Origin of the sequence: Paracoccus sp. PARArs4, from assembly GCF_947311865.1 — a bacterium.
In the GTDB taxonomy this organism is placed as follows: domain Bacteria; phylum Pseudomonadota; class Alphaproteobacteria; order Rhodobacterales; family Rhodobacteraceae; genus Paracoccus; species Paracoccus zeaxanthinifaciens.
Genome location: NZ_CAMZMW010000021.1, coordinates 1 through 54,070, shown reverse-complemented (window position 1 = coordinate 54,070; position 54,070 = coordinate 1). Strand labels below are relative to the sequence as shown.

Sequence of the window (54,070 nt, the reverse complement as noted above, 5' to 3'; positions counted from 1 at the left end):
TGCCCAACCCCTCAGGGCCGGTCCGTCGCACCGTCCGGCGTGTCCCGCCCTTCGGTGAAGCGGTGTTTAGACACACCAATCAGAACCCGCAAGCAGAAAATCCAAGATTCCCGAAAATCGACACCGGATTCTGTGCAAACCACTGAAAATGCTCACATCGTTTCCGACGATCGCCAGAAACCCCACCGCACACGGCCCCGGAACACAACCCGAAAACCCAGAATCGCAAGAATCGATACGAACCAGAACCACGGCTGAAGCTCGTCGACCTTCACCGCCCACAACCAGTGCAGACCGGCCAGGATCGCAGCCGCATAGACGCCCTTGTGCAGACGCCGCCATGCCTGCCCGCCCATGCGCCGGATCGACAGATTGTTGGATGTCACGGCCAGCGGGATCAGGATCGCGAATGCCAGCATCCCCACCAGAAGATAGGGCCGCTTGATGATGTCCTTCAGCATCTGCGACCACAGAAGCCCCATATCCAGCGCCACCCATGCCAGCACATGCGGCACGACATAGGTGAAGCACAGAAGCCCGATCGCGCGGCGGAACTTCATCAGGCTGATCCCCGTCAGGCGCAGCAGCGGCGTCACCGCCAGCCCGCCCACCAGGAAATAGAGCGCGGTCTGCCCCAGGCGATGCTCGATCTCTCGGATCGGGTCCACGCCCATCCGACCGGTCAGCAGGTCGAAGACCACCAGCGCCAGCGGAACCAGCCCCGCGACCCAGACCGCCCAGACAGGCAGGCGGCGCAGGGCATTGTTCACGGCTGACCGCATCAGTAGTTCACCCGCAGGTCCATCCCGGCATAGAGCGAGGCGACCTCTTCGCCATAGCCGTTGAACATCAGCGTCTCCTGGCGCCCGCCGAACAGGCCCGCGCCGATGCGGCGTTCGGTGGCCTGGCTCCAGCGGGGATGGTCCACCTCGGGGTTCACATTGGCATAGAAGCCGTACTCGCTGGCCTGAAGCTGCTTCCAGGTGTTCACCGGCTCCTGCTCGATCACGTTGATCCGGACGATCGACTTGATCGACTTGAAGCCGTATTTCCACGGAACGACCAGCCGGATCGGCGCGCCGTTCTGGTTGGGCATCGGCTGGTCGTACAGCCCCGTGGCAAGAATGGTCAGCGGGTGCATGGCCTCGTCGATGCGCAGCCCCTCGCGATAGGGCCAGTCCAGAAGCGCGCGCTGCTGGCCGACCATCTCCTCGGGGCGGACCAGGGTCTCGAACTCGACGAATTTCGCGCCGGGCTGCACGCCCGCCTTCTCCAGCACGGATGCCAGCGTGACGCCCAGCCAGGGGACGACCATCGACCATGCCTCGACGCAGCGCAGGCGATAGATGCGTTCCTCCAGCGCGTTCTCGGGGGCCAGGTCGTCCACGGAATAGCTGCCCGGCCGATCCACCAGCCCCGAGATCTGCACCGACCACGGATCCGTCGTCAGGCGATGGGCGTTGCGGGCGGGATCCTCCTTGCCGGTGCCGAACTCGTAGAAGTTGTTGTAGTTCGTGATCTCCTCGAAGCTGTTCGGCGTCTCGTCGGTCGAGAAGCGCGAGGGCTTGCCCGTCAGCGCCAGCGCAGGCCCGCCGGGCAACGCGCCCGCGGCCATCGCCAGGCTGCCCGCCGCGATGAACTTGCGGCGGTTCAGGTAATCACGCTTCGGGGTGACGTCGGACCATTTCAGCTTCATGTCTCGCTCCTCTGGCGGGGCCGTGTTGGACCCAGCATGGCACAAGACACGCGGGCCGCGGCCCGAATGATGCATCACATTCCCTTGAAATCGCTCAGTCGGCGATCTCGACCTCGTGCAGGATGGCCGCCCCGAAGCGTTCCAGGCGCGCATCGTCCAGGTAACGCGACAGGGCGTCCATGCTGGTGGGCCGCGCCTCGGCGATGCGGCGGATCTGCGCGGTGGACAGGCTCAGCGGTTTCTCGGTGCCGTCCTCGCCGCGCTGCAGGCGCAGCTGCAGGTCGCCCAGCCGGTCGAACAGCGCGCCCGCCGGACTGCCCGCAAGCGCGCGGCGCGCGGGGTGCATCGCAGGCTGTTCACCCGCGATCACCGTCAGGAATTCCGCGCCATAGCTTTCCAGCTTCTTGGCCCCCACCCCGCTGACACGGGCCATCTGGTCCATGTCCTGCGGACGCGCGGTCGCCATCTCGATCAGGGTGCGGTCGGGGAAGATGACATAGGCGGGCACGCGCGCGGCCTCGGCCAGGGCGCGGCGCTTGGCCTTCAGCGCGGACAGAAGCGGCTCGTCCTCTTCCGAGACCTGCGCGCGCAGGACGGTCGAGGACTTGGCACTGGCGGTCATGTCCTGGCGCAGGGTCACGTTCTCCTCTCCGCGCAGGATCGGATGGGCGGCCTCGGTCAGCTGCAGCGCGCCGTGGCGTTCGGGGTCGGGGCGGCACAGGTCCAGCCCCATCATCTGACGGAAGATCGCCTGCCACTGCCCGCGCCCGTGTTCGCGCCCCACCCCGAAGGTCGGCAGGTGGTCGTGGCCCCGTTCGCGCACCTTGTCGGTCTGGTTGCCGGTCAGCACGTCGATCAGATGCCCCGAGCCGAACCATTCGCCCGTGCGCAGCATCGCCGACAGCGCCTTGCGCACGGCCATCGTGCCGTCGAACAGCTTGGGCGGGGTCTGGCACAGGTCGCAATTGCCGCAATCGCCGTGCTGCTCCTCGCCGAAATAGGCAAGCAGGCGGCTGCGGCGGCATCCCGTCGCCTCGGCCAGGCCCAGCAGCGCGTTCAGGCGGGCATGGTCGGCGGTCTTGCGGGCAGGCTCGGCCAGCCCCTCGTCGATCTGGGTGCGGCGCAGGCGGATGTCGTCGGGACCGTAGAGCGTCAGCGTCTCGGCCGGATCGCCGTCGCGGCCCGCGCGCCCGATCTCCTGGTAATATCCCTCGATGGATTTCGGCAGGTCGGCATGCAGCACCCACCGGATGTCGGGCTTGTCGATGCCCATGCCGAAGGCGACGGTGGCCACGACGATCAGCCCGTCCTCGCGCTGGAAACGGGCCTCGGCCTCGCGGCGCTGATCGGGTTCAAGGCCTGCATGATAGGCGATGGCCGGATGCCCCGCCTCGCGCAGCGCCTGGGCCAGCGATTCCGTCCGCGCCCGCGCCCCGCAATAGACGATGCCCGACTGGCCGCGACGCGCGGCGACGAAGGACAGCACCTGCTTGCGGGGACTGTCCTTCGGCTGGAAGGCCAGCCGGATGTTGGGCCGGTCGAAGCCGCGCAGGAAGGTGACCGGATCGGTGCCTGCGAACAGGCGCTCGACGATCTCGGCGCGGGTTTCGGCGTCGGCGGTGGCGGTGAAGGCCGCAAGCGGGACGTTCAGCGCCCGCTTCAGGTCACCGATGCGAAGATAGTCGGGGCGGAAATCGTGGCCCCACTGGCTGACGCAATGCGCCTCGTCCACCGCGATGGCCGTGACATTCGCGCGGCGCAGCAGGTTGACCGTGCCCCCGGACGCCAGCCGCTCGGGCGCCATGTAGAGGATGCGCAGGCTGCCATCCGACAGTCCCGCGAAGACGGCCTCGGTTTCGGCATCGGTATTGCCGCTTGTCAGGGCGCCGGCCTCGACGCCCGCCGCGCGAAGGGCGCGCACCTGGTCCCGCATCAGCGCGATCAGCGGCGATATGACGACCGTCACCCCCTGCCGCATCAGCGCGGGCAGCTGATAGCACAGCGACTTGCCGCCGCCCGTGGGCATGATCGCCAGCACGTCGCGGCCATCGGCCACCGACTCGACGATCTCCTGCTGGCCGGGCCGGAAGCCGTCAAAGCCCCAGACCTGGCGCAGAAGGTCGTCCGCTGGCAGATCCCGCGCCATCAGAAGCCGTAGAAGAAGCCCGCGTTGTTCGCCAGCGCGCGCTGCAGGATGATGATGATCAGGAAGACGACAAGCGGCGCCAGGTCCAGCCCGCCGGTATTGGGCAGCACGTTGCGGATCGGGCGATAGATCGGTTCCAGCAGGCGCGTCAGCCCGTCCCAGATCTGCGCGACCAGCGGCTGGCGCAGGTTCAGCACCTGGAAGTTGATCAGCCAGGACATGATGATGTGGACGATCATCACGAACCACACCACCTGCAGGATCAGCTGCAGCGCCTCATAGAGCGTTCCCATAATTCTTCCCCGTATTCGATCCGGTATTCGATCCGCGCGATCGCGGCCCTGTATGCGGGCACATGGCCGCGCGCGCAAGCATCCCCCGACCGATAGGCGCGCCATGTCGCCGCGTCGCAGGTTGACCTGCGCGTGAACTGCGGCCACGCATGGGCCCGCCGGAACGACGCCGGAACGAATACGGGGGGCCAGATGTATCCGATTGTCCGCTTCGCCAAGGAGATGGTGAAATACCGCAAGGCACCGCGCCTCGGGCCGTTCGACGCGCATGTGTCGCGTCACATGTGCTGGCCCTGGGACCTGGACCCCTGGATCGAGCTGAACAACGGCCGGACCCTGACGCTGTACGATCTGGGGCGCATCCCGCTGGCGCAGCGCACGGGGCTGGTCGCCGTGCTGCGGGCGCATGGCTGGGGAATGACGGTGGCGGGCAACTCGACCCGCTATCGCCGCCGGATCAAGGCCTTCGACCGCTTCGAGATGGTGTCGCGCATGGTCGGCTGGGATCACCGCTTCATCTATATCGACCAGTCGATGTGGAAGCGCGGCGAGTGCTGCAACCAGGTCCTGATCCGCATGGCCGTCACCTCGGACAAGGGGATCGTGGCGCCCGCCGATGTCGCGGCGGCCCTGGGGCATTCGGGCGACAGCCCCGCCCTGCCAGCTTGGGTCGCGGCCTGGGTCGAGGCCGACGCCGCCCGCCCCTGGCCGCCCGAACTGCCCAAGGATGCCCGCAGGGCCTTGAAAGCCTGAGCGCGGGCGGGCCTTATGTTCCCTGACGCCAAAGGGGGACGGGCATGGATCGCAAGCGCATCTGGGGCTGGTGGTTTTTCGACTGGGCCAGCCAGCCCTATCACACGCTGCTGCTGACCTTCGTCTTCTCGATCTATTTCGCCGAGGTCGCGAAGACCCATTTCATCGCGCTCGGATACAGCAGCACCATCGCGGGGGCGAATGCGCAGGCGCTGTGGGGATACGGGCTGTCGATCACTGGCGTGCTGATCGCGGTGCTTGCGCCGATCCTGGGGGCGATCGCGGACGGATCGGGTCGGCGCATGGGCTGGATCTGGCTGTTCTCGGGGCTGTACGTGCTGGGGGCTGCCGGGCTGTGGTCGCTGACGCCCGAACAGCCCGCGCTGGTGCAGGCGGTCGTGCTGTTCGGCATCGGCCTGATCGGGACCGAGTTCGCCACCATCTTCACCAACGCCCTGCTGCCCGGCCTTGCCCCGCGGGACGAGATCGGCCGCCTGTCCGGTTCGGGCTATGCCTTCGGCTATCTTGGGGGCGTCAGCGCGCTGGCGATCATGCTGCTTCTGTTCGCGGAAACCCCCTCGGGGCGGACGCTGGCCGGGATCGAGCCGCTGTTCGGCCTCGATCCCGCCCTGCGCGAGGGGACGCGCTTCGTCGGGCCCTTCACCGCGATCTGGTACGCGGTCTTCATGATCCCGTTCTTCCTGTGGGTGCGCGAACCGCGCGGGCCGCGCCGCCCGATCCGGCTTGGCGCGTCGCTTCGGGACCTGGGATCGCTGATCGCCAGCCTGCGTCACCGGCGCAGCCTGCGGAACTGGCTGCTGTCCTCGATGTTCTCGCGCGATGCGCTGAACGCGCTCTATGGGTTCGGGGGCGTCTATGCGGGGACGGTGCTGGGCTGGCCGGTCTTCCTGGCGGGGGTGTTCGGGGTGATCAGCGCGATCTCGGCCGCGATCATCAGCTGGCTGGGCGGACGCGCCGACCGCGCCTTCGGGCCGCGCGCGGTGATCGCCGCCTGCATCCTTGCGCTGACGGCGATCTGCGTGCTGCTGGTCGGCATGGACCGCGCATCGGTCATGGGGATCCCCGTGGCCGAAGGCGGCGTGATCGGCAGCCTGGGCGTCGCGGACCTGCTGTTCTTCCTCTGCGGGGCGGTGATCGGCGGGGCCGGCGGCGCGCTGCAGGCCGCAAGCCGCACCATGATGGTGCGCCACACCACCGAGGAACGCGCGACCGAGGGGTTCGGCCTCTATGCGCTGTCGGGCAAGGCGACGGCCTTCCTGGCGCCCTTCCTGATCGCGGTGACGACCGATCTCAGCGGCAATCAGCGCGTCGGGCTTGCGCCGTTGATCCTGATCTTCCTTGTCGCGCTGGTTCTGCTAGGCTGGGTCGACCCGGACGGAGAAGAAGAGGCACGCCCGTGATCATGAAGACCGCCATCCGCAGGATGCTGACCGCCGCAGCCGCAGCGCTGACCATGACATTGCCCGCCGCGGCGGACCCGCTGGCCAAGGACGTGTTCGGCGCGTTCGGCAGCGCGTCGCAGGGGCCCGCCGTATCCATCGGCAATTACAGCCGCGGCTGTGCTCAGGGCCTCGTGCAGCTGCCCGAGACCGGGCCGACCTGGCAGGCGATGCGCCTGTCGCGCGGACGCAACTGGGGCCACCCGGTGATGATCGACTTCCTGATCGGGCTGTCGCGCGCCGCGAACCAGGCCGGCTGGCAGGGGCTCTATATCGGGGATATCGGCCAGCCGCGCGGCGGGCCCACGCTGTCGGGCCATGCCAGCCACCAGATCGGGCTGGACGCCGACATCTGGATGCGCCCGCCCGGTTCGCTGACCCTGTCGCGCCAGCAGCGCGAGAACATCTCGTCGACCTCGGCGGTGGCATCGAACGGGCTGGGGCTGTCGGGCAACTGGACGCCGCAGCACATGTCGATCCTGCGCGCCGCCGCCAGCGACAGCCGGGTCGAGCGCATCTTCACCGATCCCGTGGTCAAGGTCGCCATGTGCCAGATGGAGACCGGCAACCGCAGCTGGCTGCGCAAGATCCGCCCGCTGAACAACCACGACTATCACTTCCACGTCCGGCTGAACTGCCCGCCCGGATCGATCTGCGAACGCCAGAACCCGATCCCCGCAGGCGACGGCTGCGCCGAGGCCGCCGAATGGCTGGCCATCCGCAAGAACCCGTCGCTGGCCAAGCCCAGCACGCCCAACCCCAATTATCGCCACCCCCGCACCTACCGCCTGAGCGAGCTTCCGGACCAATGCCGAACCGTTGTCGGCGCGCCCAGACGGGCACGCTCCTGTCGATGCTGACCCTGGCCGCGCCTGCACATGCAGGCGCGGTTCTCGATTATGTCGGCACCTATGTCTGGTCCGAGGACCGCGCCGATTTCGGAGGTTTCTCGGGGATCGAGGTGTCGGATGACGGGCAGACCTTCCACGCGCTGTCGGACCGTTCGCAGCTGTACTGGGGACGCTTCGAACGCGACGGCCAGGGAATCGTGCGCGGCATGCGCACCCTGGGCCGGGCCCATCTGCGCGACAGCCGCGGCAGGCCCCTGCCCCCCGGATATACCGGCGACAGCGAAGGGCTGGCCATCGGTCCCGACGGCACGGTCCATGTCAGCTTCGAGGGGCTGAACCGCGTCGCCTCCTATCCCGATCTGGAGGGCGGGCCGACAGTGCTGCGGCGCGCGCCCAAGCTGCCGGGCATGGTGGTGAACAACGGCCTTGAGGCGCTGGCCATCGGCCCGAAGGGCGAATTGCTGACCCTGCCCGAGGCCTCGAAATCGAAGGACACGCCCTTCGTCCTGCTGGAATATTCGGACGACCGCTGGCATCGCCGGGCCGAGATCCGGCGCGACGGCGACTGGCTGATGGTCGGCGCCGACATGGGCCCCGACGGATGGCTGTACCTGCTGGAACGCGACTTCAACGGCATCCTGGGCTTCTCGTCCCGCGTGCGGCGCGTCATGCTGGACGATGACGGCGTGACCGAGGACGAGATCGTCCTGCGCACGCGGTCGCTGCAATACGACAACCTCGAAGGAATCGCCGCCTGGGACGACGGGATCGGCACGCGGCTGACGATGATCTCGGACGACAACTTCCTGTTCGTCCAGCGCACCGAGATCGTCGAGTATCGCCTGCGCGAACAGACCCGCCGCGCTGCCACGGATTGACAAGACGCCCTTCGCGGACGTATGCGCGCCCTGCCCGCACGGGGCCGAGTTCTTCCGCAACCTTGTCAAAACGGAAATCCCGATGACACGTTTCCTGCCCGGCATCATTGCCATGGCCACCATCGTCGTGGCTTCGAACATCCTCGTCCAGTTCGTCCTGGGCGACTGGCTGACTTGGGGTGCTTTCACCTATCCCTTCGCCTTCCTGGTGACCGACGTGATGAACCGCGTCCACGGCCCCGCCGCCGCACGCCGCGTCGTCGCCGCGGGCTTCGTCACCGGTGTCGCCTGTTCGCTGATCGCGGCGGGCTTCGACATGACCACGCTGCGCATCGCCATCGCCTCGGGGGCGGCCTTCCTGGTGGCGCAGATGACCGACATCGCGATCTTCGACCGGCTTCGCGGCGGGCAATGGTGGCGCGCTCCGCTGGCCTCGACGCTGATCGGGTCGGCGCTGGACACCGCGCTGTTCTTCGGCATCGCCTTCTCGGCCATGCTGCCCGCCGATGCCAATACCGGCTGGTCCAACGAGATCGTTCCCCTTCTTGGTCAGGGACCGGGCGTGCAGCTGTGGGTTTCGCTGGCAGTTGCCGACTGGCTGGTCAAACTGGGTCTGGCCCTACTGGCGCTTGTGCCCTTCCGCCTCATTGTCCGCAATTTGTTGAGGGCTGCCCAAGAAAGTTGATTGACACATGGTCGATCTGTGGCACCCTGAACCTGCAACGGCAACTTATTGAAAGGAGGTGGTCCAGTGTCGAGAGTGATATTGGAGAGAGGTGTCGGAACAGTCAGGGGGGCCGTGGCCTGAAGGCAGCCCTTCGGGTCGTAAACCCTGGTTGGGACCGGATGCGCTTCCGTCCCTAACTGGGCCATCTCCGTGGATCTCGCGGGTCGTCTGATCTGGACGACCCGTTCCACATTCGCGCAAGGGCGGCGGTTTCGACCGCCGCCCGCGCCACTTCAGGGATCAGCCGCGACGGATCGCGATGGCGATCCCCTGCCCCCCGCCGATGCACATGGTGATCAGCGCGGTGGTGCCGCCCGTCCGCTCCAGTTCGGCCAGCGCCTTGACCGTCAGGATCGCGCCGGTCGCGCCGACCGGATGGCCAAGCGCGATCGCGCCGCCATTCGGGTTGACCCGCGCCGGATCCAGCCCCAGCCCCTTGTTCACCGCAAGCGCCTGCGCGGCAAAGGCCTCGTTCGATTCGATCACGTCGAAATCGCCGGGCTTCAGGCCGGTCTTCTCCATCAGGGCCTGGACCGCCGGGATCGGGCCGATGCCCATCACCTCGGGGCGGACGCCCGCCACGGCATAGCCCAGGATGCGCGCACGCGGCGTCAGGCCCGCAGCCTCGGCCGCGCTTGCACGCGCCAGGACCAGCGCCGCGGCGCCGTCATTGATGCCGCTGGCATTGCCCGCCGTCACGCTGCCGCCCTTCTGGAACACGGGCTTGAGGCCCGCCAGCTTGTCCAGGCTGGTCTCCTTGGGATGTTCGTCCGTGTCGAAGGCCACGATGCCCTTGCGGGTCTTCACCTCGACCGGGACGATCTGGTCCGCGAAATGCCCCGCCGAGATGGCAGCCGCCGCGCGGCGCTGCGATTCCATCGCGAACTCGTCCTGCTGCTCGCGGGTGATGTCATGTTCGGCGGCCACGTTTTCCGCCGTGACGCCCATATGGCCGGTGCCCATCGGACAGGTCAGCGCGCCGGTCATCATGTCCAGCATCACCTGGTCGCCCATCTTGGCCCCGAACCGCGCCGAGGGGATGGCATAGGGCGAGCGGCTCATGCTCTCGGCGCCGCCGGCGATGGCGAAATCGGCATCCCCCAGCATCAGCGCCTGCGTGGCCGAGACGATGGCCTGCGCGCCCGATCCGCAAAGGCGGTTCACGTTCATCGCGGGCGTCGTGTGCGGAATGCCCGCGTTCAGCATCGCGACGCGGGACAGGTACATGTCGCGGGGTTCGGTATTGATGACGTGGCCGAAGACCACCTGCCCGATCAGGTCGGGCGCGACGCCCGCGCGTTCCAGCGCGGCACGGGTGACCGTGGTGGCCAGGTCGATGGGCGCCACGCCGGCAAGGCTGCCCCCGAAGGTGCCGATCGCCGTGCGCGCCCCGGACAGAATGACGATATCGTCTGCGGACATGGTTCCCTCCCATAAGATGTCCGGGGCAGGATAGGCGCGGGCCCCGCCTTCGCAAGACGCGCGGCCCCGTTCCGTCACGGCAGTGTTTGCAGCCGCAGCACCGGCGCGGTATGCTTCCGGGGAATAACGCAGGAACGGACAGCACATGCCCACGAACGCGAATGGCCCGCGGCTGCGGATCAAGCTTCGCCTCGAATACGATTCCCCGCTGATCCTGGGGCCGGGCAAGGCCGAGCTGCTGTCGCGCATCGACAGGCTCGGCTCGATCTCGGCGGCAGCGCGCGAGATGGGCATGAGCTACAAGCGCGCATGGACCCTGGTCGAGGAGATGAACGTGGCCTTCGCCCAGCCCGTCATCGACCGCGCCCGTGGCGGGGCGGGTGGGGGCGGAGCGACCGTGACCCCGACCGGCAAGGATGTGCTGACGCATTACCGCGCGCTGGAAACGCTGCTGCGCGAGGCGGGGGCCGATCATCTGCAGGCGCTGAACGCCCTTCTGCACCCCGAACCCGAAGGCTGACGCGGATATCCGCCACATGCTAAGGGCTTTGTGATTTCACCCTGCCTTGATTTCCCGTAATATCGCTGCCAACGAAAAGAAGAGCACGAGGGCAGTATGAACAGGCTTCTCAAGCTGGGAATCGTCTTGCTGGTCGCATCCTGCGGCGGCGGCAACTACAGCGCGCCGCGCAATCTGGAGAACGCATGCGCGATCGCTTCGGAACGGCCGCAATACATGCGCGCGATGAAGCGGACCGAACGCAAATGGGGCGTGCCGGTCCATGTCCAGATGGCGACCATGTACCAGGAATCGAAGTTCATCGGCGATGCGCGGACCCCGCACAAGTTCGCCCTGGGCGTGATCCCGATCGGGCGCCAGTCCAGCGCCTTCGGCTACAGCCAGGCGCTTGACGGCACCTGGGAGGAATACCAGCGCGACACCGGCAACCGCCGCGCGCGCCGCGACAACATCCGCGATGCGACCGATTTCATCGGCTGGTACATGAACGGCAGCCAGCGGCAGCTGGGCCTGTCGAAATACGACGCGACCTCGCAATACCTCGCCTATCACGAGGGGCGCGGCGGTTTCGCGCGCGGCAGTCATCGCAGCAAGGGCTGGCTGATGGGCGTCGCCGCCCGCGTCGGCCAACGATCCGAGATGTATCGCCAACAGCTTCGGTCCTGTCGCTGAGCTTGACGTCGCCCGCCCGATCGGGCCCACTTCCCCTCCGGCAATACGATGGGGGGGGGGAACCATGTACCAGGTGATCGGCACGGCGAAATCGCGTGCCTTCCGCGTTCTGTGGATGATGGAGGAGCTGGGCGCGGATTACGACCACGTCCCCGCCGTTCCCCGCAGCGAGGGGGTGACCCAGGTGAACCCCGCGGGCAAGGTTCCGGTGCTGGTCGATGACGGCACGCCCATCACCGATTCGACCGCGATCCTCGCCTATCTTGCCGACCGGCACGGGCAGCTGACCCACAAGGCGGGCACGCTCGATCGCGCCCGCCAGGACAGCCTGACCCAGTTCCTGCTGGACGAATTCGACGCGGCGCTGTGGCTGGCTGCGCGCCACAGCTTCGTGCTGCCCGAGGAAATGCGCCTCAGCGCGATCAAGAACACCCTGCGGTGGGAATTCGAATCCAGCCAGAAGACGATGGTGCACCGGATGGGCGACGGCCCCTTCGTGATGGGGTCCGAGATGACGGTTCCCGACATCATCCTGACCCATTGCCTCGACTGGGCGCTGAGCGCGCGCTTTCCGATCACCGAGCCACGGCTGTCGGATTACCTCGAACGGATGCGCGAACGTCCGGCCTATGTCAGGGCGCGGTCTCTCTGATCCAGAAGGCGGGCGGCGGCGATGCCCGCACGCCTGCCGGTCGCAAGGCAGCCGGTCAGAAGATAGCCGCCGGTCGGCGCCTCCCAGTCCAGCATCTCTCCGGCGGCGAAGGTGCGGGGCAGCGCGCGCAGTTCCAGGTCATCGGTCAGCGCGCCGCCCGTGATCCCGCCCGCGGCGGATATGGCGCCGTCCAGCCCCATCGGCCCGTCATGGCGCAGGGGCAGCGCCTTGATCAGCCCGGCCAGCGCGCCCGGATCCTTGGGCAGGGGCTGGCCCCATTCCAGCAGCAGCGCGACCTTGACCGGATCGCCGATCGCGCGCCTCAGCCAGTTCCCGACCGACAGCTTGCCGCGCGGCCTGGCCAGCCGCCGCGCCAGCGCATCGCGATCCAGGTCGGGGGCCAGGTCGACATGCGCATTTGCGCCATCGCGCATGGGGGCCGACACCTCGTAGATGCCGCCGCCCTCGACGCCCTGCGCCCCGATCACCCATTCGCCGCGCCCGATCAGGCCGCCTGCATGGACCGCCACGCCCTTGACCGCCGCGCCCAGATGCCTGCGCATCGGCTCCGACCAGTCCACGCGGAACCCCATGTTGGCAGGACGAAAGCCCGCGAGATCGACGCCCGCATCCCGCAGCATCGGCACCCATGCGGCGTCCGATCCGAGGCGCGGCCAGCTTGCGCCGCCAAGCGCCAGCACGATGACGCGCGGCGCAATCCATTGCGGCCCATCCGGCGTGTCGAAGCCGAACTCGCCGTCGCGAATCGCGGTCCAGCGCCAGCGGCGACGCAGATCGACGCCCGCCAGCCGTGCCAGCCACGACCGCAGCAGCGGCGAGGCCTTCATGCCGACCGGAAAGACGCGCCCCGTGCTGCCGGTGAACAGCTCGATCCCCAGCCCCTCGGCCCATTCGATCACGTCCAGCGGACCGAAATCGCCGGTTCGCGGATCGACGCTGCCCGCGAAATGCCGTGCGAAATCGGCGGCTGGCTCGGCCTTGGTCAGGTTCAGCCCCGATTTCCCCGCCATCAGGAACTTCCGCGCGGGCGAGGGCATGGCATCGGCCAGCACGATCCGGCGACCGGGCGCGGCCAGCATCTCGGCCGCCATCAGCCCGGCGGGGCCCGCGCCCACGATCAGCGCATCGACGGGTTCCGCCGTCACCGCCGCCCCCGCGGGCGCATCGCCAGGCGCAGCAGCGCGCGTTCGACCAGCGGCATCTGGGGGGCACGGCTGGCGGATCGCAGGGTCATGTCGGTCTGAAGCAGCGCCGAGACGGCCTCTTCCAGCGGGCCTGCGCCCCATGACTGCGCCTGCCGCGCCATGCGGTCGCGCCGCGGACCGAAGACCGGCGGCTTGGCGCGGGCCAGCGCGTTGCCCGCCCCCTGCGGGTCGGAGGCGGCCAGATGCAGGGTGCGGAAATGGCGCAGCGCCGCGATGCAGATGGTGACGGGGTTGATCCCCTGCCCCTCGATCCGGCGCATCAGGCGGCTGAAATCGACCTCTCGGCGTTCGGCGACGGTGTGGATCAGCTCGTCCAGGTCGGCCTCGATGGTCGCGGGGGCCATCAGGGCGATTTCCTCGGCGCTCAGCGGCGAGGGATCGCCATGCTTGTAGAGCCCGATCTTCTCGATCGTCTGGCGCAGGTCGCCCGGATCCAGCGCGCGGGCCAGGACGGCCATCTCGCGCATGGCGGCCTGCGGGATCTCGGGCAGGCCGACATCGGCCAGCCAGCGGCGAATCTCGTCCTCGCCGGGGGGATCGTCATAGATGGGGGCGCAGACGGCCTGGCCATGCGTCTCGAACAGCTTGCGCAGGGCCGACGATTTCTTGAGGTTGCCCGCCGTCACCACCACGACCGCATCGCCCGCGCGCCATTCCGTCAGGGCCTCGGCCACGGCATCGGCGGCGCTGTCAGGGGCGTCGTCGACCAGAACGACGCGCGGACCGGGAAAGAAGCCGACCTCGCGGACGGCATCGACCAGCTGCGCGCGGTCCTTGTTCAGGCCCGCGCCCGCCATGCGGGTCAGGCGCATCTCCTCGTCGGCCTTCTTGCCAACCAGCGCCTTCACGGCCTCGGCCCGCTTCAGGGCCACGCGCATCGCGTCCTGCCCATGGATCAGCAGCCCCGGCCGCGACGGATCGGGCCGAGAGAGATAGCGCGCGATCTCTCCTCCCTTCAGCAGCATGTCAGCCCGGCAGCCGCATCGAGGCCGCCAGAAGCCGCGTCACGACCTGGTCGGCCAGCATGATCGCCAGCCGCTGCCGCGCATCGCCTTCCGCCGACAGGGTCGAGACGGTCGTGCCCGTGGTCGAATAGGAAGTGAAGTTGCTGACGCGCCCGCGCGTGATCTCGGCGCCGTCCGGTCCGGTCAGCACGAAATCCGCGGTCCCGTTCAGCGAATAGCGGGTCGTCACCTCGTCGGGGGTGATGGCCTGGCTGACCACGCCCACGCTGATGCGGTAATCCAGATCGTATTCGGGGCTGTCCTCGGGGCCCAGCCGTTCGGCAAGGCGGCTGTTGAAGACGAAGTCGATGGGGGTCTCGGGGTCGCGCGGGCGCAGCTTGCCGAACAGCTTGCGCCCCCCGCCCTCGGGTCCGTAGACGGGTTTCAGCCCGCAGCCTGCCAGGGCCAGAAGCCCCAGCAGTGCCACGCGCCGGCTGGGGTCACGCGACCACATTGACGATCCGTCCCGGCACGACGATCAGCTTCTTGGGCGCCGCCCCTTCCAGGAAGCGCTGCACCGTCTCGTCGGCCATGACCAGCGCCTCGATCTGGTCCTTGGCCATGTCCTTGGGGACGGTGATCTCGGCCCGGCGCTTGCCGTTGATCTGGATGGGCAGCGTCACGCTGTCATCCTGCAGTAGCGCGGGATCCGCCTTGGGCCAGGGCGCATCGACGACCAGCCCCTGCCCGCCTGCCAGCGACCAGACATCCTCGGCCAGGTGCGGGACCATCGGGGCCAGCAGCTGCGCGGTGATGCGCAGCACCTCGGCCCGCTGAGCGCCGCCGGCCTTCGATTTCCCGATGGCATTGGCCAGCTCGTACAGCTTGGCGACCGCCTTGTTGAAGGCAAAGCCCTCGATCGCCTTGGTCACATCCGCGATGGCGCGGTGGGCGGCGCGGGACAGGTCCAGATCCTCGGGGCCGTCGGCGGGCGCATCCTCGGCCAGGCGGTGGACGCGGCCCAGGAACTTGGCCGCAGCCTCGGCGCCCGCCGCGGTCCATTCGACGTCACGCTCGGGGGGGCTGTCGGACAGCATGAACCAGCGCGCGGTATCGGCACCGAAGCCCTGCACGATGTTGACCGGATCGACGACGTTCTTCTTCGATTTCGACATCTTGGCCGAGGGGATGATCTCGACCTCGGTGCCGTCGGCCAGTTTCCCGTCGGTCACGTCCTCGGGCAGGTGATAGACCGGGCGCCCCTTGGCATCGCGGGTCATGTAGATCTCGTGCGTGACCATCCCTTGCGTGAACAGCGCGTCGAAGGGTTCCTTCGCGGCCTCGGGCAGGTGACCGGTCTTGACCATCGCGCGGGCGAAGAAGCGCGAATACAGCAGGTGCAGGATCGCGTGCTCGATGCCGCCGATATACTGGTCCACGTTCATCCAGTAATCCGCATCGGCGCGGTTCGTCGGCGTGTCGGCACCGGGGCTGGTGAAGCGGGCATAGTACCAGGACGAATCGACGAAGGTGTCCATCGTGTCGGTCTCGCGACGCGCGGCACCACCGCATTTCGGGCAGGTCGCCTGACGCCAGGTCGGATGGCGGTCCAGCGGGTTGCCCGGCACGTCGAAGGTTACGTCCTGCGGCAGAAGGACCGGCAGGTTCTCCTTGGCCTCGGGGACGGTGCCGCAGCTGTCGCAATGCACGACCGGGATCGGGCAACCCCAGTAGCGTTGGCGCGAGATGCCCCAGTCGCGCAGGCGGAACTTGGTCACCCCCTCGCCATAGCCCTGAGCCTCGGCATGGGCGATGGCGGCGTCCACCGCGGCCTCGCCGGTCTGGTCGGCATCGCCCGCAAAGCCACGGACATAGGTGACGGTCTCGGATTTCAGCGGCACGAAGGGCGCGGCGGAGACCAGCTCGTCCGCCTGTTCCAGCGTCATCCCCGGCTGACCGAAGGTCGCGCGGATCGGCAGGCCGTATTTCGTGGCGAATTCGTGGTCGCGTTCATCATGCGCCGGGCTGCCGAAGATCGCGCCGGTGCCGTAATCCATCAGCACGAAATTCGCGACCCAGATCGGCAGCTGCCAGTCCGGGTCCAGCGGATGGGTGACGGTCAGGCCGGTATCGAAGCCCAGCTTGGGCGCGGTCTCGATCGCCTCTTCGGTGGTGCCGATGCGCTTGCATTCCTCGATGAAGGCGGCGACCTCGGGGCGGGTTTCGGCCAGCTTCCTCACCAGCGGGTGATCCGGCGACAGCGCGGCAAAGCTTGCGCCCATCAGCGTGTCGGGGCGAGTGGTATAGACCTCGATCGCGTCGAACCCTTCGGGCGCATCGACGGTGGCAAAGCGGAACTGCAGCCCGCGCGACTTGCCGATCCAGTTGGCCTGCATCAGCCGCACCTTTTCCGGCCAGCCCGACAGCCCGTCCAGCGCCGACAGCAGCTCGTCGCTGTAGTCGCTGATCTTGAAGAACCACTGGGTCAGCTCCTTGCGCTCGACCGTGGCGCCGGACCGCCAGCCCTTGCCGTCGATGACCTGTTCATTGGCCAGAACGGTCATGTCGACCGGATCCCAGTTCACCTGCGCCGACTTGCGGGTGATCAGGCCCGCATCCAGCATGTCGAGGAACATCGCCTGCTGCTGGTGGACGTAATCGTCGTCGCAGGTCGCGAATTCGCGGCTCCAGTCGATGGACAGACCAAGCGGCTTCAGCTGGTCGCGCATCGTGGCGATATTGGCATAGGTCCAGTCGCGGGGATGGCCGCCCTGTTCCATCGCGGCGTTTTCCGCAGGCATGCCGAAGGCGTCCCAGCCCATCGGGTGCAGCACGCTGAACCCCTGCGCGCGCTTGAACCGCGCCACCACGTCGCCCATCGTGTAGTTGCGCACATGGCCCATGTGGATGCGCCCCGAGGGATAGGGGAACATCTCCAGCACGTAGTATTTGGGGCGCTCGTCGCGGATGGCGGCAAAGCTGCCGGCATCGGCCCAGGCCTTCTGCCACCGGGCTTCGCTGCTGGACGGATCATAGGGCATATCGGACCTCGGGCATCATCTCTTGCCCGCAGGGTTTATACGCGCCCGATCAGCGGGTCCAGCCCGCCGCGGCCTTACAGGCGGCCGTCGCGCTGGCGCAGCTGGCGCGCGCGGGTCAGGATCGCATCCTCGACCGCGCGGACGGTGCCGGGGGCCACGGCGGCCCCGCCCGGCCCCTGCAGCGACAGGCGCAGGCTGCGCGCGTCCATCGCGGGGTCCGTCACCTGGATCGTCGCACGATAGGGCCGCCCCCCGCCCGGAGGCGTGCCATAGCCCGTCTGGATCACGCCCGTGAAGGGATCGATCGTCTGCACCGGCAGGAAGTCCAGCACGTCCAGGCTGGCATTCCACAGGTACTTGTTCACGCCGACGGTGCGGTTGGGGTTCTCGGACCGGGCCAGCACGTCCTGGATGCGGGTCGAGCGCTGCGAATCCCGCATGTCGGGATCGGTCAGGATCGACGCGGTCTGGTTCTGTCGCCCGGCGTCGTTGCCGCAGGCAGCCAGCCCCGCGCAAAGCGTCGTGACGATCATCAGGCGCGCGGCGCGTGCGTAGGTCATGCGGTCCCCCGGTCTGTAATTCGCGCCCAGCATTAGCGCGGATCGCCAGGGCGAAACAAGCGCCTTGACCCGCGCGCGACTCGTGCAGGGCGGCATTCGCGATGTCACATCGTGGTCACGGAAAGGTGTGGCGGTTGTGCATCACAGGATTCCGGATCGGCCCGAGGGCCTGCCCGATTCCGTTGCATCACAAGTTCGAAAGCGCGAAACCTTGCACATCCCCAGGGCGGAACCCCGATCTGGGCATCAGAGAGACAAGAGGGAACATCACCATGAAAAAGGCTCTTTTCGCCTCGACCGCGCTGGTTCTGACCGCCGGTGTGGCTGCCGCAGACGTGACCATCTCGGGCTACGGCCGTACCGCCGTTCTCTATGATGAGGGTGCCGATCAGGAAACCTTCGTCCAGTCGCGCGTCCGCCTGAACATCCACGGCACCACCTCGACCGACCAGGGCGTCGACTTCGGCGCACGCTTCCGCGTCCAGTGGGACCAGGGCGATGAAGGCGTCGACTCGGTCGCACCGGGCCAGATCTACGTGACCTCGAACGGCCTGACCGTTGCAGTCGGCAACGTCGGCACCGCATTCGACAACGCCGGCCTGCTGTATGAATCGGAAGTCGGCCTGATCAGCCGTTCGTTCGGCAACCCGGCTGGCGACTTCTACGCCTACGAATCGAAGTCGTATGCCGACGGCGACCAGCTGGGCCTGGCAGTCGAGTACTCGGTCGACGCGCTGACCGCTCGCTTCTCGTATGTCGACCCCGACCAGCTGGACGACTCGGCCACCGAAGAGTTCGGCGTCTCGGTTGACTACCAGTGGAACGACATCGCCCTGTCGGCTGCCGCTGTCAAAGACGGCGCTGGCGTGGAAGACAACGACCAGTACTTCGTCGGCGCATACTACACCATGCCCGGCACCGAGAACGGCGTTGGCCTGAACTACCTGGACAACGGTGACGACGCTGGTGACACCATCGTCCTGTACGGTGACTATGTCGTCGCTCCGATGACCACCGTCAGCGCCTACGTGTCGAACAACGACGCAGACGGCAACGAAACCGACAACGCCTTCGGCATCGGCGCCAAGTACGACCTGGGCGGCGCCTACCTGGCCGGCTCGCTCGAGCGTGGCTACGACGAAGAAGTCCGCGGCGACTTCGGCGTCCGCTTCGACTTCTGATCCTCGGATCAAGTCGCTTCGACAGAGAGAGCGGGCCTTGCGCCCGCTCTTTTCTTTTTGTCTTCTGCGCCCATGGGACTGGATGACATCAAGGGCCGCCTTCGCGCGGCGGAACGCGACGCGGGTCGCGAGGCAGGCAGCGTCACGCTGATCGCGGTCAGCAAGGTGCAGCCGAACGATCGCGTCGAATCGGTGCTGGATGCAGGGCACCGCGTCTTTGGCGAGAATTACGTTCAGGAAACGCAGGCCAAGTGGCCGGACTGGCGCGCGCGCTTTCCCGATGTGTCGGTCCACATGATCGGGCCGCTGCAATCGAACAAAGCCAAGCCCGCCGTCGCGCTGTTCGACGCCATCCACACGCTGGACCGCATGTCGCTGGCGCGCAAGCTGGCGCAGCAGATCGACGAACAGGGCCGCAGCCCCGAACTGTTCGTGCAGGTCAATACCGGGGACGAGCCGCAGAAGGCGGGCATCCTGGTGGACGAGCTGCCGACCTTCCTGTCATCCTGCGCCGGGCTGGGCCTGCGCCCGCAGGGGCTGATGTGCATCCCCCCCGAAGGCCACGACCCCCGCCCCCATTTCAGGTTGCTGCGGGATCTTGCCGCCGATCACGGCCTGCCGGGCCTGTCCATGGGCATGAGCGCCGATTTCGAGATCGCCGTGGCCGAGGGTGCGACCCATGTCCGCGTCGGCTCGGCCATCTTCGGCGCGCGGGATTACGGCTGATCCGCAAGCCCTTCGGGGATGACGATGCGCGTGCCCAGGACGGCATGCGCTGCGATGCGGATCAGGTCGTGCCGCGCGAAGGCGATGCAGCCCTCGGTCCCGAAACGCGGGCGGCGCCACTGGTGCAAGAAGATCGCCGAGCCCCAGCCCGGCACCGCATCCGGCCAGTTCCAATCCGTCGTCAGGATCACGTCATAGAGCGGATCGGCCCGCCGCAGCCGTTCATGGCTGGCGGCCAGCGGCGCACGGGCGTGGTGGTTGTAGGCCGGATGCCCCGGCGCGTCGCACCACAGGTCCCCCGGCCCGATGGGCCGCGCCCAGGGCGCGGGCGGGGCCAGCCGATCGGGCCGATACCACAGCCCGGTCACATGCAGGATGCCCGCGGGCGTCGCCTTGTCGCCCTCGCGCTTGGTGCGGGTCACGCCCGTCCTGCCGATGCTGCAGGGATACAGGCGCCCGCGGTAACGCAGCCCCTGCGGCGTCAGGATCATGTCGGCCAGGCTCACAGCAGGTGCCCCGACTTGTCAGCCTTGACGTCCAGGTAATCCGTGTTGTGACGGTTGCGCGCCACGATCAGGGGCACGCGCTCGGCCACCTTCACGCCCTGCCCCTCCATCATGGCTATCTTGCGCGGGTTGTTCGTCATCAGCCGGACCGAGCCGAAACCCAGCCGCCGCAGCAGCGCGGCCCCAATGCGGAAATCGCGCTCGTCATCCTCGAATCCCAGGCGGTGATTGGCCTCGACCGTGTCGAAGCCCTGGTCCTGCAGGCTGTAGGCGCGCATCTTGTTGGCCAGCCCGATGCCCCGCCCCTCCTGGTTCAGATAAAGCAAAACGCCCGCCCCTGCCTGACCCATCGCGGCCAGCGCGGCCTGCAATTGCGGCCCGCAATCGCATTTCAGGCTGCCCAGCACGTCGCCGGTGAAGCAGGCCGAATGCAGCCGCGCAAGAACGGGGGCATCGCGGGGCGGATCGCCGATCTCGACCGCGTAATGTTCTTCGGCGCCGTCATCGGGCCGGAAGATGTGCAGGCGCGACCGCTCGGCCGACAGAAGCGGCACGCGCGCGCCCGCGACGGGGGCCATCGCGGTTTCGGCGGCCAGCTGCGCCAGCGTCGCGGCCGGGTTCAGCGCCGTCAGGCCGGGCGTGTCCTGCGCGACCGGCACGACCAGCACCGCGGGCAGCAGCTGCGCGGATTTCGCCAGCGCCAGGGCCGCGCGATGGGCCGCGACCTCGCCGCCACGCTCGGTCGCGAGCGGCCCCTTCATCGGCGACATCAGATCGCCCGCCGGATCGGCCAGCGCCCGCAGCCAGCGCAGGTCGGCATCGCCCGGCAGCCGCACCCGCGCCAGGCCGTCATCATAGGCGCGCGCCTTCAGCGTTCCGGCCCGGCGCGCGGTCAAGGTGACGACCGCCGCGCCCATGCCGCGCAGATCCGCCAGCCGTTCCGGCGACAGCGTCTCGATGGCGGCGGCAAGGTGCTCGCCCAGCCGCACCGGCAGGCCCATGCGCAGATCGGCGCGGGCGCGGGAAATGGTTTCGGCAAGTGTGGGGATCAGGCTCATGGGGCCACGCGATTTTGAAACATTCTGAAACATAAGCCTGCCGAACCCTGAACTCCATGTGAGAATCCCGACATGTTGCTGGACGCCGCGCAGGCCCGTCCCCACTGATTGCAGCAAGAAAGCCAAAGGAGGCAACATGGCCGGACTGAAAAAAATCCTGCTGATCGACGACGAGGAAGACCTGCGCGAGGCGCTGGCCGAACAGCTGGCCGCCACCGACGAGTTCGAGGTCAGCGAGGGCGGCAGCGGCGCCGAGGCCGTCGAGGCCACCAAGAACGCGATCTTCGACCTCGTGGTGCTGGATGTGGGCCTGCCCGACACTGACGGCCGCGAGCTGTGCAAGAAGCTGCGCAAGCTGAACGTCAAATGCCCCATCGTGATGCTGACCGGCCATGACACCGATGCCGACACGATCCTGGGTCTGGACGCGGGCGCGAACGATTACGTGACCAAGCCCTTCAAGTTCCCGGTCCTTCTGGCCCGCCTGCGCGCCCAACTGCGCACGCATGAACAGTCCGAGGACGCGATCTTCCAGCTGGGGCCGTACACGTTCAAGCCGGCGATGAAGATGCTGATCGATCAGAAGGACCGCAAGATCCGCCTGACCGAAAAGGAGACGAACATCCTCAAGTTCCTCTACCGCGCGCAGGACGGCGTGGTGCCGCGCGACGTGCTGCTGCACGAGGTCTGGGGATACAATGCGGGCGTGACGACGCACACGCTGGAGACGCATATCTACCGCCTGCGCCAGAAGATCGAGCCCGATCCCGGCAATGCACGACTGCTGGTGACGGAATCGGGCGGCTATCGCTTGGTCTCGTGACGACCTTGGGCCCGCCGATCAGGGGGGCCTTCGCATTCCCGCACGCCGCAGGCGCGGCAGCGGCGCCGTGGTCCAGAACAGGCAGGCCACGATCAGCCCCACCCCGACCCAGCCATGCGCGGGCAGCCGTTCCCCCACGATGACGACGGCAAGGATCGCGGCGACGACCGGCTCGAACAGGGTGATCGTCGTGGCAAGGCTGGTCGAGATCGCCGCCAGCCCCAGCCCGAATGCGACATAGCCGAGGAACATCGGCACCAGCGCCATGTAGGCGCCCACCGCGAAATTGCCCGCCGACCCCAGGAACGCGCCCCCGCTGAGCGCCAGCACCGGCATCAGCAGCAGCCCCCCCAGCCCGAAGATCGCGCCCATCGCCGCGCGCGAACGCACCCCCGATTGCATGATCCGTCGCGCGCACCAGCTGTAGGCCGCATAGGTTCCGCCCGCGACCAGCCCCAGCCCGACCCCAAGGGGGACGTTCGGCGCAAGGTCGTGATGCCCGCCTTCGGCCATGCTCAGCAGACCCATGCCCAGCAGCCCGATCGCCGCGCCGACGGCCCACCTTGCCGTCAGGCGCTGCCCGTCCAGACGGTTCTCGATCAGGGCCGAGATCAGCGGGGCCGACCCGATCGAGATGACGGTGCCGATGGTCACCCCCGCCATCCGCATCGACGAATAGAAGGCCAGCGGATAGATCGCGACCGCAACCGCGCCAAGTGCCAGCAGCATCGGGTTGGCCAGCAGCGCGGCCCGCGCGCGCCGCATCGCCCCAAGCGCGATCAGCGCCTGCAGCAGGCCGCCCACCCCCATCGCGGCCGCCCCGATGGCGATGGCCGGAACCTCGGGGGCCAGGCTTGCGACGGTGCCTGTCGTCCCCCACAGCGTCGCCGCGACCAGGCAGAAGATCACGCCCGCGGAATGCGCGCTCATGCAAGGGCCTCCAGCATCTCGGCGGCCATGGCGCGGGCGTCGTGGACGCGGCGGCTGTCGCCGTCCAGGCCCGCCCGCGTGATCGACCCCTCCAGCAGATAGGAGAGGTGATCGCCCAGCCGCTGACGCCTGCCCGGGTCCGCGACCAGCTGCGCCAGTTCGGCCATCAGGATGTCCTGCACCTGCGCCTTGTGGCGGCGGATCGCGGCGCGGGCGGGATCGTCGGCGGTCAGCTCGGCCGCGGCGTTCAGCAGGCCACAGCCGCGAAACCCGCGCTCATAGGCATCCTCGGCATGGTCGGCATAGGCGTCGAACACGGCCAGCACCCGCGCCTTCGGGCCACGCGCCACGGCCTGCCGCCGGTCGTGCAGGGCCAGCCATTCGGCGTGGCGTGCCTCGACATAGGCCGCGACCAGATCGGATTTCGATGCGAAATTGTTGTACAGGCTCTGCTTCGCGACGCCGGCCCGGCGCGTGATCGTGTCGATCCCCGTCGCGGCGATGCCGTCATTGTAGAACAGCGCCGCTGCGGCATGCAGCAGGCGGTCGCGGGCCGTAAGCGGCTTGTCCATCGGTCCTCCGGGGTGACTGGACAGACCGTTCTACCCAGTGCCACATCAGAGTCAACCTTCGATGGAACCGGCCCGGGGGATGCGACGTTCAGATCCCGAAGCCCAGTGACCGGTGGATGCGGTCACATCCCTCCCTCTACTCTCTCTGAACTGCCCCGGCCTTATGGCCGGGGCTTCTTTCTTCAGCCACGACCGTGCGGGGCCGACCAGTCGGCATCCGGCCCGATCGGCACGATCCGGTGCGGATTGATCATGTCGTGGCTGTAGTAATAGTGGCGCATGAAGTGATCCGGATGCACGGTCCCCGCGACGCCCGGCCACTGGTACAGCTCTCGTGCCCAGCCCCACAGGTTGGGATGGTCCACGATCCGCCTGCGGTTGCACTTGAAATGCGTGTGATAGACCGCGTCGAAACGGACCACCGTGGTGAACAGCCGCCAGTCGGCCTCGGTGATGCGGTCCCCGGTCAGATAGCGGTGCTGCGCCAGCAACCCCTCGATCCAGTCCAGGCTGTCGAACAGCGGGCCGACGGCCTTGTCATAGGCGTCCTGGCTGGTGGCGAAGCCCGCCTTGTAGACGCCGTTGTTGACGGTGTCGTAGACGCGCGCGTTCACCTTCTCGATGGCGGGGCGCAGGTCCTGGGGGTGGAAGTCGTCGTCATTGCCGGTAATCGCGTCGAAGGCGCTGTTGAACATGCGGATGATGTCCGCGCTTTCGTTCGAGACGATGGTGCCTGTCTCGCGGTCCCACAGCACGGGAACCGTCACCCGCCCGGACGCATCCGGCTGGGCGCGCAGATAGACCTCGCGCAGGTAATCGTATCCGAACTGACGGTCGCCCGTGGCGCCGTCGAAATCGGTGCGGAACTCCCACCCCTCGGACAGCATCTCGGGGTGGACGACGGACACGTCCACGTGATCCTCCAGCCCCTTCAGCGCGCGGAAGATCATCGTGCGGTGGGCCCAGGGGCAGGCATGGCTGACATAGAGGTGGTATCGCCCGCTGGCAGCCGCGAAGCCGCCGTCGCCGGTCGGCCCGGGCGATCCGTCCGCGGTCACCCAGGACCGGAATTTCGACGTGTCGCGGACGAACTCGCCGCCGTTGCTCTTGGTGTCGTACCACTGGTCCTTCCAGACCCCGTTCACGAGCTGGCCCATCATTCGATCCTTTCGCTTGGATGCCGCGGCGACCCGCCGCGACCGGCTGCTGTCACAGCGCGGCACGACGGACGGGGGTTCCATCCCCCGCCCGCCGCGGTCCCGCGCCGATCAGCCGATGGCGCGGTCGCGCGTATCGGTCCGCACCGCCGTCAGCGCGACGGCCGCAAGGACCAGAAGCCCCGCGAAGACGCCGATGGCCACGCCGAAGCCCTGCGCGAAGACGATCGCCAGCAGGCTGGGCGCAAGGATGCCGCCCGCCCGCGCCATCGCGCTGGCCGTGCCCATGCCGGTCCCGCGCAGATGCGTCGGATACAGTTCCGGCGTGAAGGCATAGAGCGCGCCCCAGCTGCCCAGCAGCGCGAAGGACATGATCAGCAGCGACACCGCCACCATCACCGCCCCGCTGGAGATGGTGAACAGGAAGCACGCCGCCGCGCTCAGCAGCAGGAAGCCCATCAGCGTGGCGCGACGGCCCACGGCCTCGACGCCCCAGGCGGCCAGCGCGTATCCGGGGATCTGCGCCAGGGCCAGCGCGACGATGAAGCCGTATCCGCGGATGAAGCCGAAGCCCTCGGCGGCCAGTTGCGCGGGCACCCAGATGAAGATCCCGTAATAGGACAGCGACACGAGGAACCAGACCGCCAGCACCGCAAGGGTGGCGCGGCGCAGAGGCTCGGACAGGATGGACCGCGCGGCGCCTGCGGGCACGGTCGCCGCGACCAGGTGCGCATCCGCCGGAAGGGGCTGGGCGCCGTTCACGCGCAGCACGCGGTCGATGACGGCGCGGGCCTCGGCCTGGCGACCCTTGCGGACCAGGTACATGGGCGATTCAGGCACCCAGACGCGCAGCACGAAGCCGATCAGCGCGGGCAGCGCGGCGACCAGGAAGATCCAGCGCCACGGGGCCTCGGACCCGAAGGTCACGGCCAGCCATGCCGTCAGCGCGACGACCAGCGTGCCGATGGCCCAGAACCCCTCCAGCCAGACCAGCCAGCGGCCCCGGTTCTTCGGGGGCAGGAATTCGGCCATCATCGCGTAATCGACGGGCAGCGTGCCGCCGACCGCCACGCCGGTCAGGAAGCGCAGGATCAGCAGCCAGGTGAAATCGCCCGCCATGACCGAGGCCAGCCCGAAGACCGCATCCATCGCGACCGTGCCGATCAGCACCCATTTGCGCCCCACGCGGTCGGCCACGCGCCCGAACAGGAACGCGCCCACGAACATGCCCAGGAAGAAGACCGTCCCGATCTGGAACGCGGTCACCCGTTCGATCCCGAAGGTCGCCGCCACCGAAGGCGCGGCAAAGCCCACCGCGATGACCTGCATCGCGTCGGCGGCCCAGACAAGGCCGAATATCCCCAGAAGTCGCCACTGGAACGGGCCGATGCCGCCGCGTCCAAGGGCCTCGTCGATGGTCAGTTTCATCTTCTCTCTCCGCTGTCCCGCATGTTTTTTTGCGACATGCATAGACCAGCCCCGGCATATGGCAAGCTTCGCGTGGCGGCTTCTCGACACGCGGGGCAGGCGCCGCTAGGGTCCGGGCGCAAAACGGAGACGCCCCATGTTCACGATCGCCACTTGGAACATCAACTCGGTCCGCCTGCGCGAAGGGCTGGTCGCGCGGCTTCTGTCCGAAGAGGCGCCGGACGTCCTGTGCCTGCAGGAATGCAAGTCCCCGGTCGAGAAGATCCCCCTGACCGCCTTCGCGGAACTGGGCTATCGCCATATCGTGGCGCGCGGGCAGAAGGGCTATAACGGCGTGGCGATCCTGTCGCGCCTGCCGATCGAGGATGCGGGCGACCGCGACTATGCGGGCCTCGGCCATGCCCGCCACGTCGCGGCGCGGATGGAGAACGGGGTCACCATCCACAACATGTACATCCCGGCGGGCGGCGACGTTCCCGACCGCGAGGTGAACGTGAAATTCGGCCAGAAGCTGGATTTCCTGACCGAGATGCGCGACGTGTTCCATGCCGAGAACCCCGCCAAGTCGATCATGGTCGGCGATTTCAACATCGCCCCGCGCGAGGACGACGTCTGGTCGCACAAGCAGCTTCTGAAGGTCGTCAGCCACACCCCGATCGAGGTCGAGCATCTTCAGGCCGCGCAGGATGCGGGCAAGTGGGTGGACATCACGCGGCAGGACATCCCGACGGGGCAGCTCTATTCCTGGTGGTCCTATCGCGCGAAGGACTGGGATGCCGCCGACAAGGGCCGCAGGCTGGATCACATCTGGGCCAGCCCCGACATTTCCAACGCGGCCCATTCCAGCCGCGTGCTGCGCCCCGTGCGCGGCTGGGAACAGCCAAGCGACCACGTTCCCGTCTTCGCGACCTTCGACCTGTAACCCCCGGAAGGGCGGCATCCGCCCTTTCGTTCGCGCGTCCGAGGTCCCATATTGTCGCCTGAAACAAGGCACCGAAGAACCGGGGACCCCATGACCATTCTTTTCGACGGACCGCAGGACGCGCCGAACACCAGCGACTTCATCAAGGACGTGACCGAAGCCGACTTCATGGCCGAGGTGGTCGAAGCCTCGATGCAGGTTCCCGTCATCGTCGATTTCTGGGCGCCGTGGTGCGGCCCGTGCAAGACGCTCGGCCCCGCGCTCGAGGCCGAGGTGGCCAAGCACAAGGGCCGCGTCCGCATGGCCAAGGTCAACGTGGACGAGGCGCAGATGATCGCAGGCCAGCTGCAGATCCAGTCGATCCCGACCGTCTATGCCTTTTTCCAAGGCCGCCCCGTGGACGCGTTCCAGGGCGCGCTGCCCGCCAGCCAGATCAAGCAGTTCATCGACAAGGTCGCGGCCATGGGCGGCGATGACGGCGGGCTGGCCGATGCCATCGCCGCCGCCGAGGAGATGCTCGAGACCGGCGAATACGCCGATGCCGCCGAGACCTTCACCGCCATCATCGGCGAACTGCCCGACAGCCCCGAGGCATGGGGCGGCCTGATCCGCGCCCAGCTTGGCGCGGGCGATGCCGCCGCCGCATCCGCGACGCTGACGCAGGTGCCCCAGCCCATCGCCGGCAGCGCCCCCGTCGAGGCCGCCCGCGCCCAGCTGGAACTGGCCCGCCAGGCCGAGGATGCAGGCCCGCTGGCCGATCTGCAGTCCCGCGTCGACGCCGATCCCGCCGACCAGCAGGCCCGGCTGGACCTCGCGCGCGCGCTGCACGCCGCCGGTCAGGTCGAGCAGGCCGTGGACATCCTGCTGGACAGCTTCCGCCGGGACCGCGAATGGAACGACGGCGCGGCCAAGGCGCAGCTGCTGACCATCTTCGACAGCCTCAAGCCCGGCGACCCGATCGGCCAGAAGGGCCGCCGCCGCCTGTCCTCGCTGATCTTCGCCTGATCCCATGAACCTGCGCTTCGACCTGCCCGACCGCATCCCGCTGTTCCCCCTTCCGGGGGCGGTGCTGATGCCGCGCGCGCGCCTGCCGCTGCACATCTTCGAGCCGCGTTACCTGCAGATGCTCGAGGATGCGCTGAAGACCGAGCACCGCCTGATCGGCATGATCCAGCCCGAGGGCGACACCCTGTCGGCCATCGGCTGCGCGGGGCGGGTCGTGGCCTTCACCGAACAGGATGACGGGCGGATGATGATCTCGCTTCAGGCGATATCGCGCTTCCGCCTGAACGAGGTCGAGGAAGGCTTCGCCCCCTATCTGCAGGGGCATGTCGACTGGACCAGCTTCGCGCGCGACCGTGCGGGCAGCGAACGCGATCCCGGCATGGACCGCGACGCGCTGTTCGCGCTGCTGTCGCGCTTCATGGAGGCCGAGGGCCTGTCCACCGATTGGGACGCCGCCGCCACCGCCGAGGACGAGCTGCTGGTCAATTCGCTGTCCATGATGCTGCCCTTCGGCAATGGCGACAAGCAGGCGCTGCTGGAATCCCCCACCCTTGCCGACCGGCGCGAACTGCTGGTCGGACTGATCGAATTCGCGCTGCGTGGCGGCGATACCGAGGAACGACTGCAATGACCGAGACCCCAGGCTTCGACCGCCACATGCTCGAGGCGCTCGTCTGCCCCGTGACCCACGGGCCGCTGTCCTACGACGCGACGCGGCAGGAACTGGTGTCGCGCTCGGCGGGGCTGGCCTTTCCGATCCGCTCGGGCATCCCGATCATGCTGATCGACGAGGCCCGCCAGATCCGCGCCGATGACTGACATCCCCCGCGTGTCGGCCCGCAGGCTGGGTCCTGCGCGACTGCCGGGATGGGCAAGGGCCGTCATCCTGATCTGCTGCGCGGTCGAGCTTCTGTTGCTGGCCGCGCCCTTCATGGGCGCGCCGCGCATCCGGGTCACGTCCTCGCTTCTGGGCGGGTTCTGGTCGCCGCTGATGCATGGCGGGCAGGGCCTCTATCCGGCGCAGGGGGGGGCGATGTTCGTCACCTACGGCTTCCTTCATGCGGGGCTGATGCACCTTGCGATGAACATGATCTCGCTTGCGGCGATCGCGCGGGAACTGAACCGCATGATCGGCGGGCGGGCCATGGCGCTGGCCTATGCGCTGTCGCAGATCGCGGGGGCCGCGGTCTTCGGCATCATGGAGCCGATGGGCGGGCCAATGATCGGCGCGTCCGGCGCGGTCTTCGGGCTGGCGGGCACGCTGGTCGGCTATGCCGCGATCAACCTGCGCCTGCGCGGGCGGTCCATGCAGCCGCTGCTGCGGTCGGTCGGCACGATCCTTGCGCTGAACGTGGCGCTGACGGTGCTGATGCCGCAGATCGCGTGGCAGGCGCATCTTGGCGGGGCCGCGATGGGCGCCGTGATCGGCGCCGCGCTGGCCTTCCGCCGCTAGGGCGTCACTCGGATGCCTTGCCTTCGGGCGCGGCATCCTGCGCATCCGCGGCTTCTTCCTCCTCGGGTTCCTCGACACCCTCGGCGGCCATCAGGCGGCGCAGGGCGGGGCGGAAGGCGTCGGCGCGCGTCGCCAGCAGGGTTGCCGGATCGGCGGGGCCTTCCTCGGACAGGTGCTGCGCGATCAGCCGATGCGCGATGGCCCAGCCCGTCCCCTTGCGGATCTTGCCGCGCCCGAGGAACCATTCGTCGAAGCTGAAATCGTGGCGCGACCAGATATTCGCCGCCTGCCGCAGCGATCCGCCCGCGGGACGCGCGGCATCGCGCGGATCGACCGGCCCGCCCATGACCTGCTGCGCGAAATGCCCGGCCAGCCCCTCGCTGACCAGAACCTCGCCCAGGGACCGGCCATAGCCGGGGCCGGCCCACCGCGCGACATGGTGCAATTCGCGCAGCAGCGCGCGGCGCAGGGCGTCGGCGGTCACGCGGTCGGGCGACAGGGTCAGGTCGATCACCCCCGGCTGCGACGGCCGGGCCAGAAGCCCCCCGTCAGGGATCGGCACCTCGGAGGCGCGCACGACAAGGTCGAAGCGCGGCAGGTCGAAATGCGCCTCGGCCAGCGCGACGGCCTCTCGGGCGGTCGCGCGGGTCTCGGCCATGATGGTGGTCAGCGCATTGCGCGCGTTCAGCAGGTGGATGTGCCAGATCGTCATGGCCGACATATACCCCCAGCCCGGAACCCTTGCCAGTGCATCCCTTACACCTCGGGGACCAGGACCTCGCGCTTGCCGACATGGTTGGCCGCGCTGACGACGCCCTGCTCCTCCATCTGCTCGACCAGGCGCGCGGCCTTGTTGTAGCCGATGGCAAGCTTGCGCTGGATATAGCTGGTCGAGCACTTGCGGTCCCGCGCCACGATCGCCACCGCCTGGTCGTACAGCGCGTCGTCGCCGTTGTCGCCGCCGCCAAGGCCCAGCACCGCGTCGATATTGTCGGCCTTCTCCTCGTCGGGGCCCTCGACCACGCCGGACTTGTAATCGGGCGGACCGAAGGATTTCAGGTGGGTCACCACCTCCTCGACCTCCTCGTCGCTGCAGAAGGGGCCGTGGATACGCGTGATCCGCGCACCGTTGCCCATGTACAGCATGTCGCCCTGGCCCAGCAGCTGCTCGGCCCCCTGTTCGCCCAGTATGGTGCGGCTGTCGATCTTCGAGGTCACCTGGAAGCTGATCCGCGTCGGGAAGTTCGCCTTGATCGTGCCGGTGATGACATCGACCGAGGGCCGCTGCGTGGCCATGATCAGGTGGATGCCCGATGCCCGCGCCATCTGCGCAAGGCGCTGGATGCAGGCCTCGATCTCCTTGCCGGCGACCATCATCAGGTCGGCCATCTCGTCGACGATGACGACGATATAGGGGAAGGTCTCGGGCTGGAATTCCTCGGTTTCCCAGATGGCGTCGCCGGTGTCTTCGTCGAAGCCGGTCTGGACGGTGCGCTTGAACATCTCGCCCTTGGACAGCGCCTCGCGGACGCGCCCGTTATAGCCCTCGATGTTGCGCACGCCCATCTTGGACATCTTGCGATACCGGTCCTCCATCTCGCCCACGACCCATTTCAGCGCGACGACGGCCTTCTTGGGGTCGGTGACGACCGGCGACAGCAGATGCGGGATGCCGTCATAGACGGACAGTTCCAGCATCTTGGGGTCGATCATGATCAGGCGGCATTCGTCCGGCGTCAGCTTGTACAGAAGCGACAGGATCATGGTGTTGATCGCGACCGACTTGCCCGAACCCGTGGTCCCCGCGATCAGCAGGTGGGGCATCTTGGCAAGGTTCGCCACGATCGGATCGCCGCCGATATCCTTGCCCAACGCCAGCGGCAGCGGCTGCGTGCCGTCGCCGAAGGCGCGGCTGGCAAGGATCTCTCGCAGCAGGACCTTTTCGCGGCGGGCGTTCGGCAGTTCGATCCCGATGACCGTGCGCCCCGGCACGGTGCTGACACGCGCGGACAGCGCCGACATCGACCGCGCGATGTCGTCGGCAAGGCCGATGACGCGGCTGGCCTTGAGGCCCGGCGCGGGTTCCAGTTCGTACAGCGTGACGACCGGGCCGGGGCGGACCTCGGTGATCTGGCCCTTCACGCCGTAATCGTCCAGCACCGCCTCGAGCATGCGGGCGTTTTCCATCAGCTGTTCCTGGGGGATCTGCAGCTGATCGCCGGGAACGGGCGCCGACAGCAGCGCCAGCGGCGGGCGTTCATAGGCGGGGCCGTTCTGGTCCATGACCAGCGGCGCGGGATCGGCGCGGCGGGGCGCCGCCTTGGGCGCGGCTGCGGGTCGCGGGGCCGGTTCGGGGTCGATGTCGAACGCCTCGTCGCGCGGGGCGTCCTGAACAGGCATGTCCTGGGCGGGCATCTCGACCGGGGGAACGCCGTCGCGCGCCAGCCGCGAGGTGACCGCCGCCAGGACCGAGGGCTTGGATTCGCGGCTGCGGATCGCATCGCTGATGCGGCCCTTGATCTGCTCGGCATCGGGGCCCTCGCCTTCCCAGTCGCTATCGCGCTCGATCAGCTCGGGTTCGGGCATCTCCTCCTCCAGCTCGAAGGCCGGGGCGGGGCGACGGGCGGCGGCGGGTTCGGCGCGTTCGGGTTCGGGGGCCGCGCGGCGGCGGTCCTTCAGCCGCTGCACGAGGCCCGCGCCCGCATCGGTCGCCCGCAGCGACAGCTGCAGCGCCGTGGCTAGCCCGATCAGGAAGCGGCGCCACATCGCGCGCAGCTCCTGCTTGTCGAAGCCCAGCACGAAGGCCATCACCGCGACGACGCCGACCGCGATCAGCAGGCCCGCGAAGCGGATGCCGATCTGCGCCTTCATCGGTAGGATGTTCAGGACGGCCCCCATGGCCATATCGCCGAAATGCCCGCCAAGGCCGTAATTCTGCTGCCAGCCCGGCTCGGGAACCAGCGTGGCCGCGTGGATCGACACCAGCGCCACGGCGATGGGCGTGAAGACCGCGCGCATGGCGCGTTCCTCGCCCTTGTGCAGCATCAGGCGCAGGCCCCAGACGAATGCCGCGACGACCAGCACCCACGACCCCTTGCCCGCGATCATCATCAGCGGCGAGGCGACATAGGCGCCGAAGCTGCCCAGCATGTTCTGCGCGGGCGCATCCGTGGCGGACAGGAAGCTCGGATCCTCGGCGGACCAGCTGCCCAGCATCATCGAGATCACGACCCCGAGGATGATCAGCACGCCGCCCAGCAATTCCTTGCCCCTGCGTTCCAGCGCCGCCTGCGTGGACTGGTCGAACAGCGGGTCCCGCTTTCCTGCCTGCCAGCTTGCCATGTCCTCAGCCCCTCCCCGTCGTCGTGTCATAGAGAACCGATGCCAGCCGCGTCAGCGCGGCCTCGGTCTCGGCCTCGGGGGCGACCAGCGCCACGCGGACGAAGCCCTGCCCCGGATTGAACCCATCGACCTCTCGCGCAAGGTAGGCGCCGGGCAGCACCTGGATGCCCGCGCGCGCCCACAGCAGGCGTGCGGCGGATTCTCCGTCGGCGACCGGCAGCCACAGGAAGAACCCGCCCTGCGGCGCGGCATAGCCCGGAACGCCGCCCAGCACGCGATCCGCGATGGCGTATTTCGCATGATACATGCGCAGGCTGTCCTGCACGTGATCCTCGTCCGACCAGGCGGCGGCGCTGACGGCCTGCAGCGGCATCGGCAGCGGCGCGCCCGCATAGCTGCGCAGCCTGCGCATCTGGCGCAGCTGTTCGGGACCGCCCGCGGCAAAGCCCGAGCGCAGCCCCGGCAGGTTCGACCGCTTGGACAGCGAATTGAACATCACGACCCGGTCGGCCAGCCCCATATCGGTCGCGACCTTCAGCGCGCCGGGCGGGGGCGCATCGCGCCAGATCTCGGAATAGCATTCGTCGGCGAAGACCAGGAAATCGTGCTTCTCGGCCAGCGCGATCAGGTCGCGCAGGTAATCCTCGTCCGCGACGGCACCCTGCGGGTTCGCCGGCGAACACAGATAGGCGATGGCCGTGCGGTCCAGAAGCGCCGCGTCCAGCCCCGCGTAATCGGGCAGGTTCCCCGTTTCGGGCGTGGCCGCCACGAAGACCGGTTCGGCATTCACCGCCGCCGCCGCCACCGCATAGACCTGGTAGAACGGGTTCGGGATCAGGATCGCCGGACGCTGGCCGTTCTTCGTTTCCGGGCACAGCGCAAGGGCCGCGTTGAACAGCCCCTCGCGGGTGCCGTTCAGGGCCATGATCCGGTCGGGCGCGACATCCAGGTCGTGGCGGCGTCCCAGCCACCCCGAGATCGCGCCCAGCAGGTCCGGGCCGCCCTCGTTGACGGGATACTTGGCAAAGCCCTGAAGGCTGGCCTGCAGCACGTCGGACAGGAAGGGCGGCATCGGGTGCCGCGGCTCTCCTATGGTCAGGATCTGCGGAGATTCGCCCGGGGCAAGCCCCGGCGCGACATCCGAAAGCAGCGCCCGCAGACGCGGGAACGCGTATTCCGGCAGGTTCGAGAACCGCTCGGGGAATGCCATCTGTGCCTCGCTTTCCGGGGTCTCCGCCCCGTTGTCATGGCCGAAACATTAGCGTGTGATGGGTCTTGCGTCCAGTAAAGACCCCCGCTCAGCCCGCAAGCGCGGCCTCGGCTGCCGCCGCGACGCGCAGCAGGTGCCGGTCCCGCCCCGCATGGCCCATCAGCGAGATGCCGCAGCCCGGCAATCCGGCGGGCAGCGTCACGGCGGGCAGGCCCAAGAGGTTCGCGATCCGCGTGTTGCGCAGCGTCAGAAGGTTGGCGCGGACGAACTCGGCCTCGTCCTTCATCAGGCGGTCGGCATCGGGGGGCAGGATCGGCACGGTCGGCACCAGCACGGCGTCGTAGCCGCCCACGACCTCCTTGATCCACTTGCGGCGGATGCGGGTCAGGGCCTCCCATGCGGCGACGTATTCGGGGCCGCTGGTGTCCTTGCCGCCGCGGAACCGATCGAGGATGGGCTTCCACATCAGCTCGGGCGCATCCTCGATCTGGGCGTGCCAGATGCCATAGCCTTCGGGCGCGAAGACCTGCGGCGACAGGGCCAGCGCCCGGTCCAGCCAGTCGGTCGAGGCATGGGCGACATGCGCCCCCGCCCGGCCCAGCCGGTCCACCGCCTGCTGGAAGGCGGTCTCGGGTCCGGCCTCGATATCGTCGAAGGGCATCCCTTCCAGAACCAGGAACCGCAGCCCCGCGACCGAGGATTCGTTCAGGTCCGCGGCGGGCTGGTCGGCCAGTAGCGCGAAGATCTCGGCGCAGTCCTCGACCGTGCGGGCGATGGGGCCCGCGATGTCGAAGCGGCGGCACAGCGGAACGACGCCCTTCTCGGGCAGCGCGCCATGCGTCGGCTTGAACCCCACCAGCCCGTTCCACGCGGCAGGCACCCGGATCGAGCCGCCCGTGTCGGTCCCGATCGCCGCCGCGGCCAGCCCCAGAGCCACGGACACCGCCGCCCCCGACGACGAGCCCCCCGGCGCAAGCGCGGGGTCCAGCGCGTTGGGCGGCGTCGCGGTGACGGGGTTCAGCCCCAGCCCGCTGAAGGCCAGTTCGGTCATGTGGGTCTTGCCCAGGCACACCGTGCCCCGCCGCGAGGCACGCGCCAGGATGTTCGCGTCCTTGCGCGGCGTGCGCCCGTCCAGCAGCTTCGAGCCCGCCTCGGTCCGGGTGCCGCCGCTGTCGATATTGTCCTTCCAGCTGATCGCGACGCCGTCCAGCAGGCTGTGGCGGCGCTCCTGCTTGGCGCGGTCATGGGCGGCGACGGCCTCGGACCGGGCGCGGGCGGCGGTCAGCCTTGCATAGATGCGGTCGCAATCGGGATGCGATTTCGCGGCGGCCAGATAGGCCTCGGTCTGGTCGATCGGGTCCAGCAGACCCGCCATGATCGCGCGGCCCTGCCGGACCGCCGAGGCCTTCAGCCAATCCATTCAGAAATCCACCGCCAGTCCGTTCTTCTCGTAATCGCCGAAGCGCACGGCCTCGGGGCCGTCGCGGCCGCCGTATTCCACGGGCAGCTCCATCTCGGCCCGTGCCTTGCGGCGTTCCTCGGCCTCGGCCAGGGCGCGCCGTGCGGCGGGCGGCAGGTCCTGGCGCGGATCGGCGGCGGTCTGTTCATCGCTCATGGAAAGATCCCCCGAATGGGCGTATGTGTCCGGTTCAGTCTTCAGGAATATCTAGGCGAAGGAAAGCAATTTGGCAAAGCCGGGCGGCGACATGGCGCGGAAGGGCGCATTGCAATTGATCCAGGGCGTGCGCGACGGGCGCAGTCTTGCCGACCAGCAGGGCAGGTTGTCGAAGCTGCCCGTGGCCGAGCAGGCACGCGCCGCAAGGCTTGCGGCCGAGACGCTGCGCCACCAGGGACGCGCCGATCGCGTGATCGCGGGGCTGGTCGCGCGCAAGCCCACCCCGCAGGTCATGGACGTGCTGCGCCTGGCCGTGGTCGAGATGCTGGAACTGGGCGCCCCCGCCCATGGCGTCGTCGGCGCCGCGGTCGATCTGACCCGCACCCTGGGCAAGCGCGGCCAGTCCGCCGCGGGCATGGTCAATGCCGTGCTGCGCAAGGCGGGCGCGTATCAGGGCTGGGCCGACCTGCCGCCGCAGGAACTGCCGGAATGGCTGCGCGGGCCGCTGTCGATGGCCTATGACGCGGACACGCTGACCGCGATCGAGGCCGCGCACCAGGCGGGCGCGCCCCTCGACATCACGCCGAAACCCGGCGCCCAGCCCTTCGAGGGCGCGGACCCCCTGCCCACCGGATCGTGGCGCGTGGCGGGTCCGGCGCAGGTCTCGACCCTGCCGGGCTTCGACGCGGGCGAATGGTGGGTGCAGGATGCGGCCGCGGCCCTGCCCGTGCGCCTGCTGGCCCCGCAGCCGAACGAGACCGTCGCGGATCTGTGCGCGGCACCGGGCGGCAAGACCATGCAGATCGCCGTCAGCGGGGCGCAGGTCGTCGCGGTGGACGTGAACGAGCATCGCCTGAAGCGCCTGCACCAGAACCTGGAACGCTGCGGGCTGACGGCCACGGTCGTCACCGCCGACGCGCTGGAATGGCGCCCCGACGCGCCGCTGGACGCGGTGCTGCTGGATGCGCCCTGCAGCGCGACCGGCACGATCCGGCGCCATCCCGACATGCCCTTCATCCGCGACGGCCACGGCATCGCCGAACTGATCGAGCTGCAGGCCGCGATGATCGACCATGCGCTGTCGATCCTGCGCCCCGGCGGGCGGCTGGTCTTCGCGACCTGCTCGCTCATCCCCGACGAGGGCGAGGTCCAGGTCGACGAGGCGCTGGCCCGCCATCCCGGCCTGACCGTGGAACGCCCCGACATCCCCGGCATCGATCCCGACTGGATCACGGAGGAAGGCGGCATCCGCCTGCGGCCCGATCACTGGGCGGATCGTGGCGGAATGGACGGCTTCTACATGGCGCTTCTGCGAAAGCCCGCCTGAGGCGGTCACGATGCTGGACCTTCGGCGCGGGCTTCGGTAACTGGGCGGCACATCCAGACATGAGGCTGCCATGACCCGTCCCGCCGAATCCCGTCAGGTCCTGAAACGCGCGCTCATCTCGGTCTCCGACAAGACCGGGCTGATCGACTTCGCCAAGGCGCTGGAGGCACGGGGCGTCCAGATCCTGTCGACCGGCGGCAGCGCCAAGGCCATCCGCGAGGCGGGCGTCGCCGTCACCGACGTGGCCGATGTCACCGGCTTCCCGGAAATGATGGACGGCCGCGTCAAGACGCTGCACCCCAAGGTCCATGGCGGCCTGCTGGCACTGCGCGACAATGCCGACCACGTCGCGGCGATGGAGGAACATGGCATCGGCGGCATCGACCTCCTGGTCGTGAACCTCTATCCGTTCGAGGCGACGGTCGCGAAGGGCGCCGAATACGACGACTGCATCGAGAACATCGATATCGGCGGCCCCGCGATGATCCGCGCCGCCGCCAAGAACCACGGCTTCGTCACGACCATCGTGGACGTGCAGGACTATGACGCGCTGCTGGCCGAGCTGGACGCGAACGAGGGCGCGACCACCCTGCCCTTCCGCCAGCGCCAGGCTCAGATCGCCTATGCCCGCACCGCGGCCTATGACACCGCCGTCAGCACCTGGATGGCCGGAGCCATCGGCGAGGAACAGCCCCGCCGCCGCGCCTTCGCGGGCACGCTGGCCCAGGGCCTCCGCTATGGCGAGAACCCGCACCAGTCCGCCGCCTTCTACGTCACCGGCGAGGAACGCCCGGGCGTGGCCACCGCGAAGCAGTGGCAGGGCAAGGAGCTGTCCTACAACAACATCAACGACACCGATGCCGCCTTCGAGCTGGTGGCCGAGTTCGACCCCGCCGAGGGTCCGGCCTGCGCGATCATCAAGCATGCCAACCCCTGCGGCGTGGCCCGCGGCGCGACCGCGCTCGAAGCCTACAAGCGGGCCTTCGACTGCGACCGCACCTCGGCCTTCGGCGGCATCATCGCGCTGAACGGCACGCTGGACGGCGCCACCGCCGAAGAGATCGCGGGCATCTTCACCGAGGTCGTCATCGCCCCCGATGCCGACGAGGATGCCAAGCGCATCTTCGCCGCCAAGAAGAACCTGCGCCTGCTGACCACGGGCGGCCTGCCCGACATCCGCGCGGGCGGCACCGCCTTCCGCCAGGTCGCCGGCGGCTTCCTGGTCCAGGGCCGCGACAACGGTCACGTCACCATGTCCGACCTGAAGATCGTGACCGAGCGTCAGCCCTCCGAGGCCGAGCTGGCCGACCTGCTGTTCGCCTGGACCGTCGCCAAGCACGTGAAATCGAACGCCATCGTCTATGCCAAGGACCGCGCCACCGTGGGCGTCGGCGCAGGCCAGATGAGCCGCGTGGACAGCACCCGCATCGGTCGCCGCAAGTCCGAGGACATGGCCGAGGTGCTGGGCCTGTCCGAGCCGCTGACCAACGGCGCGGCGGTCGCATCGGATGCGTTCTTCCCCTTCGCCGACGGCATCGAGGCCCTGGCCGAGGCCGGCGCCCGCGCGGTCATCCAGCCCGGCGGATCCATGCGCGACGCCGAGGTGATCGAGGCCGCGAACCGTCTTGGCCTGGCCATGGTCTTTACCGGCCAGCGGCATTTCCGCCACTGATGGCCGCGCCGCGTCAGGGCGCCGCCGGAACGGGCGGCACTTCCGGTCGGCCCATGCGCCTTGTCGCATGGGTCGCCACGGTCATCTTCCTGATCGACCAGGCGCTGAAATACTGGGTGGTCCATGTCCTGAACCTGGACCGCATCCGCGAATACGACCTGCTGCCGCCATGGCTGAACCTGCGCATGGCGTGGAACCAGGGCGTGAATTTCGGGCTGTTCTCGTCGGGGCAGGCGACGATGCGGTGGGTGCTCGTGGGCATCGCGCTGGCGATCTGCCTGTGGGTCTCGGTCTGGGTGTGGCGCGCGCGGCTGGGCCGCTTCGCGCAGGTCTCGGCGGGGCTGCTGATCGGCGGGGCGCTCGGGAACGTGATCGACCGCATCCTCTATGGCGCGGTGGCCGATTTCCTGAACATGTCGCTGCCGGGCTGGCAGAACCCCTACAGCTTCAACGTTGCCGACATCGCGATCTTCGCGGGCGCGATCGGGCTGGTGCTGATGCCGCAGAAACCGGCGGGCGACGGCGCGAAACCGCAACCCGCCCCCAAGGCGCGCCGCAGCGTCACGCCCCCGCGCGCACCCAAGCCCGCCGACGATTTCCGCCCCCAGCCGCGACAGGGCGACCTGTTCCGCGACGCGGGCCGCAAGCCCGCGAAACCGACGCGTGACGGCAACGGAAAATCCCGCTAGAACGGGCGAAACGGGCAGAAGGATGCACCAGATGCGCAAGGCGTCGCTGATCTTGGGAATGGCCGCGATGATGGCCCTGACCGCCTGCGCGGGCGGGTCCAAGCTGAACAATTTCCGCAAGGTCCAGTCCGGCCCGGACGAATTCGGCATCCTTCCGACCAAGCCCCTGTCGATGCCGCCCGACCTGGCGGTGCTGCCCCAGCCGACGCCCGGCGGCGCGAACATCACCGACCCCACGCCCAAGGGCGACGCGGTCGCGGTGCTGGGCGGCAACCCCGCCCGCCTGGCCGACCAGGGCATCGCGGCAGCTGACCAGGCGCTGATCGCCCATGCGACGCGCCAGGGCACCGATCCCGCCATCCGCGAGGATCTGGCCCAACGCGACGCGCGCTGGCGCGAACGCAACGGCCGCCGCCTGATCGAACGGATCATCGGCTCCTCGGTCTATCAGCGCGCCTACGAGGACGTGTCGCTGGACGCCGAGGCCGAGCAGGTCCGCTGGCAGCGTGCGGGCGCCATCACCTCGACCGCGCCCTGACCCCACGACCCTTGCACATTCGCGCGAGGGTGGCTTGCGCGAGCGACCTCTGACGGGCCAAGTTCCGCCCAGCAAGAGGAGGTCGCACCACCGATGCGTTGCTTGGCACACCGCCCCCGTCCCGTCACTGCAGCCCTTCTGGCCGCGCTGACCCTGTCGCCCGTCATCGCCGCCGCGCAGGACGCCGAACCCGTGGCCCCTGTGGCCCCCGTCGCCGAACCCGCGGGCATCACCCATTTCACGCTGCCCAACGGGCTGGAGACCGTGGTCATCCCCGACGACCGCGCCCCGGTCGTCGTCCAGATGGTCTGGTACCGCATCGGCGCCGCCGACGAGGTTCCGGGCAAGTCCGGCATCGCCCATTACCTCGAACACCTGATGTTCAAGGGGACCGACAAGCTGGCCCCGGGCGAATTGTCGAAGACGGTCACCGCGAACGGGGGCAGCGACAATGCCTTCACCTCGTGGGACTTCACCGCCTATTTCCAGCGCATCGCCAGCGACCGCCTGCCCCTGATCATGGGGATGGAGGCCGACCGGATGCAGAATCTGTCGATCTCGGACGACGACTGGCAGGCCGAGCGCAAGGTCGTGCTGGAGGAACGGGCGCAGCGCGTGGACAGCGACCCCGCCGCCCTGTTCCGAGAGGAGATGAACGCCATCCTCTATGACAACCACCCCTATGGCCGCCCGATCATCGGCTGGCGGGACGAGATCGCGGCCCTGACGCTGGACGATGCGAACGCCTGGTACGACGAACACTATGCCCCGAACGAGGCCGTGCTGGTCATCGCGGGCGATGTCACCCCCGAACGCGCCCGCGAACTGGCCGAGGAACATTACGGCCCGATCCCCGCATCCGACGACGCGGCCCCCCGCATCCGCCCGCAGGAACCGCGGAAGCAGACCGACCGCCGCATCACCATGTCCGACCCCCGCGTCGCGCAGCCCCGCTTCAGCCGCGCGATCCTTGCACCCGAACGCGACCCTCGCGACCAGCGGCAGGCCGCCGCGCTGACGGTCCTGTCGGAGCTGCTGGGCGGATCGACGCAGACCTCGTTCCTTGCGCGCGAACTGATGCTGTCGGGCAAGGCGCTGTGGGTGGGCGCAAATTACGACGGGCTGTCGCTGGACGATACCGAGTTCACCATCTCGATGGTGCCCGCGGACGGCCAGGATCCCGAACAGGCCGAGGCCGATCTGGACGCCGCGCTGGACAAGTTCGTGAAGGACGGCATCGATCCCGCCGACCTGGACCGGGTGAAGACCCGCATCCGCGCTGCGCAGGTCTATGCCCGCGACAGCGCGCATGGCCGCGCCTATGATTACGGCCAGGGCCTTTCCGTGGGACTGGGCGTCGATGACGTGTCGGAATGGCCCGACATCCTGGGTTCCGTCACCGAGGACGAGGTGATGGAGGCCGCGCGGCTGGTGCTGGACGGCCCCGGCCACGTGACCGGCTGGCTGCTGCCCGAGAAACCCGAGGAACCGGAGGTGCAGAAATGATCCGCGCCGCATTCGCCGCGCTTCTGGCGCTGATGGCCCTGCCCGCCCATGCCACGCAGATCGACCAGGTGACCTCGCCCGGCGGGATCGAGGCTTGGCTGGTCCAGGATGACAGCATCCCCTTCGTCGCGCTGGACATCCAGTTCAAGGGCGGCGCCAGCATGGACGCCGATGGCAAGCGCGGCGCCATCAACCTGATGACCGGCCTGCTGGAGGAAGGCGCGGGCCAGCGCGACGCCACCACCTTTGCCCGCGCGGTCGAGGATCTGGGCGCGCGCCTGTCCTTCGACGCCAGCGACGACACGCTGTCCATCGGCTTCCAGGCGCTGTCCGAGAACCGCGACGAGGCCGCCGATCTTCTGGCGCAGGCGCTGCGCGAACCCCGCTTCGACGACACTGCCGTGGAACGCGTCCGCTCGCAGGTGCAGGCGATCATCCGGTCCGAGGCGACCGACCCGAACAGCATCGCCGCCAAGGAGATGGCCGCGCAGGCATGGGGCGACCACCCCTATGCCACCTCGATCAACGGGACGGCCGAAAGCGTCGCGGCCCTGACGCGGCAGGATCTCGTGCAGGCCAAGAACCGCGTCCTTGCGCGCGACCGCGTGGTCGTGGGGGCCGCGGGCGACATCACCCCCGACGAACTGGGGCCGCTGCTGGACCGCATCCTGGGCGGGCTGCCCGAAAAGGCGACCGCGCCCCTGCCCGACAAGGTCGAACCGCAGCTGACGGGCGGCGTCAGCGTGATCGACTGGGACAGCCCGCAGACGGTGGTGTCCTTCGCAGGACCGGGCCTGGCCATCGACGATCCGGACTATTTCGCGGCCTATGTCGCGAACCACATCCTGGGCGGCGGGGGCTTCAGCTCGCGCCTGATGACCGAGGTGCGCGAGAAGCGCGGCCTGACCTATGGCGTGGGGACCGCGCTTGCACCGGGGCTGTTCGGCGATACCTGGCGCGGCGGCATGGCCGGATCGAACGCCACCACGGCACAGGCGATCGACCTGATCCGCGCCGAATATGCCCGCATGGCCGAAGGCGGCGTCACCGAGGCCGAGCTGACCGACGCCAAGACCTATCTGACGGGCGAATACCCGCTGCGCTTCGACGGCAATTCGCGCATCGCCTCGATCATGGCGGGGATGCAGCTGATGGGCTTTGCGCCCGACTACATCGAAACCCGCAACGACCGGGTCGAGGCCGTGACCGCCGATGACGTGGCCCGCGTGGCGGCCCGGATGCTGGACCCCGACGCGCTGCGCTTCGTGCTGGTGGGCCGCCCCGAGGGCATCGCGGAATAACAGGCCCCGCGGCGCGAAGCTCTGGCAGTTTGGCGCCGCGGGCATTAGGTTTCGGGGGCCATGAACGAACACGCCCCCCAGGACGGCCACCAGACGCGCCCCGTCATCCGACAGCTGGACGAGAACACCGCCAACCGCATCGCGGCCGGCGAGGTGGTCGAACGCCCAGCCTCCGCCGTCAAGGAACTGGTCGAGAACGCGCTGGACGCGGGCGCCACCCGCATCGACGTCGCGATCGAGGAAGGCGGCAAGCGCCTGATCCGCGTCACCGACGACGGCTGCGGCATGACGGACGACGACCTGCCGCTGGCGCTGTCGCGCCACGCCACCAGCAAGATCGACGGCACCGACCTTCTGGCGATCCGCAGCTTCGGCTTTCGTGGCGAGGCTCTGCCCTCGCTCGGGGCGGTGGGGCGGCTGACGATCACGTCGCGGGTCCAGGGCGGGGACGGCGCGCAGATCCGGGTCGAGGGCGGGCGCATCGCCCCCGTGCGTCCGGCGGGCGCGAATTGCGGCACGGTGGTCGAACTGCGCGACCTGTTCTTCGCCACGCCCGCGCGGCTGAAATTCATGCGCACCGACCGCGCCGAGACGCAGGCCGTGGCCGACGTGATGCGCCGCCTTGCGATGGCCGAACCCTATGTCGGCTTCCGCCTGACCGCCGATGGCCGCGAGATCTTCCGCACCGATGCCGAACAAGGAGAGCTGTTCGGCGCGCTGACCATGCGCCTGACCCGCATCATGGGTCCCGAGTTCACCGAGAACGCCCTGTCCATCGATGCCGAACGCGACGGGATCGCCCTGACCGGGCTGGCGGCGCTGCCGACCTATTCGCGCGGCGCGGCGGTGGCGCAGCATCTCTATGTGAACGGGCGTCCCGTGCGCGACAAGATGCTGAGCGGCGCATTGCGGGCGGGCTACATGGACGTGCTGGCCTCGGGGCGCTATCCGGCGGCGGTGCTGTTCCTGAACTGCGACCCGCAGCTGGTCGACGTGAACGTCCACCCCGCCAAGGCCGAGGTGCGATTCCGCGACGGCCAGTCCGCGCGCGGCCTGATCGTGTCGGCGCTGCGCCACGCGCTGGCGGGGGCCGGTCACAGGGCATCGTCCACGGTGGGCGACGCGACGCTGGCGGCCTTCCAACCCGAACAGGCCCCGCATGCCGCCCCGCAACGCGCATGGCGGCCCGACACGCCCTCGGACGCGGCGATCCGCGCGTCGCTGGACCTGCAGGCCCCGGTGGAGCATCGCGATCCGGGCTTTGCCGAGGCGCCTTCGGGCCGCTACGAGGAACCGTCCGAGCAGCCGATCGCGGCCCCCCTTGGCGCGGCGCGGGCCCAGATCCACGAGAATTACATCATCGCCCAGACCGAGGACGGCATGATCGTCGTCGACCAGCATGCCGCGCATGAACGGCTCGTCTATGAACGGCTGAAGGCGCAGGCCGCCGAACACGGCATCCGGTCCCAGGCCCTGCTGATCCCCGAGGTGATCGAGCTGTCCGAGGGCGATGCGCAGCGCATCATGTCCATCGCCGACGAGCTGGCGGATCTGGGGCTGGTGCTGGAGCCCTTCGGCAGCGGCGCGGTGGCGCTGCGCGAACAGCCCGCCATGCTGACGCGGCTGGATGCCAAGGCGCTGATCCGCGACATCCTGGACGACCTGGCCGATCAAGGCAGCTCGGACCGGCTGCGCGGGCGGATCGACGCGGTGCTGTCCTCGATGGCGTGCCACGGCTCGGTCCGGTCGGGCCGCCGGATGAGCGCGGACGAGATGAACGCCCTGCTGCGGGAAATGGAGCGCACGCCCCGGTCGGGCCAGTGCAATCACGGCCGCCCGACATGGGTGAAGCTGCGCCTGACCGATATCGAGCGGCTGTTCGGTCGCAGCGGTTAGCCCTCGGGCGTCACACGGATCAGGCGACCGTCATCATGGTCGGTGATCAGGACGATGGCCCCGTCGGGCGCGACCTCGATCTCTCGGACGCGGCCCACGCCCTGCAGGTGACGTGCCTCGCCGGTGACGGTGTCGCCCTCGATCCGCAGGCGGTGGATGGATTGCGACTGCAGCCCGCCCAGCAGCGCCTGCCCCTGCCATTCGGGGAACATCGCGCCGTCATAGAACGCCATCCCGCTGAGTGCGGGCGACGGGTCCCAGTAATAGACGGGCTGGTCGGTCCCCTCGACCTGCGTCGCCCCCATCTGCGCACCGTTGTAGTTGGTGCCATAGGTCGCCAGCGGCCAGCCGTGATTCTCGGCCTGCTCGATCAGGTTCAGCTCGTCCCCGCCGCGGGGACCGTGTTCGGACATCCACACGCGCCCGTCCGGGCCCATCGCCGCGCCCTGGATGTTGCGGTGCCCGATGGACCAGATCTCGGGCAGCCAGCCCTCGACACCCGCCCCTGCGGGGGCGCCGTCGGATGCGCGGATGCGGACGACCTTGCCCAGGGTGGTCTGCCGGTCCTGCGCCAGCTGGCGCGGCTCGGGGTCGGAGCGTTCGCCCAGGCCCACCAGGATGTGCCCCTGTCCGTCATGGACGATGCGCGCGCCGAAATGCTTGGTCGAGGCCCAGGCAGGCTGCTGCTGCCAGATGCGTTCGACCTGCTCCATCCGGGTACCGTCATCCGACAGGATTCCCGTGGCGACGGCGGTGGCGTTCCTGCCGCCCTCGCGCGGTTCGGCATAGGTCCACCAGACGCGGCGCGTCTGTGCGAAATCCCCCGCGACCGAGACATCGTGCAGCCCGCCCTGATCGCGGGCATCGACTTGGGGCAGCCCCTCGACCGGGGCCGACAGGCTGCCATCCGCACCCACGATGCGCATCCGGCCCGGGCGTTCGGTGACAAGCCAGCCGCCATCCGGCAGACCGGCCAGCCCCCAGGGATGTTCCAGCCCCTCGGCCAGGACCTGCATCTGCAGTTCCGGTCCCTGCAGCAGCGCGGGAGCGCGGGTCTGGGCCGCGAAGGCGGGCGACTGGTCATAGGCCCGCCCGTTCGGCGCGGCGTCGAAGTAATCCTGCGCGCAGGCGGCGGTGGCCAGCATGCTGGCGGCGGCAAGTGTCAGGGACGCGGATCTGGGGACGGGCATCGTATCTCCTCCGGTCGGATGCTTGCCAAGGGAACCCGTCGCCCGCGAAAACGTTCCGCGCGGCCCGTCACGCCCCCGCCAGATGTTCGTCGAACAGCCGCGAGGCACGGCCCCATGCCCCGGACTGCAGATCGCCCAGCCCCTTCAGCACGGGCAGCAGCTGCGCCGCGTAATCCTCCGAGCTTTCGCGCGGCAGCATCGAGGGCAGGTTGTCGATGGCCATCACGTCCAGCGGCGGGTTATCTGCCACCCGCAGCACCGGCGCGTCCCAGTCGGTCGCCCGGTCATAGACCTTGATCGGTGAGAATTCGCTGTCGGGATCGCAGGCCACGTCGCCGATGACGCGCAGCGCGCGGGCGGGGCCCGTCGCCTCGGCGGGCACGAAGACCGGCGCGCCCGGACGGGCCAGGATCGCGTTGACGAAGATGTCATGCGCCAGCACCTCGGGGAAGGGGCCGCCATGCGCGGTCTCGGCCATGTCCCATTCGGTGACGCCCACGCCCATCGCGGTCAGCAGGTCGCGCGCACCGCTGCCGACGCGGCCCTTCGCGCCGATGACGATGGCGCGGGGGCGCGGCCTGCCCGACGCGTCCAGCCGCGCCCGCAGCGCGTCCTGCAGCGCGTCCTTGTCGGGCCATGCATGGACCGGTCCGCAGATCCCGCCGCGCATCTGCGCGACCCAGGCCATCAGCGACACTGCCGCCCCGGCATAGCCCGCCCAGTATCCGAAGGCCGCCAGCCTGCGGCCATCGCCATCCGTCAGGTATTCAAGGTCCAGAAGCCGCCCGCCGCCCCTGCGGAACCGCTCCAGCAGCACCCTGCCCGCGGGCTGCCCCTTGTAGGCATGGCCGAACATGATGTGTCGATGGACCAGGGCCGAGCCGTCCTCGGGCAGCTCCTTCAGGCCGAAGACGATGGCGTTTCGGGGGGCGTCGGGCCAGCTGCCCTCGGGGGCGATCGCGGCCCCCGCCTTGCGATATTCTTCGGTCGCGATGACGCGGCGGGCGCTGTCCTCGACCGTGACGCGGAAGCCCTGCGCGATCAGCCGGCGGACGCCGTCCGGGGTGATGCCCACCCGATCCTCGTTCGGGCGGCTTTCGGCCCTGACCCAAAGATGCGTCATCTGTCTTCCCCCTGCCGTGATCCTGTCACAAGCAGTAGGTTACACATCGTCGGGCGGCAAGGCGCGGAACCCCGCGCGCGGTGCCGGGGTTGGGCGGTTGCCCAATCATAAATCACAAGCCCGAGGTTCCCATGCGCCTGACCCGTCGCCACAGCCTGCAGATCGCCGCCGCCTCGCTCGGGGCGGGCCTGCTGCCCCGCCTCGCCGCCGCACAGGAGGCCGGACCCTTCACCCACGCGACCGGGGCCGGCGACGTGGTGATCCATGCCGTCGATCACGCCAGCATGGTCTGGGAAACGCCCTCGGGAGTGATCTTCGTCGATCCGGTCGGCGGCGCCGAGGCATATGCCGACATGCCCGCGCCGGACTTGATCCTGATCACCCACGAACATGGCGACCACTATGACCAGCCGACGCTGGACGCTCTGCCCGAGGTGCCGATGATCACCAACCCCGCGGTGGCCGACATGCTTCCGCAGGCGATGCGCGAACGCGTCACCGTCATGGCCAACGGCGATACCGGCACCGCGCTGGACCTGCCGATCGAGGCCATCCCCGCCTACAACATCACCGAGGACCGGCTGAAGTTCCACCCGCAGGGTCGCGACAACGGCTATATCCTGACCATCGGCGACAAACGCTTCCTGATCGCGGGCGATACCGAGGACACGCCGGAACTGCGCGCCCTGACCGATATCGAGGTGGCGTTCCTGCCGATGAACCTGCCCTATACCATGACCGTCGAACAGGCGGCCGAGGCCGTGACCGCCTTCGCGCCGCGCGTGGTCTATCCCTATCACCACCGCGGCAGCGACCTTGACGCATTCGCGAAGGCGGTCGAAGCTGGCGGCTCGGGCGCGGAAGTGGTGATTACCAATTGGTATCCGAACGGCGAAGAGTGAACCCAGCCATCAAGGGCGTCCTGGTGCTGCTGGCCCTTGGGGTCGTCATCGCCGGGGCGCCCGCCCTGTGGCCGTCGCTGTCGGCGCTGCAGGCAGATCTGGACCAGTTGCGCATCCTGTTGATCCGCGCCGAGGCATGGCGCGATGCGAACCCCGCCCTGTCATTGCTGTCCTTCGTGCTGATCGTGGGGATCGGCGCGTCGCTGCCCCTGCCGGTCATCGTGCCGATGGCGCTGATCGGCGGTGCGGTCTTCGGCTTCTGGCTGGCGATGGCGCTGGTGGTGGCGGGCACCATGATCGCGGCGCTGCTGACCTTCGCCCTGGGCCGGTACTGGCTGAACGGCCCTGTCAGGCGGCTGATGGGCGCACGGGCCGACAGGCTGGATGCCCGCGTGGCCGAGAACGGGCTGCTGGCGCTTCTCAGCCTGCGACTGACGCCGGGGCTGCCCTTCTTCGTGCTGAACCTGCTGTCGGGCCTGTCGCGGATGACGATGCGCGGCTATGCCGCCGTCACCGCATTGGGCGTGCTACCGAACAGCGCCATCCTGGTCGCCGCCGGCACCCAGATCGCCGAGATCGAGCGCGTGCGCGACATCGTCGGCCCCCGCATCATCGCCATCGTGGCGATGCTGGCGGTCTTTCCCTGGATCGCGCGATGGGCCGCTAGAACGGTGCGGGCGAGGTGAAGCCTTGCTGCACGCCCCCGTCGGGATGGGCGAAACGCAGGCTTTCGGCATGCAGCATCAGGCGCGGATGGTCCCGCGCCTCGCCCGTGGCATAGAGCGGATCGCCCAGGATCGCGTGCCCCGTTTCCGCCATGTGCACGCGCAGCTGGTGGCTGCGGCCCGTGACGGGCATCAGCCGGACGCGGGTTTCCGCATCATCCGCGCGCACCACGCGCCAATCGGTCTGGGCGGGACGGCCCTCGTCGTGATCGACCTTCTGGCGCGGCCTGTTCGGCCAGTCCACGATCAGCGGCAGATCGACCCGGCCCGTGCGCGGCTCCAGCCGTCCATGCAGGCGCGCGACATAGACCTTCTTGGTGCGCCGTTCCTCGAACTGCTTGGACAGGTGGCGCTGCGCATGGGGCGTCAGGCCAAAGACCATCACCCCCGAGGTGTCCAGATCCAGCCGGTGGACCAGCAGCACGGTCGGGAAGGCCTCGCGCAGGCGGGCGATCAGGCAATCCGCCCGATCCTCGCCCCGGCCCGGCACGGACAGCAGCCCCGAGGGTTTCTCGACCACCAGCACCTCGTGATCGGCATGGATCACGCGCGGGGCGCCGGGGGGCGGGTCATAGCAGAAATCGCTCATGCCCGGGGATTACTTGGCCACCAGCCGGATGGCCAGCCCCGCGAACATCACCGCCGCGATCCGGTTCACCAGGCCCAGCCGCTTGCCGATGACCTGCCCCGCAACCCCGCCGACGATGCCATAGCCGATGGTGACCAGCGTGCCGGTGAAGGCGAAGATCAGCCCCAGGCCCAGGATCTGCTGCCAGATCGGACCCCAGGCGGCATTGGTGAACTGCGGCAGGAAGGCCAGCATGAACAGCACCGGCTTGGGGTTCAGCGCGTTCGACAGGAAGCCGCGGCGGATGATGTTCCAGACGCGCACGCTGCCGCGCGCGCTCGGGTCGATCTCGCCTGCGTTCCAGCTTTTCCAGGCCAGCCACAGAAGATAGGCCGCGCCCGCATACTTGATCGCGCGCAGCGCCTCGGGGTGGGCGGCGACGACCGCGCCCAGGCCCACCGTCGCCAGCGTCACGTGCATCAGCACGCCCAGCCCCACGCCGAAGCCCGCCCAGGCGCCCGCGCGCGGCCCGCCCTGGATGCCGCAGGCGCTGGCGAAGAACACGTCCTGGCCGGGGGCGAAGTTCAGGACCAGCCCGCCCAGGATGAAGGGCAGCAGCTGGCTGGCGGGGATGTTGGCGATGGTGTCCCAGATCATGTCACGCTCCGCTTCGGGAAATCAGAGGTCGCCGAAGACCTCGGCCAGGATGGCTTCCAGACGATCGGCGTCGGTCTGGTCGAATGCATCGGGCCGGTCGCTGTCGATGTCCAACACGCCGATCAGGCGACCCTCGCGCCCGATCACCGGCAGCACGATTTCCGAACGCGTGCTGCTGGAACAGGCGATATGGCCGGGGAATGCCTCGACATCGGCCACGATCTGGGTGCGTTTCTCGCGCGCGGCGGCGCCGCAGACGCCGCGGGCGAAGGGGATCACCAGGCAGCCATGCCCGCCCTGGTAGGGGCCAATCTTCAGCAGCTCGGGGCCCGTCACGCGGTAGAAGCCGGTCCAGTCGAAGCGGTCGTCGGAATGGTGCAGTTCGCAGGCGATGGTGGCCATCAGCGCGACCTCGTCGGTCTCGCCGTCACACAGGGCCCGGATGCGGGCGATCACGTCGGTATCGATGCTCATGCCGCAAGTCATACGCGGGCGGAACGGCGACGAAAAGCCGTCCCGTCACATGCCGTCGCGCAATGTCGCCAAGCGCCGCGCGATCGGATAAGGCTTGGGGCCGCTGCATCATGGGGGATGATCGAATGCTGGCCTGGTTCACCTCTGCCGCCGGGGACGCACCCGGCATGGCCGACCGGCTGCTGGTCGACCTGGCACGCGACCTGCAGCGCATGGGCGCCCGGCTGGGCGGCGCGGTGCAGCACAACCACGATCTTGGGCCGGACCGCCCCTGCGACATGGAGGTCGAGGCGCTCGGGCTGGACGCGCCGCGGTTTCGCATCTCGCAATCGCTCGGGCCGGGGGCGCAGGGCTGCCGGCTGGATCCCGGCGCGCTGGAACAGGCGGCGGCGACCGCGCTTCCGGGGCTGGCGGATGCGCAGCTGGTGATCGTGCCGAAATTCGCCCGGCAAGAGGTCGCGGGCCGCGGCTTCGTGGCCCTGATCGCGGATGCGATGGATCGCGACCTGCCCGCCATCCTGTACGTGCCCCGCCAGCAGGCCGATGCCTTCGCCGAATTCGCGGGCGAGCTGGCGCAGCGGATCGAACCGGCGCAGGCCCGTCCCTGGGCCCTGGCGCAGCTGGTGCCGCCGCTGGATGCGCGCAACCTGCTGTGCCCCCTGCCCGTCCTGCGCCTGCGCAAGGCGCTGGAGACTGCCGATCCTGGCGCGATGGTCCGCATCCGCACGACCGACCGCATGGCCTTGGTCGATCTGCCGCATTTCTGCCACGAGGCCGGTCATGCCATGATCGCGCAACGGGACCTGCCCGGCGGCGTGACCGAGTTCACCGTCGCACGGTCGGTCCGCAACCCTGCCAAGGCCGCGCCATGACCCTGCCCTTCCTGTCCAGCCGCAAACGCCTGTCCGACCTGTCGGAGCGAGAGATCCTGGCGCTTGCCATCGCCTCCGAGGAGGACGACGCCCGCATCTATCGCAACTGGGCGGTCGAGCTGCGCGACGATTTCCCCGCGACCGCCGCCGTGTTCGAGGGCATGGCCGCCGAGGAGGACGGGCATCGCCGCCTGCTGATCGACCGCTTCACCGACCGCTTCGGCGACGCGATCCCGGTGATCCGGCGCGAGCATGTCGCGGGTTATCTGTCGCGCAGGCCCGCATGGATGATGCAGAACCTGTCGCTGGAGGCGATCCGCGCCGAGGCGGCGGGCATGGAACGCGATGCGGCCGAATTCTATGCCCATGCCGCGCAGCGCTGCCAGGACGCCACGACCCGCAAGCTGCTGGGCGACCTGGCCGCCGCCGAACGCGGGCACGAGGATCGCGCGGGCGAGCTGTCCGAGACCCACCTGACCCCCGAGGCCCGCGCCGAGGAGGACGCCGTCGCCCATCGCAACTTCGTCCTGACCTGGATCCAGCCGGGGCTGGCGGGACTGATGGATGGCAGCGTCTCGACCCTGGCGCCGATCTTCGCGACCGCCTTCGCGACGCAGGACCCCTGGACGACATTCCTGGTCGGCCTGGCCGCCAGCGTCGGCGCGGGGATCAGCATGGGCTTCACCGAGGCCGCATCCGACGACGGCGTCATCTCGGGGCGCGGATCGCCCATCAAGCGCGGCATCGCCTCGGGGGTGATGACGATGGTGGGGGGCCTGGGCCATGCGCTGCCCTATCTGATCCCGGATTTCACGCTGGCCACGACCATCGCGATCCTGTTCGTCGCGATCGAGCTGTGGGCCATCGCCTGGATCCAGAGCCGCTGGATGGCCACGCCCTTCTGGCGGGCCACCTTGCAAGTCGTGCTGGGCGGTGGTCTGGTGCTGGCGGTGGGGGTGCTGATCGGACAGGGCTGACCCCCGGCCCGACCGGGGGGTCCAATGTTCGAGGTCTTTCTGAAGACGCTGCCCTTCTTCGGGCTGATCGGCCTTGGCTGGCTGGCATCGCGCATCCGCTTCTTCCCGCCCGAGGGTGCCGCATGGCTGACCCGCTTCGTCTTCTGGTTCGCCCTGTCGGCCATGCTGTTCCGCTTTGCCGCGGGGCTGGACCTGGGCGCGATCTTCGATCCGCGCTTCGCGGCGGCCTATCTGCTGGGATCGCTGGCCGTCTGGGCGGTGGGCATGTCCGTCGCGCGCTGGCGCGGCCTGTCGACCCCCGAGGCCGCTATGGAGGCGCAATGCTGCATGATCGGGAATACCGGCTTTCTGGGCGTGCCGATGCTGGTCGTGCTGCTGGGCGAGGCCGCGGTCGGGCCGGTGCTGATGGTGCTGACCATCGACACCATCGTCTTCTCGACCCTGATCACGCTGATCGTGCATGCCTCGCGCAGCGGAGGGATCAGGCTGCGCACGCTGCGCCCCATAGCGCGCGGCATCGCGTCCAACCCCATGATCCTGTCGATGGCGGCGGGGCTGGCCTGGGCGGGGGCGGACCTGCCGATGCCGCGCCCGCTGGACGAGTTCCTGTCGATCCTGGGCGCCGCCGCGACGCCGGGTGCGCTGTTCGCCATCGGCGCCAGCCTTGCGGGGCTGCGGCTGGGCAGGGTCGCGGTGTCGGGCTGGCTGGGTGCTGCCAAGCTGGTGCTGCACCCGCTGGCGGTGTGGATCGCGGCGCGCGCCTTCGGGGTGGATCCCTTCGCGGCGGGCGTGATGGTCGCCGCAGCCGCCCTGCCGGTGGCGGGAAACGTCTATATCCTGGCGCAGCATTTCGGGCTGGCCGAACAGCGGACATCGGCGGCGATCCTGATCTCGACCGCGTTCGGCATCGCGACCATCCCGCTGGTCATGTCCCTCATCGGCAGCTAAGCCTTCCGCACGAGGGAAGAGGAGGAACGGGATGCGCAAGCTTGCGGATCTGGAACTGCGCAACATCGCGCTGGACGTGGACGACATGGGCATCGCCACGGTGACGCTGAACCGCCCGGCCAAGCGCAACGCGCTGGACATCGCCACCATCGAGGAACTGGTCGACATCTTCGCGGCCCTGCCCCACGAGGGCATCCGCGCCGCGATCCTGCGCGCCGAGGGGCCGCATTTCTGCGCAGGCCTGGACCTGGTCGAACACCACCGCGAGGAACGCTCGGCCGCGGATTTCATGCGCGTCTGCATGCGCTGGCACGAGGCGTTCAACAAGATGGAATATGGCGGGGTGCCGGTCATCGCGGCGTTGAAGGGCGCGGTCGTCGGCGGCGGGCTGGAACTGGCATCGGCGGCGCATATCCGCGTCGCGGGGCCCGATTGCTATTTCGGGCTGCCCGAGGGACAGCGCGGCCTGTTCACCGGGGGCGGCGCGACGATCCGCGTCGCGGACCTGATCGGCAAGGCGCGGATGATCGACATGATGCTGACGGGCAGGCTCTATGCAGGCGACGAGGCCGTTTCGGTCGGGCTGTGCCAATACCTGGTCGAGGACCCCGAGACGAAGGCGCGCGAGCTGGCGGAACGGGCGGCGCAGAACCCGGCCCTGTCGAACTTCGCCATCTGTTCCGCCATCAGCCACATGCAGAACATGAGCGCGCTGGATGCGGCCTATGCCGAGGCGGTCGTCGCGGGGGTGGTGAACACGCAGGACGCCGCGCGCGAGCGGCTGGCGGCCTTCGCCGGGGGAACCGCCGCCAAGGTGCGCCCCGACAGTTGATCGGGGGGATCGCCACGGTGTCGGCCATCGAGGCCGACGCCGTGGCGGCCCGCGCCCCCGCCGCGCCGAGCGCCCCCCCCCCCCCCACCCCCCCCGCCCCCCCC

The 54,070-nt window shown here is 68.9% G+C and carries 55 protein-coding genes; 29 read left to right on the top strand and 26 right to left on the bottom strand.

Annotated features, from left to right (window positions below):
* Nucleotides 1-152: 152 nt before the first annotated feature.
* The 4 genes from QMZ16_RS14840 to QMZ16_RS14825 form a co-directional block, all read right to left on the bottom strand.
* Nucleotides 153-782 carry a protein-methionine-sulfoxide reductase heme-binding subunit MsrQ gene (locus QMZ16_RS14840; protein ID WP_282603800.1) on the bottom strand — a complete coding sequence of 210 codons (630 nt, stop codon included), beginning with the start codon at nucleotides 780-782 and terminating at the stop codon, nucleotides 153-155.
* Nucleotides 782-1,696 carry a protein-methionine-sulfoxide reductase catalytic subunit MsrP gene (gene msrP / locus QMZ16_RS14835; RefSeq protein WP_022707862.1) on the bottom strand — a complete coding sequence of 305 codons (915 nt, stop codon included), beginning with the start codon at nucleotides 1,694-1,696 and terminating at the stop codon, nucleotides 782-784. Before msrP ends, QMZ16_RS14840 begins: the two co-directional genes overlap by 1 nt.
* 94 nt (nucleotides 1,697-1,790) lie before the next feature.
* Nucleotides 1,791-3,842: a DNA helicase RecQ gene (gene recQ, locus QMZ16_RS14830; RefSeq protein ID WP_282603799.1), complete on the bottom strand. Its 2,052-nt coding sequence runs from the start codon at nucleotides 3,840-3,842 to the stop codon at nucleotides 1,791-1,793.
* Complete coding sequence (locus QMZ16_RS14825; protein ID WP_022707864.1) at nucleotides 3,842-4,135, bottom strand: YggT family protein; 294 nt, start codon at nucleotides 4,133-4,135, stop codon at nucleotides 3,842-3,844. The genes recQ and QMZ16_RS14825 overlap by 1 nt, the downstream gene beginning before the upstream one ends.
* A gap of 192 nt (nucleotides 4,136-4,327) precedes the next feature.
* On the opposite strand from QMZ16_RS14825, the gene QMZ16_RS14820 reads away from it, so the two are divergent.
* The 5 genes from QMZ16_RS14820 (at nucleotide 4,328) to QMZ16_RS14800 (ending at nucleotide 8,762) form a co-directional block, all read left to right on the top strand.
* Nucleotides 4,328-4,888, top strand: coding sequence for an acyl-CoA thioesterase (locus QMZ16_RS14820; protein ID WP_282603798.1), 561 nt, complete (start codon nucleotides 4,328-4,330; stop codon nucleotides 4,886-4,888).
* Nucleotides 4,889-4,932: 44 nt separating this feature from the next.
* Nucleotides 4,933-6,309, top strand: coding sequence for an MFS transporter (locus QMZ16_RS14815; RefSeq protein ID WP_282603797.1), 1,377 nt, complete (start codon nucleotides 4,933-4,935; stop codon nucleotides 6,307-6,309).
* 23 nt (nucleotides 6,310-6,332) lie between these two features.
* Entirely contained in the window at nucleotides 6,333-7,208 is an 876-nt protein-coding gene (gene mepA / locus QMZ16_RS14810; RefSeq protein ID WP_282603802.1) for a penicillin-insensitive murein endopeptidase, read from the top strand.
* The gene (locus tag QMZ16_RS14805; RefSeq protein WP_282603796.1) at nucleotides 7,202-8,077 is read left to right on the top strand and encodes an esterase-like activity of phytase family protein; all 876 of its coding nucleotides are present in this window, start codon (nucleotides 7,202-7,204) and stop codon (nucleotides 8,075-8,077) included. The genes mepA and QMZ16_RS14805 overlap by 7 nt, the downstream gene beginning before the upstream one ends.
* An 82-nt stretch (nucleotides 8,078-8,159) precedes the next feature.
* Entirely contained in the window at nucleotides 8,160-8,762 is a 603-nt protein-coding gene (locus tag QMZ16_RS14800; RefSeq protein ID WP_022707869.1) for a queuosine precursor transporter, read from the top strand.
* Nucleotides 8,763-9,044: 282 nt separating this feature from the next.
* On the opposite strand, the gene QMZ16_RS14795 is transcribed toward QMZ16_RS14800, so the two are convergent.
* Nucleotides 9,045-10,226 (bottom strand): acetyl-CoA C-acyltransferase family protein, encoded by a 1,182-nt coding sequence (locus QMZ16_RS14795; protein ID WP_282603795.1) that lies wholly within the window; start codon nucleotides 10,224-10,226, stop codon nucleotides 9,045-9,047.
* Nucleotides 10,227-10,371: 145 nt separating this feature from the next.
* Here QMZ16_RS14795 and QMZ16_RS14790 point away from each other — a divergent pair, with 145 nt between their 5' ends.
* From QMZ16_RS14790 to QMZ16_RS14780, 3 genes are all read left to right on the top strand, one after another.
* The gene (locus QMZ16_RS14790; protein ID WP_282603794.1) at nucleotides 10,372-10,746 is read left to right on the top strand and encodes a LysR family transcriptional regulator; all 375 of its coding nucleotides are present in this window, start codon (nucleotides 10,372-10,374) and stop codon (nucleotides 10,744-10,746) included.
* Between the two features lie 96 nt (nucleotides 10,747-10,842).
* On the top strand, nucleotides 10,843-11,418 hold the full coding sequence (locus QMZ16_RS14785) for a lytic transglycosylase (RefSeq protein WP_282603793.1): 576 nt from the start codon (nucleotides 10,843-10,845) through the stop codon (nucleotides 11,416-11,418).
* A 64-nt stretch (nucleotides 11,419-11,482) separates the two neighbouring features.
* Nucleotides 11,483-12,070 (top strand): glutathione S-transferase family protein, encoded by a 588-nt coding sequence (locus tag QMZ16_RS14780; protein ID WP_022707873.1) that lies wholly within the window; start codon nucleotides 11,483-11,485, stop codon nucleotides 12,068-12,070.
* Here the strand turns inward: QMZ16_RS14780 and QMZ16_RS14775 are convergent.
* The 5 genes from QMZ16_RS14775 to QMZ16_RS14755 form a co-directional block, all read right to left on the bottom strand.
* Nucleotides 12,046-13,236 (bottom strand): TIGR03862 family flavoprotein, encoded by a 1,191-nt coding sequence (locus tag QMZ16_RS14775; RefSeq protein ID WP_282603792.1) that lies wholly within the window; start codon nucleotides 13,234-13,236, stop codon nucleotides 12,046-12,048. The genes QMZ16_RS14780 and QMZ16_RS14775 overlap by 25 nt on opposite strands.
* Entirely contained in the window at nucleotides 13,233-14,261 is a 1,029-nt protein-coding gene (gene holA / locus QMZ16_RS14770) for a DNA polymerase III subunit delta (RefSeq protein ID WP_282603791.1), read from the bottom strand. The genes QMZ16_RS14775 and holA overlap by 4 nt, the downstream gene beginning before the upstream one ends.
* A gap of 1 nt (nucleotide 14,262) precedes the next feature.
* Nucleotides 14,263-14,754, bottom strand: coding sequence for an LPS assembly lipoprotein LptE (gene lptE / locus QMZ16_RS14765; RefSeq protein WP_282603790.1), 492 nt, complete (start codon nucleotides 14,752-14,754; stop codon nucleotides 14,263-14,265).
* A complete protein-coding gene (gene leuS, locus QMZ16_RS14760) occupies nucleotides 14,741-17,281 on the bottom strand; it encodes a leucine--tRNA ligase (RefSeq protein WP_282603789.1) in 2,541 nt (846 codons plus the stop codon). Before leuS ends, lptE begins: the two co-directional genes overlap by 14 nt.
* A gap of 74 nt (nucleotides 17,282-17,355) precedes the next feature.
* Complete coding sequence (locus tag QMZ16_RS14755) at nucleotides 17,356-17,841, bottom strand: DUF3576 domain-containing protein (protein ID WP_028725905.1); 486 nt, start codon at nucleotides 17,839-17,841, stop codon at nucleotides 17,356-17,358.
* A 272-nt stretch (nucleotides 17,842-18,113) separates the two neighbouring features.
* On the opposite strand from QMZ16_RS14755, the gene QMZ16_RS14750 reads away from it, so the two are divergent.
* Complete coding sequence (locus QMZ16_RS14750; protein WP_282603788.1) at nucleotides 18,114-19,022, top strand: porin; 909 nt, start codon at nucleotides 18,114-18,116, stop codon at nucleotides 19,020-19,022.
* A 72-nt stretch (nucleotides 19,023-19,094) separates the two neighbouring features.
* A complete protein-coding gene (locus QMZ16_RS14745) occupies nucleotides 19,095-19,748 on the top strand; it encodes a YggS family pyridoxal phosphate-dependent enzyme (RefSeq protein WP_282603787.1) in 654 nt (217 codons plus the stop codon).
* Here the strand turns inward: QMZ16_RS14745 and QMZ16_RS14740 are convergent.
* The gene (locus tag QMZ16_RS14740) at nucleotides 19,739-20,254 is read right to left on the bottom strand and encodes a L,D-transpeptidase family protein (protein WP_282603786.1); all 516 of its coding nucleotides are present in this window, start codon (nucleotides 20,252-20,254) and stop codon (nucleotides 19,739-19,741) included. The two genes, QMZ16_RS14745 and QMZ16_RS14740, sit on opposite strands and share 10 nt — an antisense overlap.
* Nucleotides 20,251-21,312, bottom strand: a complete 1,062-nt coding sequence (gene ribA / locus QMZ16_RS14735; protein ID WP_282603785.1) for a GTP cyclohydrolase II — start codon at nucleotides 21,310-21,312, stop codon at nucleotides 20,251-20,253. Before ribA ends, QMZ16_RS14740 begins: the two co-directional genes overlap by 4 nt.
* 136 nt (nucleotides 21,313-21,448) lie before the next feature.
* On the opposite strand from ribA, the gene QMZ16_RS14730 reads away from it, so the two are divergent.
* Nucleotides 21,449-22,135 (top strand): response regulator transcription factor, encoded by a 687-nt coding sequence (locus QMZ16_RS14730; RefSeq protein ID WP_022707883.1) that lies wholly within the window; start codon nucleotides 21,449-21,451, stop codon nucleotides 22,133-22,135.
* 18 nt (nucleotides 22,136-22,153) lie between these two features.
* On the opposite strand, the gene QMZ16_RS14725 is transcribed toward QMZ16_RS14730, so the two are convergent.
* The 4 genes from QMZ16_RS14725 to QMZ16_RS14710 form a co-directional block, all read right to left on the bottom strand.
* Complete coding sequence (locus QMZ16_RS14725) at nucleotides 22,154-23,065, bottom strand: EamA family transporter (protein WP_282603784.1); 912 nt, start codon at nucleotides 23,063-23,065, stop codon at nucleotides 22,154-22,156.
* Nucleotides 23,062-23,637 (bottom strand): TetR/AcrR family transcriptional regulator, encoded by a 576-nt coding sequence (locus tag QMZ16_RS14720; RefSeq protein WP_022707885.1) that lies wholly within the window; start codon nucleotides 23,635-23,637, stop codon nucleotides 23,062-23,064. The genes QMZ16_RS14725 and QMZ16_RS14720 overlap by 4 nt, the downstream gene beginning before the upstream one ends.
* Before the next feature lie 182 nt (nucleotides 23,638-23,819).
* Entirely contained in the window at nucleotides 23,820-24,794 is a 975-nt protein-coding gene (locus QMZ16_RS14715) for a glutathione S-transferase family protein (protein WP_282603783.1), read from the bottom strand.
* A gap of 111 nt (nucleotides 24,795-24,905) precedes the next feature.
* The gene (locus QMZ16_RS14710) at nucleotides 24,906-26,222 is read right to left on the bottom strand and encodes an MFS transporter (RefSeq protein ID WP_022707887.1); all 1,317 of its coding nucleotides are present in this window, start codon (nucleotides 26,220-26,222) and stop codon (nucleotides 24,906-24,908) included.
* Between the two features lie 136 nt (nucleotides 26,223-26,358).
* Between QMZ16_RS14710 and QMZ16_RS14705 the strand changes: the two genes are divergently transcribed.
* From QMZ16_RS14705 to QMZ16_RS14685, 5 genes are all read left to right on the top strand, one after another.
* Complete coding sequence (locus tag QMZ16_RS14705; RefSeq protein ID WP_282603782.1) at nucleotides 26,359-27,144, top strand: exodeoxyribonuclease III; 786 nt, start codon at nucleotides 26,359-26,361, stop codon at nucleotides 27,142-27,144.
* Nucleotides 27,145-27,234: 90 nt separating this feature from the next.
* Nucleotides 27,235-28,149 carry a thioredoxin gene (trxA, locus tag QMZ16_RS14700; protein ID WP_022707889.1) on the top strand — a complete coding sequence of 305 codons (915 nt, stop codon included), beginning with the start codon at nucleotides 27,235-27,237 and terminating at the stop codon, nucleotides 28,147-28,149.
* A gap of 4 nt (nucleotides 28,150-28,153) precedes the next feature.
* Nucleotides 28,154-28,780 (top strand): LON peptidase substrate-binding domain-containing protein, encoded by a 627-nt coding sequence (locus QMZ16_RS14695; RefSeq protein ID WP_022707890.1) that lies wholly within the window; start codon nucleotides 28,154-28,156, stop codon nucleotides 28,778-28,780.
* A complete protein-coding gene (locus QMZ16_RS14690) occupies nucleotides 28,777-28,968 on the top strand; it encodes a Trm112 family protein (RefSeq protein WP_282603781.1) in 192 nt (63 codons plus the stop codon). The genes QMZ16_RS14695 and QMZ16_RS14690 overlap by 4 nt, the downstream gene beginning before the upstream one ends.
* Nucleotides 28,961-29,602: a rhomboid family intramembrane serine protease gene (locus QMZ16_RS14685; protein WP_282603780.1), complete on the top strand. Its 642-nt coding sequence runs from the start codon at nucleotides 28,961-28,963 to the stop codon at nucleotides 29,600-29,602. Before QMZ16_RS14690 ends, QMZ16_RS14685 begins: the two co-directional genes overlap by 8 nt.
* A gap of 4 nt (nucleotides 29,603-29,606) precedes the next feature.
* On the opposite strand, the gene QMZ16_RS14680 is transcribed toward QMZ16_RS14685, so the two are convergent.
* The 5 genes from QMZ16_RS14680 to QMZ16_RS14660 form a co-directional block, all read right to left on the bottom strand.
* A complete protein-coding gene (locus QMZ16_RS14680) occupies nucleotides 29,607-30,314 on the bottom strand; it encodes a DUF2268 domain-containing putative Zn-dependent protease (RefSeq protein WP_282603779.1) in 708 nt (235 codons plus the stop codon).
* A 44-nt stretch (nucleotides 30,315-30,358) separates the two neighbouring features.
* Complete coding sequence (locus QMZ16_RS14675) at nucleotides 30,359-32,944, bottom strand: DNA translocase FtsK (RefSeq protein ID WP_282603778.1); 2,586 nt, start codon at nucleotides 32,942-32,944, stop codon at nucleotides 30,359-30,361.
* 4 nt (nucleotides 32,945-32,948) lie between these two features.
* Nucleotides 32,949-34,154 (bottom strand): aminotransferase class I/II-fold pyridoxal phosphate-dependent enzyme, encoded by a 1,206-nt coding sequence (locus QMZ16_RS14670; RefSeq protein WP_282603777.1) that lies wholly within the window; start codon nucleotides 34,152-34,154, stop codon nucleotides 32,949-32,951.
* 88 nt (nucleotides 34,155-34,242) lie between these two features.
* Nucleotides 34,243-35,574, bottom strand: coding sequence for an amidase family protein (locus QMZ16_RS14665; RefSeq protein WP_028725907.1), 1,332 nt, complete (start codon nucleotides 35,572-35,574; stop codon nucleotides 34,243-34,245).
* Nucleotides 35,575-35,769 (bottom strand): DUF1674 domain-containing protein, encoded by a 195-nt coding sequence (locus tag QMZ16_RS14660; protein ID WP_028725908.1) that lies wholly within the window; start codon nucleotides 35,767-35,769, stop codon nucleotides 35,575-35,577.
* A gap of 70 nt (nucleotides 35,770-35,839) precedes the next feature.
* On the opposite strand from QMZ16_RS14660, the gene QMZ16_RS14655 reads away from it, so the two are divergent.
* The 7 genes from QMZ16_RS14655 (at nucleotide 35,840) to mutL (ending at nucleotide 44,698) form a co-directional block, all read left to right on the top strand.
* Entirely contained in the window at nucleotides 35,840-37,096 is a 1,257-nt protein-coding gene (locus QMZ16_RS14655) for a transcription antitermination factor NusB (protein WP_282603776.1), read from the top strand.
* Between the two features lie 70 nt (nucleotides 37,097-37,166).
* On the top strand, nucleotides 37,167-38,768 hold the full coding sequence (gene purH, locus QMZ16_RS14650) for a bifunctional phosphoribosylaminoimidazolecarboxamide formyltransferase/IMP cyclohydrolase (protein ID WP_282603775.1): 1,602 nt from the start codon (nucleotides 37,167-37,169) through the stop codon (nucleotides 38,766-38,768).
* On the top strand, nucleotides 38,768-39,457 hold the full coding sequence (gene lspA / locus QMZ16_RS16320) for a signal peptidase II (RefSeq protein WP_348984670.1): 690 nt from the start codon (nucleotides 38,768-38,770) through the stop codon (nucleotides 39,455-39,457). The genes purH and lspA overlap by 1 nt, the downstream gene beginning before the upstream one ends.
* A gap of 31 nt (nucleotides 39,458-39,488) precedes the next feature.
* On the top strand, nucleotides 39,489-39,995 hold the full coding sequence (locus QMZ16_RS14640) for a DUF3035 domain-containing protein (RefSeq protein ID WP_282603774.1): 507 nt from the start codon (nucleotides 39,489-39,491) through the stop codon (nucleotides 39,993-39,995).
* Nucleotides 39,996-40,088: 93 nt separating this feature from the next.
* Nucleotides 40,089-41,501: a pitrilysin family protein gene (locus tag QMZ16_RS14635; RefSeq protein WP_282603773.1), complete on the top strand. Its 1,413-nt coding sequence runs from the start codon at nucleotides 40,089-40,091 to the stop codon at nucleotides 41,499-41,501.
* On the top strand, nucleotides 41,498-42,802 hold the full coding sequence (locus tag QMZ16_RS14630; protein WP_282603772.1) for a pitrilysin family protein: 1,305 nt from the start codon (nucleotides 41,498-41,500) through the stop codon (nucleotides 42,800-42,802). The genes QMZ16_RS14635 and QMZ16_RS14630 overlap by 4 nt, the downstream gene beginning before the upstream one ends.
* A 60-nt stretch (nucleotides 42,803-42,862) precedes the next feature.
* Nucleotides 42,863-44,698 (top strand): DNA mismatch repair endonuclease MutL, encoded by a 1,836-nt coding sequence (gene mutL, locus QMZ16_RS14625; RefSeq protein WP_282603771.1) that lies wholly within the window; start codon nucleotides 42,863-42,865, stop codon nucleotides 44,696-44,698.
* Here mutL and QMZ16_RS14620 read toward each other — a convergent pair.
* Nucleotides 44,695-45,888 (bottom strand): PQQ-dependent sugar dehydrogenase, encoded by a 1,194-nt coding sequence (locus tag QMZ16_RS14620; protein ID WP_282603770.1) that lies wholly within the window; start codon nucleotides 45,886-45,888, stop codon nucleotides 44,695-44,697. The two genes, mutL and QMZ16_RS14620, sit on opposite strands and share 4 nt — an antisense overlap.
* Nucleotides 45,889-45,955: 67 nt before the next feature.
* Nucleotides 45,956-47,011: a saccharopine dehydrogenase gene (locus QMZ16_RS14615; RefSeq protein WP_282603769.1), complete on the bottom strand. Its 1,056-nt coding sequence runs from the start codon at nucleotides 47,009-47,011 to the stop codon at nucleotides 45,956-45,958.
* A 131-nt stretch (nucleotides 47,012-47,142) separates the two neighbouring features.
* Between QMZ16_RS14615 and QMZ16_RS14610 the strand changes: the two genes are divergently transcribed.
* A complete protein-coding gene (locus QMZ16_RS14610) occupies nucleotides 47,143-47,913 on the top strand; it encodes an MBL fold metallo-hydrolase (protein ID WP_282603768.1) in 771 nt (256 codons plus the stop codon).
* Entirely contained in the window at nucleotides 47,910-48,599 is a 690-nt protein-coding gene (locus tag QMZ16_RS14605) for a VTT domain-containing protein (protein WP_282603767.1), read from the top strand. Before QMZ16_RS14610 ends, QMZ16_RS14605 begins: the two co-directional genes overlap by 4 nt.
* On the opposite strand, the gene QMZ16_RS14600 is transcribed toward QMZ16_RS14605, so the two are convergent.
* From QMZ16_RS14600 to QMZ16_RS14590, 3 genes are read right to left on the bottom strand one after another with little or no spacing between them, the layout of a single operon-like run.
* Complete coding sequence (locus QMZ16_RS14600) at nucleotides 48,577-49,227, bottom strand: pseudouridine synthase (RefSeq protein WP_282603766.1); 651 nt, start codon at nucleotides 49,225-49,227, stop codon at nucleotides 48,577-48,579. The two genes, QMZ16_RS14605 and QMZ16_RS14600, sit on opposite strands and share 23 nt — an antisense overlap.
* Before the next feature lie 9 nt (nucleotides 49,228-49,236).
* Nucleotides 49,237-49,863: a LysE family translocator gene (locus QMZ16_RS14595; protein ID WP_022707909.1), complete on the bottom strand. Its 627-nt coding sequence runs from the start codon at nucleotides 49,861-49,863 to the stop codon at nucleotides 49,237-49,239.
* 21 nt (nucleotides 49,864-49,884) lie between these two features.
* Nucleotides 49,885-50,337 (bottom strand): GAF domain-containing protein, encoded by a 453-nt coding sequence (locus QMZ16_RS14590; RefSeq protein ID WP_282603765.1) that lies wholly within the window; start codon nucleotides 50,335-50,337, stop codon nucleotides 49,885-49,887.
* A gap of 125 nt (nucleotides 50,338-50,462) precedes the next feature.
* Between QMZ16_RS14590 and QMZ16_RS16315 the strand changes: the two genes are divergently transcribed.
* From QMZ16_RS16315 to QMZ16_RS14565, 4 genes are read left to right on the top strand one after another with little or no spacing between them, the layout of a single operon-like run.
* Entirely contained in the window at nucleotides 50,463-51,209 is a 747-nt protein-coding gene (locus QMZ16_RS16315; RefSeq protein ID WP_348984669.1) for a DUF2478 domain-containing protein, read from the top strand.
* Complete coding sequence (gene mbfA / locus QMZ16_RS14575; RefSeq protein ID WP_022707912.1) at nucleotides 51,206-52,186, top strand: iron exporter MbfA; 981 nt, start codon at nucleotides 51,206-51,208, stop codon at nucleotides 52,184-52,186. Before QMZ16_RS16315 ends, mbfA begins: the two co-directional genes overlap by 4 nt.
* Before the next feature lie 24 nt (nucleotides 52,187-52,210).
* Entirely contained in the window at nucleotides 52,211-53,134 is a 924-nt protein-coding gene (locus QMZ16_RS14570; RefSeq protein WP_282603763.1) for an AEC family transporter, read from the top strand.
* A gap of 31 nt (nucleotides 53,135-53,165) precedes the next feature.
* Complete coding sequence (locus QMZ16_RS14565) at nucleotides 53,166-53,966, top strand: crotonase/enoyl-CoA hydratase family protein (RefSeq protein ID WP_282603762.1); 801 nt, start codon at nucleotides 53,166-53,168, stop codon at nucleotides 53,964-53,966.
* The last annotated feature ends 104 nt before the right edge of the window (nucleotides 53,967-54,070 follow it).

What these genes read in the sequence shown, in the direction of transcription:
- QMZ16_RS14840 (WP_282603800.1), bottom strand. Translation starts at nt 782, where the DNA reads ATGCGGTCAGCCGTGAACAATGCCCTGCGCCGCCTGCCTGTCTGGGCG.
- msrP (WP_022707862.1), bottom strand. Translation starts at nt 1,696, where the DNA reads ATGAAGCTGAAATGGTCCGACGTCACCCCGAAGCGTGATTACCTGAAC.
- recQ (WP_282603799.1), bottom strand. Translation starts at nt 3,842, where the DNA reads ATGGCGCGGGATCTGCCAGCGGACGACCTTCTGCGCCAGGTCTGGGGC.
- QMZ16_RS14825 (WP_022707864.1), bottom strand. Translation starts at nt 4,135, where the DNA reads ATGGGAACGCTCTATGAGGCGCTGCAGCTGATCCTGCAGGTGGTGTGG.
- QMZ16_RS14820 (WP_282603798.1), top strand. Translation starts at nt 4,328, where the DNA reads ATGTATCCGATTGTCCGCTTCGCCAAGGAGATGGTGAAATACCGCAAG.
- QMZ16_RS14815 (WP_282603797.1), top strand. Translation starts at nt 4,933, where the DNA reads ATGGATCGCAAGCGCATCTGGGGCTGGTGGTTTTTCGACTGGGCCAGC.
- mepA (WP_282603802.1), top strand. Translation starts at nt 6,333, where the DNA reads ATGCTGACCGCCGCAGCCGCAGCGCTGACCATGACATTGCCCGCCGCG.
- QMZ16_RS14805 (WP_282603796.1), top strand. Translation starts at nt 7,202, where the DNA reads ATGCTGACCCTGGCCGCGCCTGCACATGCAGGCGCGGTTCTCGATTAT.
- QMZ16_RS14800 (WP_022707869.1), top strand. Translation starts at nt 8,160, where the DNA reads ATGACACGTTTCCTGCCCGGCATCATTGCCATGGCCACCATCGTCGTG.
- QMZ16_RS14795 (WP_282603795.1), bottom strand. Translation starts at nt 10,226, where the DNA reads ATGTCCGCAGACGATATCGTCATTCTGTCCGGGGCGCGCACGGCGATC.
- QMZ16_RS14790 (WP_282603794.1), top strand. Translation starts at nt 10,372, where the DNA reads ATGCCCACGAACGCGAATGGCCCGCGGCTGCGGATCAAGCTTCGCCTC.
- QMZ16_RS14785 (WP_282603793.1), top strand. Translation starts at nt 10,843, where the DNA reads ATGAACAGGCTTCTCAAGCTGGGAATCGTCTTGCTGGTCGCATCCTGC.
- QMZ16_RS14780 (WP_022707873.1), top strand. Translation starts at nt 11,483, where the DNA reads ATGTACCAGGTGATCGGCACGGCGAAATCGCGTGCCTTCCGCGTTCTG.
- holA (WP_282603791.1), bottom strand. Translation starts at nt 14,261, where the DNA reads ATGCTGCTGAAGGGAGGAGAGATCGCGCGCTATCTCTCTCGGCCCGAT.
- lptE (WP_282603790.1), bottom strand. Translation starts at nt 14,754, where the DNA reads ATGTGGTCGCGTGACCCCAGCCGGCGCGTGGCACTGCTGGGGCTTCTG.
- leuS (WP_282603789.1), bottom strand. Translation starts at nt 17,281, where the DNA reads ATGCCCTATGATCCGTCCAGCAGCGAAGCCCGGTGGCAGAAGGCCTGG.
- QMZ16_RS14755 (WP_028725905.1), bottom strand. Translation starts at nt 17,841, where the DNA reads ATGACCTACGCACGCGCCGCGCGCCTGATGATCGTCACGACGCTTTGC.
- QMZ16_RS14750 (WP_282603788.1), top strand. Translation starts at nt 18,114, where the DNA reads ATGAAAAAGGCTCTTTTCGCCTCGACCGCGCTGGTTCTGACCGCCGGT.
- QMZ16_RS14745 (WP_282603787.1), top strand. Translation starts at nt 19,095, where the DNA reads ATGGGACTGGATGACATCAAGGGCCGCCTTCGCGCGGCGGAACGCGAC.
- ribA (WP_282603785.1), bottom strand. Translation starts at nt 21,312, where the DNA reads ATGAGCCTGATCCCCACACTTGCCGAAACCATTTCCCGCGCCCGCGCC.
- QMZ16_RS14730 (WP_022707883.1), top strand. Translation starts at nt 21,449, where the DNA reads ATGGCCGGACTGAAAAAAATCCTGCTGATCGACGACGAGGAAGACCTG.
- QMZ16_RS14725 (WP_282603784.1), bottom strand. Translation starts at nt 23,065, where the DNA reads ATGAGCGCGCATTCCGCGGGCGTGATCTTCTGCCTGGTCGCGGCGACG.
- QMZ16_RS14720 (WP_022707885.1), bottom strand. Translation starts at nt 23,637, where the DNA reads ATGGACAAGCCGCTTACGGCCCGCGACCGCCTGCTGCATGCCGCAGCG.
- QMZ16_RS14715 (WP_282603783.1), bottom strand. Translation starts at nt 24,794, where the DNA reads ATGGGCCAGCTCGTGAACGGGGTCTGGAAGGACCAGTGGTACGACACC.
- QMZ16_RS14710 (WP_022707887.1), bottom strand. Translation starts at nt 26,222, where the DNA reads ATGAAACTGACCATCGACGAGGCCCTTGGACGCGGCGGCATCGGCCCG.
- QMZ16_RS14705 (WP_282603782.1), top strand. Translation starts at nt 26,359, where the DNA reads ATGTTCACGATCGCCACTTGGAACATCAACTCGGTCCGCCTGCGCGAA.
- trxA (WP_022707889.1), top strand. Translation starts at nt 27,235, where the DNA reads ATGACCATTCTTTTCGACGGACCGCAGGACGCGCCGAACACCAGCGAC.
- QMZ16_RS14695 (WP_022707890.1), top strand. Translation starts at nt 28,154, where the DNA reads ATGAACCTGCGCTTCGACCTGCCCGACCGCATCCCGCTGTTCCCCCTT.
- QMZ16_RS14690 (WP_282603781.1), top strand. Translation starts at nt 28,777, where the DNA reads ATGACCGAGACCCCAGGCTTCGACCGCCACATGCTCGAGGCGCTCGTC.
- QMZ16_RS14685 (WP_282603780.1), top strand. Translation starts at nt 28,961, where the DNA reads ATGACTGACATCCCCCGCGTGTCGGCCCGCAGGCTGGGTCCTGCGCGA.
- QMZ16_RS14680 (WP_282603779.1), bottom strand. Translation starts at nt 30,314, where the DNA reads ATGACGATCTGGCACATCCACCTGCTGAACGCGCGCAATGCGCTGACC.
- QMZ16_RS14675 (WP_282603778.1), bottom strand. Translation starts at nt 32,944, where the DNA reads ATGGCAAGCTGGCAGGCAGGAAAGCGGGACCCGCTGTTCGACCAGTCC.
- QMZ16_RS14670 (WP_282603777.1), bottom strand. Translation starts at nt 34,154, where the DNA reads ATGGCATTCCCCGAGCGGTTCTCGAACCTGCCGGAATACGCGTTCCCG.
- QMZ16_RS14665 (WP_028725907.1), bottom strand. Translation starts at nt 35,574, where the DNA reads ATGGATTGGCTGAAGGCCTCGGCGGTCCGGCAGGGCCGCGCGATCATG.
- QMZ16_RS14660 (WP_028725908.1), bottom strand. Translation starts at nt 35,769, where the DNA reads ATGAGCGATGAACAGACCGCCGCCGATCCGCGCCAGGACCTGCCGCCC.
- purH (WP_282603775.1), top strand. Translation starts at nt 37,167, where the DNA reads ATGACCCGTCCCGCCGAATCCCGTCAGGTCCTGAAACGCGCGCTCATC.
- lspA (WP_348984670.1), top strand. Translation starts at nt 38,768, where the DNA reads ATGGCCGCGCCGCGTCAGGGCGCCGCCGGAACGGGCGGCACTTCCGGT.
- QMZ16_RS14640 (WP_282603774.1), top strand. Translation starts at nt 39,489, where the DNA reads ATGCGCAAGGCGTCGCTGATCTTGGGAATGGCCGCGATGATGGCCCTG.
- QMZ16_RS14635 (WP_282603773.1), top strand. Translation starts at nt 40,089, where the DNA reads ATGCGTTGCTTGGCACACCGCCCCCGTCCCGTCACTGCAGCCCTTCTG.
- QMZ16_RS14630 (WP_282603772.1), top strand. Translation starts at nt 41,498, where the DNA reads ATGATCCGCGCCGCATTCGCCGCGCTTCTGGCGCTGATGGCCCTGCCC.
- mutL (WP_282603771.1), top strand. Translation starts at nt 42,863, where the DNA reads ATGAACGAACACGCCCCCCAGGACGGCCACCAGACGCGCCCCGTCATC.
- QMZ16_RS14620 (WP_282603770.1), bottom strand. Translation starts at nt 45,888, where the DNA reads ATGCCCGTCCCCAGATCCGCGTCCCTGACACTTGCCGCCGCCAGCATG.
- QMZ16_RS14615 (WP_282603769.1), bottom strand. Translation starts at nt 47,011, where the DNA reads ATGACGCATCTTTGGGTCAGGGCCGAAAGCCGCCCGAACGAGGATCGG.
- QMZ16_RS14610 (WP_282603768.1), top strand. Translation starts at nt 47,143, where the DNA reads ATGCGCCTGACCCGTCGCCACAGCCTGCAGATCGCCGCCGCCTCGCTC.
- QMZ16_RS14600 (WP_282603766.1), bottom strand. Translation starts at nt 49,227, where the DNA reads ATGAGCGATTTCTGCTATGACCCGCCCCCCGGCGCCCCGCGCGTGATC.
- QMZ16_RS14595 (WP_022707909.1), bottom strand. Translation starts at nt 49,863, where the DNA reads ATGATCTGGGACACCATCGCCAACATCCCCGCCAGCCAGCTGCTGCCC.
- QMZ16_RS14590 (WP_282603765.1), bottom strand. Translation starts at nt 50,337, where the DNA reads ATGAGCATCGATACCGACGTGATCGCCCGCATCCGGGCCCTGTGTGAC.
- QMZ16_RS16315 (WP_348984669.1), top strand. Translation starts at nt 50,463, where the DNA reads ATGCTGGCCTGGTTCACCTCTGCCGCCGGGGACGCACCCGGCATGGCC.
- mbfA (WP_022707912.1), top strand. Translation starts at nt 51,206, where the DNA reads ATGACCCTGCCCTTCCTGTCCAGCCGCAAACGCCTGTCCGACCTGTCG.
- QMZ16_RS14570 (WP_282603763.1), top strand. Translation starts at nt 52,211, where the DNA reads ATGTTCGAGGTCTTTCTGAAGACGCTGCCCTTCTTCGGGCTGATCGGC.
- QMZ16_RS14565 (WP_282603762.1), top strand. Translation starts at nt 53,166, where the DNA reads ATGCGCAAGCTTGCGGATCTGGAACTGCGCAACATCGCGCTGGACGTG.